The sequence below is a fragment of the Lysinibacillus sp. NPDC096418 genome, assembly GCF_044762775.1.
In the GTDB taxonomy this organism is placed as follows: Bacteria; Bacillota; Bacilli; order Bacillales_A; family Planococcaceae; genus Lysinibacillus.
Genome location: NZ_JBIWEY010000015.1, coordinates 1 through 57,671 on the forward strand (window position 1 = coordinate 1; position 57,671 = coordinate 57,671).

Consider the following 57,671-nt stretch of genomic DNA (forward strand, 5'->3'; position numbering starts at 1 on the left):
GGCGACTCCTGCGGGAACAGCACGAGCGGAAGCACCCGGACTGAGCGAAGCGAGGGAGAAGGCTGGAGCCGTGCCCGCGGAAAGCGTCCGCCGTATCGGAGAACAACGGCTACGAAGCAGACTAAAAAACAAAGCCTCGAAGATTTTACTAAACGTAAAATTTTCGAGGCTTTTCATTTTTGAGGTTAGTGTTTTGTCCCAGCCTCTTTTCTTCTTTTGTTATAGTTTAATAGTCCATCCAAATGCATCTTCAATCGTACCATTTTGGATACCTGTTAATGTATCATATAGCATTTGCGAGATTTCACCAATCTCACCGTTATTAATGATGATTTTTTCATCTCGCCATTTTAATTCCCCAACAGGTGAAATCACGGCTGCCGTACCCGTACCAAATGCCTCTTCTAACGTTCCATTATGACAAGCTTCTACCACTTCATCGATAGAAATGCGACGCTCTTCAATTGGAATATTTTTCGATTTTAATACTTGAATCATTGAATCGCGCGTAATACCAGGTAAGATACTACCATTCAACGCTGGCGTTATAACTGTCCCGTTAATTTTGAAGAAGATGTTCATGCTTCCCACTTCTTCTATGTAACGATGTTCTTTTCCGTCTAACCATAAAGTTTGAGAATAGCCTTCCTGATGCGCAATTTCTTGACCTTTTAAACTACTTGCATAGTTACCACCCGTTTTAGCTTCTCCTGTACCACCCGAAACTGCTCTTACATATTGTTGTTCCACCATAATTTTCACTGGATTAATTCCTTCTTTATAGTAAGAACCAGAAGGAGACATAATGATGATAAACTTATAAGTTTTCGAAGGATGCACACCTAAGCTTTGGTCCGTTGCAATAATAAATGGACGGATATAAAGAGATGTCCCCGGTGTATTCGGAATCCACTCACGATCCACTGTCACTAATTGCTTTAACGCTTCTAATGCAAGCTCTTCATCAATCGCCGGAATGACGATACGCTCATTTGAGTTATTTAAACGTTTGAAATTGCGGTCTGGACGGAATAATAATACCTCGTTATCCACTGTTACATATGCTTTTAAACCCTCAAATACCGTTTGACTATAGTGGAAAACCATTGCCGAAGGATCTAAAGATAACGGCTGGTATGGAATGATACGCGGATCATGCCAGCCCATTCCTTCTGTATAGTCGACCATAAACATATGATCTGTAAAAAACTTCCCAAAACCTAGTTCTTCAACTGCAGGCTTTTCTTTTGGATTTGTTGTTAACTCTTTTTTTATCTCTAACATAATAGCATCCTCCAGTATAGTCGAAATTGACAAATAATTCATTCTATTAAAATATCATATTATTAAATAAAATAAAAAGCTACTAAAACCCTAGATTTTTAGTAGCTTTTCACATAATTTCTGAAAGAAAAAGTCATTAACTTTAAATAGCAGCAGACTATTCGTAAAAGCCCTATCCGCTATATTTATTAAATTCTCCCTAATCCATTAAGATAGTAGCTTTAAACAAACAGCCGAACCTAGCACAAGGACGATGCAAACTACTCGACGCCAGTCCTTCGATTCATTGAAAAATAGCATACCAAGTAATGCACCGCCAGCCGCTCCGATACCTGTCCAAATAGCATATGCTGTGCCCATAGGTAAAGTTAGCATTGCGTAGGCTAACCCAGCAAAGCTAGAGGCAAATGCTAAAATCAATAATACTAAATTTTGTGCATTTTTCTTATCATTGTATTTACTGATCATAAAAACACCCATCATTTCACAAAAACCTGCAACAACCAAAGCAATCCATGCCATTATTCTTTCACCTCTTGTTCTACTGGTTCACCAGTGAGAAGTTTCAACCCGATAACACCTGCTAATAAAACTGCGATACTAGCAATTTTCGCTAGCTTCCACGGCTCTCCAAACAATAGACTATCTGCCAAAACCGTTCCCGCTGTCCCTAAACCGACGAACACTGCATACACCGTCCCAACAGGTAAACTTTCACCGGCTTTAATTAATAAATAGAAGCTAATAATAATTGCAATGACTGTGCCAAGCCATTCAAGCATACTATCAGCATGTTTCAAGCCAATTACCCAACCAACCTCAAAGAAAGCAGCAACAAAAATACTTACCCATTGTTTATTCATCTAAATCTCCTCCTAATATTACGGTTTTACAATTTCGGATTTCCATCTTGCTTGCGTGGATTATTTCTTTGCATTTCGGATCACTTCTCCTCACATCCAAACAAAAAAAAAGCCCGAAGAAACGCTGTAAAAACAGCATCTCCCAGGCTTTTATCCTTCCGTGTCACAAAACAAGTTCGTGGTTTTCTCTCGGTCCAGACTAGCAGTAGCTACGGAACCCTAGAAAACTTTCATATCTAATTGTCATTTTAGTATAGCAAATTACTCAGCTATTTTCCAGCGGTACATACCCTACTTTTTCAACTAAAGCTTGCCCTTCCGGAGAAATGATCCAGTCAATAAATACTGGTACGTTCGGATTTTCTGTTCCAGCAGTAACTGCATAAAATTCCGATGTTAACGGGTATGTACCATTACGAATATTTTCTTTTGTCGGAGCCACACCGTCAATGGACAACAATTTGATTTCCTCATTGCCCACCATTTCAGTTGAATAATATCGGAATGTATAACCAATCGCATTTTTATAATTACGATATTGTGAAACTTCACGAATAATATCTCCCATTCCACTTGCTATATCTTCTGTAGGTGCCTCCATAATCGGAGTATCCCCCATGATTTTCTCTAATGTCGACTGACTACCACTATCAGCTGGGCGTTGGAATGCACGAATCTTTTCATTATTGCCGCCAATTTGATTCCAATTTGTTACTTCTCCCGCATATATTTGCTTCACTTGGTCAAATGTGAGATTTTCGACGCTATTTTTATGGTGAACGAAAAATACAAATGCCTCTCGTCCAATTGGTGTCATATCAAATGTTAGCCCCTCCTTCTCAGCTATATTTTTCTGTGAATCCGAGGGAGCTGCCGCAAAAATCAAGTCAACATTTCCATTAATTAAATTCTCATAAGCTTCCGGTGTTGTATTCACCATGACCTCGCTATCAAAGGGTACATATGATTTTTTAGGATACGTAGCTTGCACAAATGCCGAATACAATGGATACATAGCAGTTGCTCCATCCAAACGTGGCAACGGCTCAGTCATTTTCAAGGATACTTCTGTATCAGGTGTAATTACTTTATTATCAACAGTAAACGGCTCATATTCATAAATTGCTACCTCCGCATCGACAGTTGGTATGCTCATTTTATAATGGTACTGAATTGGTGGAATCGAAGCAAAAATAAGTGCTACCCCTACTACTCCCGCAAACCATCCTTTCCGCTTCTTAGTCGTTAACCAACCAAATGATTGACAAACATATAGTAAAAACAAGCAAATTGGAATGACCACAAGGAGACTAGTATAGTGCAAACCACCCATTAGCAAAACGAAAAAACCTATAAAGCCGGTTAAAAATAAAAGACCTATAAACACAAACACCGATTCAACGATTTTCATAACTTCCCCCTCAAACAAAGATGTAAATTTACACTATTTATTTCATAATAAACTAACGAGAGGCAATTAGCAACAACATTTTCTGAAAATTATGTTAAGATAAAGGCATTTCAAATAGGAGGATTTTACATATGGCAATTGAAAAAGTACGCGAGCATTTCGCAAAATGGGATCTACAACACAAAATTCAAGAACTAAATGAAAGTTCAGCAACTGTTGAGATGGCCGCACAAGCACTTGGTTGCGAGCCAGAACGCATCGCTAAAACCTTATCTTTTTTAGTAAACGATGGAGCAATTTTAATCGTAGCCGCCGGTGATGCCAAAATTGACAATGCAAAATACAAAGCAACTTTTGGTACAAAAGCAAAAATGATTGCAAAAGAAGATGTGAATGAGCTTATCGGCCATGATGTCGGTGGAGTTTGCCCATTTGGCGTCAATGAAGGCGTGGCAATCTACTTAGATGAATCGCTAAAACGATTCGTCACTGTTTTCCCTGCATGTGGCAGTAGTAATTCAGCGATCGAGCTTACAATAGACGAGCTTGAAACCTATACACCTTACAAGGAATGGATAGATGTATGTAAGGGTTGGAATGACTAAAATTTTTATTACAAAAGGAGGCTATTTTAGAAACCTCTTTACCAAGCTAAATCCTTATACCCCACCACTAATTGATTACGAAGACTATTGCTAAACAACGAAGAAAGCCCAATTTCTTAAGAGTAATGCTAAGAAATTAGGCTTTTTTATATTGAAGTTTCCTTAATTTTGTAAATATGTGGTTTCTGATGCTACCACTACATGCTTGTATGTATATCGTTCTTTAGTTATTTGTTTTATAAAATAGGGTTCTTCTCCCTTTAAAATTACAATTCATCTTTGCAAAGATCATGAAAATACATTGATAAAAATGCAATACTATGCTAAATTTATATAGATACACAAAATGCATTTTATGTATAATGCACCTATCTTAATTTAATTATACATCACAGTATTCTTTTTTGTCAACTCATATTATTATTTTTTTAAGGAGTGTTATGGACATGGAACTTCGCCAGGAGCAAGAACGTGTGAACAGCGTAAAAGAGACAATTTCAGAGCAAATCAATCGATTAGAGGCCGAAACTTCAAAACGCCGGTCGGAAGTTGTGAATATCCGCAAACACTTTTGGGATGAAGTAAAAGTAAATCTTGATACCTTTGATGATTATCTCGAGACAATCATTGGCTTAAGACAAGAGGCTCAAGCTCTGTCCGTAAGTCAAAGCACTCATAGACACACATCTAAGAGATTAGCTACTTTGCGGCGTATGCAAGAAGCGCCCTATTTTGGTCGGATTGATTTTGTTGAAGATGGGACTTCTATTGCGAAACGAATTTATATCGGTATCTCAACGCTAACGGATGCAAGCGGAGAAGATTTCCTTATTTATGACTGGAGGTCTCCGGTTTCGAGTATTTACTACGACTACCAACCAGGCCCAGTCAAATATGCTACACCTGGAGGTATCACTCATGGCACACTGGAGAAAAAGTGGCAATATCTCATCCGCGGCGGCATTATCCAATCGATGTTCGATACCAGTATCACTATTGGCGACGAGATTTTACAGCAGGTGCTTGGTAAAGGTACAGACAAACATATGCACAGTATAGTAGCCACTATTCAACAGGAGCAAAACCAAATCATCAGGCACGACCGTGGGCGTATGCTCATTGTACACGGCGCTGCCGGCAGTGGTAAGACATCGGCTGCCCTTCAACGGATTGCCTATATACTCTATAAATATCGAGATGTGCTGAAAGCCGATCAAGTCATTCTTTTTTCACCTAATACGATGTTTAATAGTTATGTTTCTAATGTGTTACCCGAACTCGGCGAAGAGAATATGCAACAGGTCACATTCCAGGAATACTTGGATCATCGACTAAAAAATGAGTTTGAAGTTGAGAACCCTTACGATCAATTGGAATATATTTTGACTGCAGTAGATAACCCATCATATAAAACAAGACTTGCAAGCATCCAGTTCAAGGCTAGCGTCCGATTTTTTGAGGCAATCAAATCATACATCAAGTCGCTGGAATCGTCCGGAATGGTATTCAGAGGGATTAGCTTCAGAGGAAATAAAATTGTTACTGCAAAACAAATCACAGATAAGTTTTATAGCAGTGACACCTCGCTCCGCTTTCATAATAGACTTGAAAATTTAAAGGATTGGCTACTTAAGCAATTAGATGAAGCCGAGAAACTCGAACGGACGAAGCCATGGGTACAGGAGGAAATTGACTTCCTTAGCAATGAGGCTTACCATAAGCTATTTACCTTCTTAGCGGAAAAACGCGGCTATACAGGAGAGTCTATTCATGATTATGAAATCGAACCTGAAGCATTAGCTCGTTTGATTGTGCACCTTAAGTTGAAGCCGTTGCGAAAACAGATAAAGGAGTTTCGTTTCGTCAACATTAAAGGAATATACAAGCAATTTTTTAACGATTCCAACCAGATCAGCCAGTGGATGGACTACGAAGTACCGGATGAGTGGCCGGATATTTGCGGCACGACGGTAAAAATGCTGAACGAAGGTAAACTATATTACGAAGATGCTACTCCCTTTTTATTTATGAAAGAGCTGATTCAAGGCTTTCAAATAAATAGCTCGATCAAACATATCGTTGTAGACGAGGCGCAAGACTATTCTCCGTTTCAATTCGAATTTTTGAAACGATTGTTTCCTTCAGCAAGAATGACCGTACTCGGTGACTTTAACCAAGCAATTTTCGCCCATGCTAGCGAAATGGTGGATTTCCAGACACTCACTGACTTATACGGTCCGGACGAAACAACTGTGATTAACTTGACACGAAGCTACAGATCCACAAAACCGATCGTAGAATTTACACGTGGACTCGTACCTAACGGCGAACGGATAATCGCTTTTGACCGTGATGGTGAGAAGCCTAAATTGACACAACTGTCCGATCGTGCTGAATTGCATCGTTCCATAACTTCCAAAATTGCAGATTTAAGGAATCGGCAATATAGCACAATAGCGGTTATATGCAAATCCGCTGCCGAAAGCATCAGTGCATACAAGTCCTTGCGTGATATTGAAGACATTAAGCTCGTTAAGAGTGGAACAATTGAATATGAACAAGGCATTGTCGTCATACCTGCGTATTTAGCCAAAGGTATCGAGTTTGACGCGGTTATTATTTATGACGCATCAGCGGAAGTATACGGAGATGAGAGCGTACGTAGATTATTTTACACCGCCTGTACCCGAGCGATGCATTACTTGCAACTATACAGCATAGGTGAACCGAGCCCCTTTTTACGCGACGTTACGCCGGAAATATGATCGTGTCATTATCCAATTTATAATGGCCTCAAAAAAAGATAACATGATTCCAAATAAAAATATCTACCGTTAAACAGACCTTAGTAGACGTAAACAACATTCAGCAATCAGGCGCTTTTATAGCGTAAAAAGCAAATTATTAGTTCTCCTATCTTTTATGAGACAGTAAAAACACCTCACATTGATTATTTCAAGTTTTAATACCCGTTTTTCAATGAAAGGTGTTTTTTAATTGTCTTATGTTAGTAGGTCAGCGTGGTATATGCCATACACATTTTTTTCTTTTGATAAATGATTAATCCTTATACCCCACTGCTAACCAGTGGGAATCCCATTCTGTTATTTGATTGCCTACTCGACAAGACAGACCACATGCCTGATTATCAGCCATGAATGAGCCAATAAGCCATTTCTTTGTATGGACCCCGTCCTTCAGTGTAATATCAATAGCAGGCATTTCCTCATACTGCTGATAGATAAACAAATTATCATCATAATGCGTATATGCTGAAGCATTTGTTTTGGTGCCATCCCCTGCGTAGATTTCTACAGTATTCCCTTCTCGCGAATAAACAGGTTTTTTCACATATGGGCTGTTACTTTTCGTAAAAGTTTCTGCGGAAAGGTAAGTCGGTAGCATATACTTTTGAATTGCTGTACGTTCTTCAGCATTAAACAATAATTTATTATCTCTTCTCTCCCAGATTAACCACAAAAGAATTTTTGATTGTAATACATAACCTGCTGGCGGGTTAATGATTGCAAGCTTGCGATCTTTTACGAGTTCAAGTAATTGCAAGCCAATTCGATCTCCGTCTGGCGCCACATCATCGATTAAAAACTCAATCGGATGAGCAGGACGATATAAAATATCTATTTTTTCCATTGAAGGTGTGTAAAGTCCCATTGCTATTTCAGATGTATCGCTTGAAAAAATAACAAGATCAGCAATAGGAACATACTCTACTTCGAAAGGTAAACATCCTCTTACAAATTGAACTTGGCAATACTCTTCAAAATCCTCATCAGCTGTTTTACCCGTAATTACGATTTTAGGCTTTGTTGATATATCTAAATATTGCATAGCAGCGAAAAGCCCACCTGATAAACTTTTATGTAATGCGTTAATATCATTCGGGTTAATGTAACCAAAATGCTGACATAGCTGTTCATTCATACCAAAAGTCTCTTGAATCAGGAAGGGCGTTTCTCCGTTTAATTCAAGACACTTGATTGCTCCATCTTCTGTACAGATAAAGTCGAAACGGGCTAAGATTGATTGTTGCTGCAAATAATCTAATTGAATATAAGGGTACATCTCTTCTCGAATACCTAGTGCTAGTAATTGTTCCTCTGTTAAATGTTTATACTGCTTTCCCACTTTCAAAAAAATCTGCCATAGGATAGTTGAAGCATATTTAATTTCATCTATTTTTTCCTTCGTCAGATCCATTACATCAAATAATGCATACTCAAGGTTCGCAAAATCCGAAAAGAAATTTTTATATTTCGAGTAAAAAACTTCACGTTGATGATTATGAAAATTATTATCCATAGTGACTTCCCCTTTGCTTGCCATTAAGATGAAGATGAACCACCTCTTGATCCGCCACCAGAACCGAAGCCAGATTTACCCGAGTTAGATGAAGAGCTGTTTGAATATGAATTTGAACTATTTGAATTGGTCCCACTTGAATAGGAGTTTGAATTGTTCGAGTTTGTGCCATTTGAAGTTGCGTTTGAACTGTTTGTTGTAGTACCGTTTGAAGTATTTGACTTGGAACCATTTGTGTTTCCATTCGTCGCTGTACCATTTGTATTTGTTTTAGAGCGACCTGTGTAAGAACTACCTCCACCTCCGCCAGAATTAGCATTGTTTTGATCGTTCGCCTTATCCCGTATATTAGTTGGTGACACAATAGCGCTTCTTCTAATTCGCTCTTTTTCCGCGCCATTCTTTAAATTATGGCTTTTATAAATACTACTACCAATCATCGCGCCAGCTGTGGCAAACATAAGGCCGTTAAAGAAATGTTGACTGTAATATGGTGAGTCTTCATCCAAACATTCAAACGAACCATCCTCATCTTCCTGCCACTCTTCACAAGCATTTGCCATGTCGCTTTCAGAAACATCCTCTAATTGTTCCCTAATGACAGCATTGGCATATTCCTCTGGTGTCATATTATCAGGAACTTCATATATCCCTTCAGCTTCCCCTTCTTCATTTGCGTATGTCGTTTCAGCACCAGTATTCTCCATATCACTCGGTATTGTATGTATATTTTCTGTATTTTCCTCTGTGGCACTACCGCACGCTGCTAGTTGCATTACCATAAATGAGGCCGTTGTCACCGCCATATATTTTTTCAATTGTTTGGACATGTAATTTCCACCCTTTTTTGTTATATACTTATTTTACGAATGAAGTCGCAATCGGTTTCATTTGACTCAAAATTTCGACATTCATCCTCCTCTTAAAAACTAAAAAAAGACTGTAAACAAACTCAAAATTCTTCGAGTCTGACTACAGTCTGATGTGGGGCTGTCCTAAAAATGATAGTATGCTATCTTTTTAGCATATAGAAAGATCGTTTTTCTACTTAATGAGATTTATTGGACATCCCCGTTTTTATAAATAGAATACTTCACTCACAAAAAATTAATGGAATTTACCAGTAATTCTAAAACCAATTTCAGCTACTAAAGCTGATAATACAAATGTGCCTGTATAAACAACTAGTGAGATGACAACAATTCGCCAACCTAACTTTTTAAACTCTTGCAAATCTTTCCCGAAAGATAGACCTGCATATGCAAGAATAGGTGTTGCCAGAGCCATAAAATTCACTTTTTCTGTAAATTTAATGACGATTTCGTTTCCAGGGAATATTGGAGTTGTAATCACTAATGCTAATATCGATATCCAAATAACAACTGGTAGTTTAATAGGGACGATTTTAGCGAAAATAAACCCTAATACCGTAACAGTAACAATGATCATCATACCTGGTAAGGCATCAATCGGTGAAACATCGTATCCAATCCAGTTTCCCATAAGGGCTATTATTCCAATAATTGAAAACGTTAATATTTTATCTTTCATTTAAAATCTCCTCTTTAGATCCTATGCCCCAATATTTTTCGCTTGGTCTTTTTTTGATTTTCTTCCCAAAATAGGTTCGAATTTGTTGTATAAGTAGTTTGTAACCGGTAAAGAAAAGAATACACAAATATACGTACCTAAAATGGTTGTAATCAAGTTAGCAGCACCAGCAAACACTGCGATGTCCGTTGCAGAATCTGGGAATATAACTGATAATGCACCAACCATCGCCGCCATCATACTACCCGAACCTACACCAGCACCCATGGCTAGTGAAATCGGATGAAACCAACCTGTTTGAGCCATAAAACTTGCTAACACCGATAGATATAAAGCTCCAAACAACGTACCACAAACATATACGCCTAGCGCTCCTCGACCTTCAGGAGAATCAGAGCCATATTTTTCAGCAATAATAGCTAAGTTCGGTTCTCTATCAATAGAAAAAGTCGCACCAATTGCTTCTCGTTTCATCCCAAGTAGCAAAGCGACTGGTAAACCCAATACAATTGTTCCTGCGAAATGCCCTACTTCTTGTAAGCCTAAAGAAAGTCCAGCCTCAAAGATTTGCGGTAAGGATGGGCCCATTAACATCGCTAATTTGGCTACAAATAGCATAAATGAAATACCCAATATATTGGCTGCTACATTCATCTCTTTCATTTTTAAAATTTTCAAAGATGGTAAACTAATAATTGCACCAATTATTAATGCATATAACATTGGGAATAAGGCAATTGCGCCAATTCCTATATTAAATGTTTTCACGCCGATAAATTCTGTTACACAGACTAATACCAACACGAATAAATGAATTTTCCAATTACGCAAAGATTTTTCTTGCACTTTTTGTACTCCTATCCTATAAATCGTGCTGTTTCTATAATGGGAAATGGCACGATTATTACTTATATTTTTTGGCCCTACACTAAAATCAGCACTTGGCAGCACATTCCACTATAGGCGGAAGCTTTCGAAGGGGCGAGCCTTGAGCCGCTTCGTCGCTGTGCTCCTGCAGGGTCTCAAGCTACCTCTAGTGGTCGCCGCCTTTCGTTCCATGTGCTTACTTATAGCAATTGTTTACTCTAAATCAAGCACATGTTATGGCCATGATCCTATCTTTTAACTTATTAAATTTTTTCAGTAGTATTTATTACTAGTCCAACAATCAAGGAAATCCCTTGAATCATTGCTTTTTCATCTGGTAAAAATACATCACTATGTAACTTCATTGGATCTTCTGGATTTTCTCCAACGCCTAAGAAGACAAATGTGCCAGAAACTTGCTCTAAATAGAAGGCAAAATCTTCACTTGCCATACTTGGTTTACTTAACCACTGTACTGAATCTTCTCCAAATAAATCCGTTGCAACAGTAGCTGCATGTTCATTAAATTTCGGATCATTCATTGTTACAGGATAACCAACTGTTTCGTTATAGTTTATTTCTACTTCTAATTTTAGAGCAGAGGCTACACCTTCAATAATTCGCTGAATACTTGTAGCTACTTCCTTACGAGTATTAGCATTTAATGTTCGTACAGTTCCTCTAAATCTAGCTTTTTCTGGAATAATATTAAAGCCATCTCCCGCTTCAATTGTGCCGATTGTAAGTACCACAGAATCTATCGGATCTGTTTCTCTACTAACAATCGTTTGGAGCGCTGTGACAACATGAGCAGCACCCACAATTGCATCTACACCTTGATGTGGTGCAGCACCATGACCTTGTTTACCTTTTAAAACAACATCAAACGTATCCATACTTGCCATAATGGCACCATTTCTAAAACCGTATTTGCCTGTTGCTATCTCAGGCCAAACATGAAAAGCAAAAATGTGGTCGACTGTAGGGTTATTTAAAACGCCTTCTTCAACCATCTTGATTCCTCCGCCCTTCATCTCTTCAGCAGGTTGAAAAATAAATTTGACCGTACCCGAGATATGCTGTTTATTTTGAGATAAAACTTTAGCAGCAGAAAGTAACATTGCGGTATGCATATCATGTCCACAAGCATGCATAACCCCAGGATTTTTAGATTTGTAGCTTACATCGGTATTTTCCTGAATAGGTAAAGCATCTATATCAGCACGTAAAGCTAGCACTGGTCCCTCTTTTTCTCCTTGAAGAATACCAACAACACCCGTCTTCGCGACACCTGTAGTTACTTCAATACCAAGTTCTTGTAAATAATTCGCGATTATTTCAGCAGTTTTATATTCTTCAAATCCAAGTTCAGGATTTTCATGAATCATTCTTCTTAATCGCACAGCTTCTTCATATATCCCAACTGTTTGCTCTACAATGTCAGTGGACTTTAACGAATTTGATGTTTTTTGGATATTCATAATCATTCATCTCCTAAAGAAAAATACCTAAAAGATTCTAATTACAATAGAATTTGAATCTTTAAACTATTATTATCTTAAAACTAATTATTCAGATAAATCATTAAAATTTAATAATTCTTATTTGAATATTGCTATACTAACATATTCAAATATTACCTGTAAACCTAGAAAATACAGGTGTAATTTCTAAATGGAAATGATTGTTCTATATAGAAAAGTGTTATATTTTAATTATCCAAGCGACCAATACCTTACTTTTTCATTCCTAAATCCAAGAGCGTTGTATTTTATTAATACATTAGTTACTTTGATTAAAAACTTTACCCATCATTAATAATAAAGTTTGATTACAATTACTATAGGACTTTAATTTTTAGTAGAAAAAGTGTACTCTGGAATATAAAATTCTTATAAGAAAGGAGTGAGAAATGTGCAGTTCCCAACAAGAATAGATGTAGATAGTAACGGATATATCTTAAACAAAACCTCGCTAAATAAAATTGATGGTGCATACCAAGGACTTCTTAGTCAAGTTGTAGAGATTTTAAAAAGATGTGCAGGTACAAAATTACATAGTGTTTATATCTACGGAAGTGTTGGTCGTGGAGAGGCTGTATTAGGTACTTCAGATATTGATTTATCAGTAATTTTGACATCTCCATTCTCTCCTCAAGAAATGGCACATTTAGAAGAAGAAACAAAAATGTTTATTCATGACAATCTAATCGTGCCAAAAGTTGATTACGATATTGGGGTTACAGCAGATGTATTTAAAGAAAATAGCCAATATTATTGGGGATTTTGGTTGAGACACGTCTGTACTTGTATTTATGGAGAGGACCTGTCCGTACACTTTCCTAAAATGAAGCCAAATGTTCATATCTGTAAGGCATTAAATGGAAATCTTATTGATACACTCACAAGTTATCGGGATGCAATTCTGGAAAATGAAGCTGACCACGCTACTTTACTATCGATTTTAAAACGAATTGTAAGAGGTGCATACTGCTATGTAGCTGAAAGAGATAAAAGTTGGTCTACAAATATTCAAGAAAATCTTATAATTCTTCAGTATTATTTCCCTAGAGAAGAATATTTTAAAGAAATCGAGTATGTATTTGTTCAACAAAAAGTTCCAACCTTGGATGAGGTATTAAATTACATTGATTATTTTATTATTTGGTTTAACGAGAATGCCATTGTAGGAAAATAGAGAATTTAACCTAGTACAGCCAAAAAGTAGGATTCTTAAATATGAAGCATTGCTTTTAATAGTAAAAAAACCTACTCATATGAATAGGTTTTTTGTTTACTCCATTTATAAAATAATTATTTTTCATATTTATTATTTTCTTTAATGCCTAAAACAACGAACGACATTCCGATCAATAAAAAAGCAAAATTTTTATCTAATCCAATTATTAAAAATACTATTCCAATCAAAAGATAACTTGCTACTGCAGAGTTTTTATAATCAATTTTTTTCGCCACTACATCACACCTCTTCTTCTTGGAAATAACGAGCTGTAAGCAAATATATACTTACAGAAAAAGCAACCATCCAATAAAACACAGTATCTATTAGCGAGTGTAAGTAAAATAAATATAAAATGCCGACAAGGGGTACGATTAAAAATTTAAATAAAGGTTTTTTCCAGTTCTGCTTTATTTTTACCCATGAAAATCGAAAAGGTAAAAATAAAACGCCGAATAAGAGTACATAAATAAAGTTGGTGATTATTCTCATTTTTTTACTTGCTCCTTTCTGTACATTTTTATTGAGTACTTCTGTTAAATTCAGGACTTGATCTAGCAGCTCTAAAGAAATTGGATCAGGCACACTTTTTTCTAATTCCCACTTGGAAATGGTCTGTCTTGTTACAAAAACTTTGTCTGCTAATTGTTGTTGAGTGAGTCCTAATTTCATTCGCATTGAGCGAATTGCTTCTCCAGTAGTCATTCATCTTTCACCTCAAAATATATGTATTTTAAACAAAAGAATAAAGCAACAATAGCCGTTGCGCACGCAACACCAAAGCTTTCCTCCGTTATTTTCTAAATAAAGAGAAATAAATTTGCCAAATAGAGGTTTCCCCATTAAGTTTTTGCTTCCTTAAATTGTTATGTCAAATGCGATAACATAAAAATTGTTTTTTAGGATAATTTATATAGGGTAGAAGTAAGTTCGTACAATGAGAATTAGATTCAAATTTTTATGGAGAGGGTGAAAATTTTAGGGGATGATAGTATAACGTTGGTATTTTCAAAAATCTAGGGACAATCGCTCTCATCAAATTCACATATGGCTATCATTAAGACAAATTGTTTATGGTTCTAAACCAACTAATAGTTAGTTTGTGAAGATTCTTAAATAATCGCTTCGCGCTAATGAATCAGGTTAGTTCGACTTCAGAAGAAGCAAGCGAGATGATAACAAACCTATTGGGAGGGCCGAAAAAAGCAAAACCCAAGAATGACGTAAAATCACCATTCTTGAGCTTATTATTTCGGTGCATTTACTCTAAAAAGAGCTTACTAGATAGATTCTTTGCCTTTAAACACCGATGTAAGGACTATCGGAATTAGCTCTATCTGCTAAAATTTTTACCAGATGGAAACTCGATCCTCTGGAGCTACATACATACCATCTCCTGGCTTAATGCCATAAGTTTCATAGAATTGCGGGAAATTCACAATCGTGCGGTTTACCCGAATTTTTCGAGCTGAATGTACATCATTTTTGCTCAGAAGCGCTGCAAATTCTTTTGTCGTTGTAAATTTCCATATATCCGCATTGCGTTCAAAATATGCTTTATAATCCGGATTACTCATTTTGGATACAACTTGCAGTGAAGCTGCCATGCCACCTAAATCAGCGACATTCTCGCTTAGTGTAAGCTGACCGTCGCTTAACACACCCGGAATAATTTCAATATTATGATAGAACTCAATCAGTTCCTGGTTTTTCTCTTTGAATTTCTTAAAGTCCTCTTCTGTCCACCAGTTATTTGCATTTCCATTTTCGTCGTAGGCAGATCCGTTATTATCAAATGCATGGCTGATTTCATGGCCAATGACCATACCAATGGCACCATAGTTTTCTTCCGGTTTAGCGTTAATATCATAGAAAGGCGCTTGGAGAATACCAGCAGGGAACGTAATTTCGTTATTTAAAGGAAAGTAGAAAGCATTTACAGTATATACTTTAGTTATCCAATCCGTTCTATCAACCGGTTTTCCTAGCTTGGCTTTCACGTCATCAATTTCCGCTTTATATACTGCGAAGGTATTAGAGAACAGTGAACCGCCTTCTTTATATGTCTTAATAGCTACTTGATCTAATGTCGTATCCCACTTGTCTGGGTAACCGATCTTAACAATCATCGTATTTAGCTTTTTAATAGCTTTCGCTTTTGTTGTTTCTGACATCCAATCAAGAGAGTTGATTCTTTCCTCATACGCAGCAATTAATTGCTCTACCATCTGCTCAACATCTTTTTTAGCTTCTGGTGAAAAATGTTTCTCGGCAAACATTTGCTCAATATATCCGCCCATTGCGTCAGTTGTCATGGCTACTGCGATTTCCTGATTTGTTTTTTCTCCTGTAACACCGTATACAGTTTTGGCAAATTCCTTACCAGCATCTCCGAATTCATCTGACAATAAATCGCCTGTTGCCATAAGCAGGCGATTTTTGGCGTATGCTTTAAGCACGTTAAGATTAGTTTCAGTTAAGAGTTCCGCGCCTTTTTGCGCCAACTTCACGTCGAATACGATTACTTTATTAGTACTGTCGACTTTCATCGATGTTAAGACTTGTTTCATATCTACTGCTTTGAACATTCTATCGAATTGTTCGGTTGTATACGGATTATAGTATTTATTGACGTCACCTTGTTCATGTGGTTCAAGCGATACGGAAGCTAAGCTTTTCTCCATGTCGTAAATTTTTTCAGCATTTACTTTCGCAGCAGACTCTTCCTCGCCCGATACCACGAGAATTTTGGTCATATATTGTATATAGGCTTTTTTCGCTGTCGGGTCTTCCGTTACAAAGCTGTTCTTATCCAGACTAGTAGCTAATCCAGTGTAATACAAAACATTTTCACTGCTGTTCTTTGCATCGTTCATGATTGTAAAGCTGAATAAAGAGCTTAGCCCTATTTCTTTCTCTTGGGTAAGATCTGCTTGAACGAGTTCATCAAGCGTTTTAGCCCCGTCAATTGCCTTTAAATATTTTTGAACGGGCTCAATCCCTTGTTTATTTCTATTTTTTGTATCCAATGCTGCTGAATAGAAGTCGGCAATTTTCTGTTCTTTTGTTCCTTCTGCGAAGTGCTTGCCAGCAAGTTCTTTTATTATTTTTCCTATTTTATCTTCATTCTGCTGTTGCTGCTCGAAAGCTAAGCCGCCCGAGGATTCTCCTGGCGGAATTGTCGATTTATTTAACCATTCCTTATTGATTGTTTCATAAAAATCGTCATTTAAATGGGAGCCTTTAAGCGTCCATATTCTAGAAATAATAGTTCGGAACTCATCGATTGTGATCGTGTCATTCGCACCTAATGTGCCGTCAGATTTGCCAGTAAGTACGCCTGCTTTTGCCAGTTTATCGATATCTTTTTTTGCCCAAGCTGGTACATCGGTGAACTCGACGCCAAATGTTCCACTTCGCAGATCATTTCCGACAGGCTTTGGCAATTCGCCGAATGCTCTGCTCAACATGACTAAAGCTTCAACCTTCTTTGCTGGCTCATTCTCTCTTAAATCTCCGTTTTCAGAGCCTTTAATAACAGCTTCTTTATTAATTCCTGGCTGATAAGCGTCTGCTGCCATCAACAAGGCTTTAACGATTTCTCCTCTTGTCGCTGGTGGCGACGTTTCATCGGCATACACCGATACACTAACTGATAAGACCATTACTATGGCCATGAGTAAGGATAAAAATTTCTTTTTCATTTTCGAGCTCCTCTATAGAAATTTGTATAAACAAAGATAAATAAGTAGATTTTAGAATTTCTACCATTTAAATACCATTATAGTTGATTTATTTCAGTTTGAAAATATGTAAAGAGCTTTTTCACTTTTAATAGAACATGATCAGACAATACTTCACTAAAAAAACTAAGGCCGATTTTCTATACTAATAGAAAATTGGCCTTTATCAATTATATAACGATTTGTTCAAGCTCTTTTTACCGTGCAGTTAATCCGCCATCAATCACGAATTCTGAACCTGTTGCATAGCTATCCTCATCAGAAGCCAAGAACAATATAATATTTTAAACTCCTTCTGGTTGTGCTACGCGTTTTAATGGAATTTATCGAGAGAATACTTCTACAATACCAGCGATCTTTACTAATACATTTACTGAACCGAAAATTTCCTCTGCTTTCGCAATAACTGTTGCCCAATCTTCTTCAGATACAATGTTTTGTTAAACAAAAAGTGCATTTTCACCTAATTCAGCTGCGAATACATTGCCTTTTTCTTCATATAAATCTGTTAAAATAACATTTGCACTGTTCTCAAATTTAATTAATGGAGCAGATTCGTGTAAGAAGGGAATATCAACAGAGGCTTAACTTGAAGATAATCAAACAACGTAGGCTGCTCTTTTTCTTCTTGTGCTAACGTTGCAAGAGAATTTAAGGATTAGATTTAGGAGGTAGTTAAATGAGTTTTTGTTCATTTATAGCAACAAATTATGAAATGCCAGAAGTAGAAACAAAATCAAAGTATATTACTGTTAAGGAAGCTATTGAATTAAAAATAAAACCACATGAGTTTGTACCTTGGGAGAAGATGGATCCTAATGCCCAAATATTATTTGTTGAAAATGAAGATGACCTAAATGAATTGGTCATTAAAAAGGACGCTTACTATGATGTAAGTGAATATACAAGTTATCCATTCATTTATGAAGTGAATTTTATCTATTCGGAAATGAGAGCAAAGCAATTACTGGAGTACCTAAAAGAAAATATTAGAGCAGGACAGATATTAGAACTATGGAAAGTATGGATTGGTCATGACGATAATGAAATAAATATACCGTATGTTAGATGTAACTATGAAGAACTATCTCTAAATCATCTGGTACAAATGTTCGATTGGAACCATGAAAAATATAAAGAACAATATTGTATAGTATTAGAAAGATAAAAATATATAATTCTTATTGAACGAATGGAGACTTTAACTGAAAATGATGCTAATTTCATGAGGGGGAGGCTTCTTAGTTTTGGTACCTTTTCTCCAAAAATTAGTCTTTGTATAAAGCAAAAGAATAAACTTAACAGCTTATTCTTTTGTCATACTAATGTCGAAAAAAGCTTTCACCGACAAGTGATTTGATGAATCCTTTTACTATTTATCTCATATACAAGGGAAGTTCACGCCTCCAAAGCAATCAGATTATCTCTTTTCCACCGTATTGATTACCACATCATTTTTTAATGTGTTGCCGATTGTGCAAGCACGTTCGATAACAGCAATTAGTTTTTCTTTATATGAATTATCTAATTGTGATGGGAATTGGACAGTGACATCAAAGCGAACGAAACGATTTGTGATACCTTCATCTTTAGATGTCGTTACTTGAATTTCTATCTCATCGACATTCACTTCCACCTCATCGCGTGCTAATACTTTTTGCAAGGATATAGAAATGCATAGCCCTAGTGCCGCTTCTAGCAATTCTTTAGGTGATAGCCCCTCTTGATTTGGTGCTATGCTTCCGATTACTTGGAAGCCTGCTTCGTTTCTTACTTCATTTTGTCCATTTACTACTTGAATAGTTGTCATTACTCTTTCTCCTCTACTAGGTGACAAGCAACATAATGTGCTGGCTTGATTTCTTTTAATATAGGTGTTTGTTGTTTACAGATGGCCGTTGCAAATGGGCAACGTGTATGGAATGCACAACCTGATGGTGGCGATAACGGAGAAGGTATTTCACCCTTCAATACAACCCGATCTTTTAATCTCTTACTTGTAAAGTCAGGTACTGCTGAAAAGAGAGCCTTTGTATAAGGGTGCAGTGGCTCTGCAAATAAAGCTTCAGTAGGAGCTTCTTCCACAATGGAACCTAAATACATGATGCCAATACGGTCTGAAATAAAACGTACAACGCTAATATCATGTGTAATAAATAGGAGCGTTAACCCTAAACTTTTTTGTAACTCTTTTAAAATATTTAAAATTTGTGATTGAATCGATACATCGAGCGCTGAAACAGGTTCATCGCAAATGATAACTTTTGGATTCATAATCAATGCACGTGCAATCCCTAGGCGTTGACGTTGCCCACCCGAAAATTCATGCGGATATCGAAAATAATGCTCTGCCTGAAGTCCGACCAATTTCAACACTTCAAATACTTTCGTTTCTCGTTCCTCACGATTGCCGAGTTTATGAATTACTAATGGTTCTTCTAAGATAGAACCGATCTTCTTACGCGGATTTAATGAAGAAAAAGGATCTTGGAAGACCATTTGTAAATCTTTACGGAAGTATCTTAATTCTGTTTCCGACATCTTCGTTAAATCTTGATTTTGATAAAGCACTTGCCCATTTGTCGCAGGCGTTAAACCAAGAATTGTACGACCAGTTGTACTTTTCCCTGAGCCAGATTCTCCTACAAGTCCGTAAGTCTCCCCCTCGTATAATTGAAAGGACACATCTCTAACTGCATGAACATGTGCTGTTGTACCAAATAGCTTTCCGAATGCGCTGTAGACTGGAAATTTCTTTTCTAATGATTTGACCGTTAAAATCGGTTCGGTATTCGTGTTTTTTTCCACTCTACAACGCCTCTCTTTCTCTTAAAATTTCTTTAAAATGCCAGCACTTTACTTTATGCCCTTCTTCAAATGTTTCAAGTGGGGGCTGTTGCTGGCGGCATTGATCGTCTGCATATGGGCAACGCGTAGAAAAACCACAACCTTGCGGGACATTTGAAAGCGGTGGCACTACCCCATCAATGACATGTAATTTTTCTTCACGGTCACTGTCCATACGAGGAATCGATTCAATTAAACCTTGCGTATATGGATGAAGTGGTCCAGTAAATAGCTGGTCTGTTGTCGCTTCCTCCACGATTTGCCCTAGATACATCACTTTAACACCCGTACAAATTTCTGAAACAACGCCTAAGTCATGAGTAATGAAAAGTACGGCCATATTTAATTTTTCATTTAACTCTGTAATTAATTCGATAATTTGCGCTTGGATCGTAACGTCTAATGCAGTGGTTGGTTCATCAGCAATTAATAGCTTTGGTTCACACGCAAGTGCCATCGCGATACTTGCACGCTGTTGCATGCCCCCTGATAGCTCGTGCGGGAAATCATTCACGCGTTGTTCTGGTGCAGAGATTCCTGTTAAACGCAAGAGTTCAATTGCCTTCTGCTTCGCTTCTTTTTTCGATAGTTTTTGGTGTAAACGAAGCACTTCTGTGATTTGATTGCCAATCGTATACACAGGATTCAATGACGTTAAGGGATCTTGGAAAATAATCGAGATGTCATTACCTCGTACTGTTCTCAATTCTTTTAAAGATAGATCGAGTAAATTTCTAGCTTCAAATAGTACCTCGCCATCATAAGAGACTGCGTCTGTATGCTCTAGTAATCTCAAAATCGATTGTGACATAACACTTTTCCCACAACCCGACTCCCCGACAATCCCGATAATTTCACCTTGCTGTATAGAAAAACTAACACCATTCACAGCCGTAACTTTGCCTCGCTCAGTTTGGAAATGTGTTTTTAAATTCTTCACTTCTAATAGAGGAGTGTTCTTCATGATGATACCTCCATTTACTTTTTACTCTTCTGCTTTGTACGTGGATCTAAGAAATCACGTAGCCCATCACCTAGCAAGTTTAAGCTCAGTACAGTTAATACCACCATAGTTGCCGGACAAACTACCATCCACCAAGCTTTGTATATGACTAGCTTCCCAGCTTGCAATATATTCCCCCAACTCGGCTCCGGTGCTGGAATTCCTGCCCCTAAGAAACTTAATGCCGCTTCAGAGATAATTGCCTCTGCAAAGATAAATGTTGCTTGTACGAGGAGTGGCGATAAAGTGTTCGGAGCAATATGTAACCAAATAATACGTGTCTTGCTGGCACCTTGCGCCTGCATCGCTTCTATGTATGTTTGCTCGCGAATAACAAGTGCAGATGATCGTACAATACGTGCAATATTCGGCGTAAATACAATTGTTAATGAAATTATTACATTTGTTGCAGATGCACCTAATGCTGCCATCAATGCAATGGCTAGTAATATACCAGGAATCGCTACTAAACCATCACAAGTCCGCATTAGCACATGGTCTAATGCTTTATAAAAACTCGCATATAAACCAATGATTAATCCGAGGACCGACGATAGCACCGCTACCGCTAAGCCAACACCAATCGAAACACGGGCCCCATACAAAATACGCGTCATTAAATCTCGCCCAAATTCATCTGTCCCTAGCAAATGCGTAGAAGAAGGTGCTAGTAATCTATCAACAACAACCATTTTATAGGGGTCATACGGTGTAAGATACGGGCCAACAAGGGCCAACAACACGAGTAGTATAAATATAGTACCGCCAATAAGTAGGCCGTAATTGGCTTTTAACCGCTGTCGCTGTAATGCATGTTGTTCTTTTTTTAGTTTTTTACTTATGTTACGAATTTCTTCTTTTTCCTGTAACGAAACCATACGAGCCCTCCTTATTTACGATCTAAACGTACTCGTGGATCAATAACACCATACAATAAATCAATGATTAAATTGATGCTGACATACATAAGTGTTGCTACAAACACAACGCCTTGAATAACGGCAAAATCACGACGTTCAATAGAATTCATAATTAACTGTCCAAGCCCTGGAATATTAAAGATTGACTCTACTACAACAGCCCCAGTAATGAGCGTACCAAATGTTTGGCCAATGACAGTTAAAATCGGCAAAAAAGCATTGCGGAAAGCATGCTTTAATAGAACGGAAAACTCTTTCAGCCCTTTCGATCTTGCTGTTTTCACATAATTTAAATTCAACACTTCTAGCATAGAAGCACGTGTCATGCGTGTAATTAATGCCGCCTGAATTGCACCGAGTGATATACCCGGTAATATTAAATATTGAAAGTGCGCCCAAATCCCATTTTCAAGTGGTTCATAACCCGCTACCGGGAGCCATTGAAGCTGAACACCTACAACTAGCATTAGTAACAGCCCTAATAAAAAACTAGGTATCGCCATTCCAAACAATGACATGCCCATTAACGAAACATCGACAATACTTCCTCGCTTATACGCTGCGAAAATTCCAAATGGAATGGCTAAAATCAGCGCAATTATTTGAGCTAAAATTGCCAATGATAGTGTAGGCCCCATATGCTCTGCTATAGCCTGTGTTACTGGCTGATGCATAAAAATAGAATCTCCTAAGTCCCCTTTTAACAAACCAGCTACCCAGCTTAAGTACTGCTCAGTAATTGGACGATTTAGCCCTAACTCTTCGTTTAATGTTTCAATTTGCTCCTCTGTTGCTTCTAAGCCTAATATTGTTGCCGCTGGGTCCCCCGGTGTAATATGTATAATTAAAAATATAGTAATTGTCACAACAAGTAGGACCGGTATGAGCGATAGCAACCTTTTGATAATATATGCAAACACTAATATCCCTCATTTTTTAGCCAGAATGGTCAATTGCACTTCGGCATAATTACGTCCAGATTTTTTTCGAGCTCGCTCGAAAGGCTCCTCTAAAGAATCTGTAACATCCGCCGGAGATTTTATCTTCGTTCAGCAGGTGTTTTACTGCCGACGCTTCACTTTCGCGCACAAAACTTCTGGACACCTACTGAACAGTAAAACAACACCGAATTCACATCACCACCTATAGAGGTGGAAGTCTTCTAACTGAATGAAGATAAAAAGCGAGGGCAGCGCCGCCATAAAAACCACAGCATACACCCTCGGCTCACTTAATTTATTCGCTTGCTTTTACATTCCAAACAACGGAAGTTTCAAATTGCTCGTAACCTTCAATTTTTTTCGTTGTCGCTACAACCTCATTATAGTGACCAATAACTGTAGATGAGCCAAATTCATACAAGAAGCCTTGTAGGTTTGCCCATTCTTTTTTTGCATCTTCTGGTGTAGCTGCACTACGAATCGCTGTTAAAGCATTTTTCACTTGGTCATTGTTTAAGCCGGCCCAATCAGGCGTTACAGCTAAAAGTTGAGGTGGTGTTGATTGGTACCCTGTACTTGCGACGAACAAATCCCACTTACTTGTATCATTTTTCGTTTCAAGGAATGTTGGGAAATCATAATTATCGACTTTCACATTCATACCTATTTGGCGAAGTTGCTCTTGAATAACTAATGTTGCTGCATACATTTCTGCATAGTCTTTTGTTGTTAATAATGTTATTTCTTCGCCTTTATAGCCTGCTTCTTCTAAAAGTTTTTTTGCTTTTTCAGGGTTAGCTTGGTTGTAATATTCTTTACCAGTATCTGTAGACCATTGCACTTGATTTTCATTTAAATAGCTTGGCGCTAATGAATATAATTCTGGTTTTGCAAAGCTCGCTAGCATAATTTCTTCGTTGTTTAGTGCAGCTAAAATGGCTTCACGGTATTTCTGATTAGCGAGTAACCCTTCATTTGTATTTAAGAACGCTGTTAATGCACCACCTGGGAACGTACTAAGCTGTATGTTTTTATCAGCATCTAATTGATCATAGTTTTCTACTGGGATACTATCAGCAATATCATATTTGCCCGTTTGAATACCCGCAATACGTGTTGAATGATCTGTTACAAAATGATAGTAAAGGTTTGCTGTCGGTGCTTCTTTGCGACCTGCATACCCACTTGGTTCACCATCTACACCTTGATATTCTTCATTTTTCACTAAATGGATATATTGATCTTGCTTCCACTCTTTGAATTCGTAAGGACCCGTTCCGACAAACTCTTTAATGCCATCTGCTGGTGCTGCTTCTACTATTTCTTTTGGCATAATTGATGCATACTGTGCTCTTGATGACATTAAAATCATGACATCTGAAGTCGGTTTTACAACAGTTAATTTGACATTATATGTATCAACCGTCTCAAACTTCGCACCTTCTAATAACAGTTTCGCGCGAGATGACGTTGCTAACCAACGATTCATAGATGCCTCAACGTCCTCGGCAGTCATTTCTTTGCCATTATGGAATTTGACACCTTCACGTAATTTAAACGTATAAGTTAGGCCATCCTCACTTTGCTCCACCGATTCAGCTAACATCGGCGTTGGTTCATAATTTGCATTCAGTGTATATAATTGCTCGAAAATATTTAACGAAATTCCTAGCGCCACATTCGATACTGTCAACGAAGTATCTAAGCCTGGTGGCTGTGCAGTAACTGCTATATTCAACGTATCTTTATATTGCTTTTCAGTTGACCCTTCTTCTTTTTCACTATCCTTATTGCCACATGCTGCAAGTACAAATGTTAGCAAAAGGGCAGAAACGACAATTCCCCATTTTTTAAAATGCATATTTTTACCTCTCCCTCATTTATCTACACGTTTAAAACGTAGTAAACCACTATGTTTTAATAGCTCTGTCTAGCATTCTAAAACATAGTAACTAGGTTGTCAATAAATTGTTTTAATTGTCTGATACTTACTATACGTAATTCTCTCTAAAATCGTTACATAATACAAAGGCTCTCCTATAAAACTCAACTTTCCGATTCCCCTCAAAAAAATAAAAAAAACACCGACAAAACAAGTTATTTCTTGTCCGTCAGTGCCCCCTAGTATTAACATTTTTTACTTTTTCACCTTTGAAATCGTCATACCATCCCCGATTGGCATAAGGACAGATTCTAACCTAGGATGATTAGCTACAACTTCATTATATTTCTTCATCAGCTCCGTATATCGCTTAGGTGTAACACTATGATCTGCAACACTACCGTTAGCAAGTACATTATCTGTAACGATTAACGCACCCTCGTCCGCTAGTTTAATGCAATAATTTAAATAGTTTTCATAATTATCTTTATCAGCATCGATAAAGAAAAAGTCAAACCGCTTATTGTCCAAAGCGAGTTTTTCTAAACTTTGCAACGCTGAACCAGTAATATATGATACTTGATCGCCAAAGCCTGCTTTAACAAGATTGCTATAAGCTAATTCTGCATAGTTCTTATCTAATTCTAGAGAAGTTAATTTCCCCTCTTTGCCAAACCCTCTAGCAAGACAAATGCCGCTATAGCCACCAAGAGCCCCTATTTCTAAGACATTTTTTGCTCCAGAAATCGAGATAAGCATCGATAATAGTTTTCCAGAAGAAGGAGATACTGAAATAGAAGGCATGCCGTTTTCATTAATAGATGTAATGACCTCTTCTAATAGGGCATCCTCATGATGAAACACTGCATCAATATAACTGTTAATTTGTTTCATTTTATTCATTTCCTTTCTGGCCAACATTTATAGTATCGGCATTTGCTATCTCCGAAGTTGCTACTTCTTCATTTTGCTTGTCGGATATATCACTTGTTTCATCTTCATGTATTTCGAATAATTGTGTAAATTCGTTAATGACCATATCAATAGCTTTCAATTCACCCACTAAAAGTTGATGGATTGATTGAAACTCTGGTTGATCTAGCTGTTGCTTAATCGTTGCACGCTTAAGATTCATCATCTCTAAAAAAGCAATTGCTCTTCCTCTGCGAAAGGTTTTTGCTCCGCGGTGTTGTGAACCACCTCTTCCTCTATGACGTTCTCCTCGATGATGTCCCTCTTTTTTTAAGTCTTTCATTCTTTCTTCTCTCATCACTCATACCACCCTTCGTATACAAATGTATATCTCTAAATATAAGTGTATACAAACGTATACCATGTGTCAATTTTCTCTTTCAAAATATTTCTTTTAGCCATACTCGATATTTTTACTAATATGTTCTGTAATCAATCATATTTGTTACGATAAAATCTAGAAAAAGCAATAAAGTGTTGGAGCCCTATAGCCCCAACACTTCTCTTTTAATACATTTTCATATAATCAACGAATTTCAAATACTGGACATATGTTTTGATTTCTGACCCTATATATCTACTTGCAGCATTTAGCAGTACCAAACTTTGATAGTTACTTATTTTCACTACAACAATATTTCCTGGTAAATATGTTTAAGTTCTTCTGAAGCACTATCAATCACTATTGAGGCTGGTTTATCAAAACAAACACCCCAAATGGTATAACACACATTTTGCCAGACAAATTCAATCATTTCATCAAGCTCATTTTTCCAGTCTTCTTTTTGGCTCTCACTTAGATAGTCTTCAAAATTTCTTTTACATGTTAATAGCAGTTCTAAAGTAGCTTTATCATTAATTTCTTCTAAAAAAACTGCATGGGGTTCATGTTCCTGAACAGCAAGCACACAACTAATGAAAATAGGCAGCGTCTCAGGAGTGAAGCCAAATTTTTTGATAAATACGGGTGTGAAAGCTGTTTGGATGGACGAGTGTTCTTCGTCACAAGTTTCCATATATTTTTTTACTAAGGGCCAGTATTCTGAGGAAACTAACCCTAAACCTAGGACTGCAAAAGTGGAAGGCATAGCACAATCTTCATCCTCTAGGTCCGTATACCATTCATACGTTCGCATGGATTTTTCAGCGTATAATTTAATTTTCGAATGCAACTCTGGATACTTAAGAGCATTGGCAAAAAAATTGTGAACAGGCACATATGGTAAATTTTCAATTGGTAAGTATTCATTTTCAGAACTAGAAAACTTAATTTGATAACTTTTCGGGAAGTTCAAATCTAGTAGTCGAACAATAAAATCCAAAGACTTTTCATATGCTGCTTGTTTTTCGTTCTTAATTTTAATATCTATAATGGCAAATACATCATTCGCAGTACAGTCAACATTAGTGTCACTATATGAACTTTCACTTATAGTAAGTTCCCCCGAACCATTTTCCCTAAGTTTAGCTACCTCATCAGATCCTGTTGCCTCTACCAGTTTAAAAAGTCGATCGGCTGAAATAGATTCATAACTTGCACCAAATTTCATGTAACAAATGGCTACATAGCACACAAAATTCAGCAACTCTTGATTTATCTCTGCTAACTCAATTCCTTCTTTTAATGTATATGTAGATTCCCATCCTTTTGTTTCTGTAGAGAAATATTGGCCCTGAACATTTTTTTCAATCCAAGTTCGCAATGTATAACTAATGTTATTGAACCCTACCATTTGACGTAATTGTTCGCAAAAAGCTTTGGCTTCATCATAGCTAAACGGTGCAGTTAGTTGATTATTCAAATAGTACTCTAAAGCAGCAGTAACCAAAAGACTTTCGCCCGTTGTTAACTCGATAAGGAGTGGATATTCTTCAATTAATTTACAACTACTAGTTTTAATTTCTATGATCGCTTGTTGAAAGGCTTCTTGGTGCGTTGTAAAGTTGGCAGAAGTTAAGTAATTCATTTTTCATCCCATCCTTAATTATGTTAGTATTTTTCACTCTTCACTTTCTTTTCCCATACACTTATCTAAATCATTTTGCGCTATCCAATATAAGAATGCTGTGTCTGCTCCACCAATTGCTACTACGCGATCTTTATAAATCATTGCACCAAAAGCATGCTCTTCATCCCATTTGCAAGAAAAAATAAATCCGATATAAGGAAATCCATCCTTTGATACATCCAAAACAGACATCGTCCCTGGTGAAAGTAAAGGTGAAAAATCTTGAATATGTGAAACATCAGGCATATATTCTACTTTTTCCTCTTCGTCATATCCGTATTGCGCTTGCATCTTAGGATATTGTTTCAATAGTTCATTCAAAATTGCATCTAGAATTTTTATTTGGTTTTGAACGACATATTCATAACCAATTATATGCTCTGGCAATAATTCTATCAAAACAGCATCTTCTTCAAGTTGAATAGTTAAATAAACGGCACCTTCGTTGTTAAAAAAGCATTCCATTCCTCTAATAGAATCTCTCCCTCAATTAAATCACCATCAACGTCAAAATCTATAGTTACTAATTCCTTCTCAAACACATCTACAACTCCCATACATTTAACTTATGCACAATCTGCATATAGGCAATACTTCCCGCATTCTAAACATCGGAAGAGATAACCTTGTAATTCGCCATCATTTGTTAAGTAGCGTTTTAAATCCTCTATATTCATTTCTGTAAAATTTTCTATTTCATCCTCAATTCCTTTTTCAACTATTTCCGCCCATCCTACATACCCAATAAAAGCACAGTAATCCGTACAATGAGCAAACCAGTCATTACCTTGCCAACTCACATAACCTGGTGTTCGATGTAGGATTTCATCTACAAACGACTCATTCACTACTTGTTCATCATTATATAAATCCGATTGAAATGTTCCATTATACTTCTTGGCAGCCTTACCACTACTTATACAATTCGGACAAAGGTACTCTACCGATTCAATTGCATAGAGACCACTTTCAACATAAATTTCCACCTCTTGTTCACAACAATCACAGATCACTTTTTTTTCTATTTTGAAAATACCTGATTTAATGGGATGCGCTATATACTTAAATTTAGGTAATATTAATTCCAATTCTTCTACTGTTTTTTTACACATACTGCATTCTCCTTATCCTCGTTAAATATCTTATCTCTAACTCCATTTCTAACTACCTTAATATACTTAATACATCAACTATATTTTTCGCTAATGTAATATAGACCTGTAGCAAATGTGATGCTGTTTTATCTGTTAAGAGCCTAATCCATAATTTATCCGACAAATATTCAACTAAATACGCCAGATGGGTTCTTAAAGTTTTAAACCAATACCCTTGTTAAAAACTGTTGAAACTAAAAAATAGCATCTGTTATGAACTTGCTTGCAACTGATTCAATTTCACGATCATTTCCCTCTAATCCTTTTGCAAGCTCATTAATTTTATCGGTCATCTTATCTAGATTTTGTTGTACAATCTCGATTCATTTTCAAGATAGTCTATAACGGAGGTTACTCCACAATCGTTCATAGAAAAGAGGGTAACTCCTATCAGTTATCGATCAATCACGCTATTGTTATATCTAACTTTTTATAATACAAGACGCAATCATACTAAAATGGAAGCTTTAACCCTTCCTTTCTTTTTATTGGATGTTATTTTAAAATGAAAATACAATCTTATTTAAGGGGTGCTGACAATGTCTCTACAGATTTTAGAAGATTTACCTGCTCAGATAAGAGAGCAACTAATAAAATCCTCCAAGCCATTTATTGCTTTAACTGTTGAAAATAAAGGAGAACTATCTTTAACTGCATCTAAAGCAGGAGGGTATGGCTATTTCCCAAAAAACAAACCATTTCCTACAAGTTCAAAGGGCCAACCGTTATATTTACTAGCGCAGCTGAATTTTTCGGAATTCCCTCAGTTACCCAATTATCCTACATCTGGTACCTTGGAATTTTATGTAAATTTACACGATGATTTGATCGGAATGGATTTAGAAAACGTTAAAAATCGATCTGGTTATGCAGTTCATTTTTTTGATGATCTTTCAGAAACTTCTTATTCAAAAGAGGAGCAGGCTGATTTTTATACTCAAAAACCTGAATATGTAGTTGTCGAAGGTGAGTACCAATTGACAGGTGAAATCCGAGAGACATTATTGCTACATGATTGTTTAGAATTCAATCAGCAATATGGTATTGATTTTTATGAGCTTTTCGAAGAGCATTATGGAGATAAAGTAGATGATGTTCTAAATGAAATTTATGATTTTGTTACAGAAAATGACGGTGATGGTAAAATAGGTGGGTTTCCAAATTTCACACAACAAGACCCACGTTTTCATATTGAAGATTTACAAGAAGATATTCTGTTGTTCCAACTGGACTCTAGCTACGGTGAAGGTATAGAAATTATGTGGGGTGATTGCGGTATCGGCAATTTCTTCATCCACCCTCATGATTTAAAACAAAAGAACTTTGAAAACGTTTGGTATAACTGGGATTGCTCTTAACATCAATAAAATAATACCACTCAGGCAAAAAAGGAAGAAGAGTTGGAGCCCTACAACCCCAACACTTCTTTTCTAATACATTTTCATATACTCATCACGTTCCCAGTCGTGGACACGTGTACGGTATTTATTCCATTCAATCTCTTTCGCTTCAGCAAATTTCTCAAAAATATGCTCACCCAGTGCATCTCGAATGATACTATCCATTTCTAACTCAATTAGCGCAGATTCTAGAGATGCTGGTAGGCTATCAATACCGCCAACTTCACGTTCAGCACGCGTCATTTTATAAATATTACGGTCCACAGCATCAGGTGGTGTTAAATCTTTTCTAACACCATCAAGTCCAGCTGCTAAAATAACAGCCATCGCTAGATAAGGGTTTGCTGCTGGGTCTACTGATCGTAACTCAATACGTGTTGAAAGACCACGAGCTGCAGGGATTCGAATCAATGGCGATCGATTTTGTGCAGACCATGCGACATAGCACGGTGCCTCATACCCTGGTACTAATCGTTTATATGAGTTTACAAGCGGATTCGTCACTGCTGTAAACCCATGCACATGTTTCATAATCCCAGCCATAAAACTACGCGCTGTATGACTTAACTGTAAATCAGCATGTTCATCGAAGAAGGCATTTTTATCGCCTTCAAATAGCGATAAGTTAAAGTGCATGCCTGAGCCATTAACACCAAATAATGGCTTTGGCATAAAGGTTGCGTGCAGGCCATGTTGTGCTGCCACTGTTTTTACGACAAGCTTGAACGTTTGGATATTATCACAGGCTTCTATTGCATTCGCATATTTAAAATCGATTTCGTGCTGACCAGGTGCCACCTCATGGTGCGAAGCTTCAATTTCAAAGCCCATCTCCTCTAACTCTAGCACGATATCACGTCGACAGTTTTCTCCTAAGTCTGTTGGCGCTAAATCAAAATAGCCACCACTATCATTTAGCTCAAGAGTTGGTTTTCCCTTATCGTCAAGCTTGAAAAGGAAAAATTCCGGCTCTGGTCCTAGGTTAAACGATGTAAAACCGAGCTCCTCCATTTCCTTTAACACGCGCTTTAAGTTTGACCGTGGATCACCTTCAAATAGTGTACCGTCTGGACGTGCAATATCACAAATAAAACGAGCAACTTTCCCCTTCTCCGCTGTCCAAGGGAAAATAACAAACGTATCGATATCTGGACGCAAATACATATCGGATTCTTCAATTCTTACAAACCCCTCAATAGACGAGCCATCAAACATCACCTTGTTTTCCAAAGCTTTTTGTAATTGGCTAACTGGCACTTCTACATTTTTAATCGTTCCCAATATATCTGTAAATTGAAGGCGAATAAATTTCACATTCTGTTCTCCCGCCATGCGGATAATATCTTCTTTTGTATAATGTTTCATTCTCCACCACTCCGATATGTTAATTTTATTTACATAATATGATGTAATAATTATAAAATACACTAATTAATAATAAAAAAACAACATATATGTCAGGTTTTATAACATACTTTTTTTCGATTGATATTATCCTTTTTCTAGATGTTTTTTAAAATCACACAAATGAACAAGCCAATTTATCGCATACTGGTAATGGATAATGACTTAGAATTCTAAAATCATACAATAGTCTTGTCTTAAAAAATATTTAGTGGCAAAATTATGTCAATTTACAATATAATAGTATTAGAAGGTTTAGTAAGCTAGTTTAATTTATAAAGCGTACATATAATATAGCTAAAAATGGTAGAGAACAGATGATTAGAAAAGGCTAATTAGTCATCCAACAGCAGCTTTTGATATGTTGCAAAAATAAGGCGGTGGTATAGAAAGCATGTCAGTGTTGATAATTGGTAACGTGAGTAATGATGTCTTACGAACACAAAAGTATTTCAATCGAATAGGCATTACGGATGTTCATAGCTTTTCGGCAGTTGGGACAGTAATGGATTTCATTTCAGATGACCTTAAAGAAAGCATCGATTTAATTATATTTGATGTGAAATTAACACTAAGAAACTGCGAGGAAATCTGTCAGCAAATTGATTTATTAAATAACTGGATTCAAGTTCCTATCCTTCTTTCTTCTACTTACGAAAAAACAATCATTATTGACAGAGTTTTCGATGCAGGCATTTTTGATTTTATTTTAAAACCATTTGATTTTACCCAATTCAAGGCAAGGGTTCATGTAGCATTAAAATATCGAAAAGAAGCAAAATTAAGGATGCAACAGGAAAGTAATTGGCTAAAGGATCTAGCTATTGCTAAAAAAGTGCAAAAGAGTGCATTTACACCTTCATTAAGACTAGAGCATATCGAATTTGACGGCGTGTATGTCACGTCTAATACATTAGGCGGCGATATGTATTGCTGGTTTAAAATTAATGACGATTTAACAGCAGTATTATTGTACGACGTGATGGGACACGGGATAGCTGCATCACTCGTCACGATGTCGATTCGCTCTTTATTACGAGGTTTAATCACGAGATTAATCGACCCTGTATGCGTTATAAGTGAACTTAATCGTCGAATTTATGAGTTATTTACGGATGAGGATATTGATCGTTTTTTAGTAACAGCTATCTATATTCTAATCGATACAAAAAACGGATCATTACATTATGTTAATGCTTCGCATCCAGCTGGTTTATTATTTGGAAAATACGGAGAAACATTATCACTCCCACCAAATACACCTATATTGGGATTATTTCCGACTATTCAAATCAACAAAAAAACGGTACAACTATCTGGGTGGCACCGTATTATCCTTTATACAGACGGAATGCTGTCGTTGATGGGTAACCAAACCATCGATATTGGTTATTTCCATTCTTACGCATCTCAAGATAATGCTTACGCCTTGCAGAAATTTTCTCAAAAATATGATTTATTCGAAAACAATTACACCGATGATATAACAGTAGTTTCTATTACAATTACATTATAAGGTAGGTGTTTCATTATGGATTTTACGCTCAATTTAGTTCCTAATCAGCAAGCCATCTATTTTGTTGATGCAACAATGGCAAGTTATACAAATTTATTTAATATCCCTAACAAAAAAGAATTGTGCTTTGTCGTGCACGAGTTAGTCATTAATGCCATAGAAGCCATGAAAAATACACCCTTAAACGAAGGAGCAAAAATCCAAGTACACGTTTCACAGAATGATGATGTAGTCAAAGTGACTGTGATCGATCAAGCAGAAGGTATTCCAATCGAGGAATGGGATAAAGTTCTTCAATTTAATTTAGATAGTCTCACTTTTTCAGATCGCGGACGAGGTCTATTTTTTGTAAAAAGTATGGTCGATGAAATTTGGTTTGAAAACATCTCAGACACTAAGTTTTTAGTAGGTATTTCTAAGAAAATCAATATCTAACGTATATTTGAATTGGAGGAATTACGATGAAGTGGACAATCCGCAGAAAAATGAACATACTCATTTTAAGTTGTATTTTACTTTTAACTACCCTTCTTGCTGGCATTAATTTTTATGTAGCCAAAAAGAATCTATTAGAAAGTGCGGATACTAAACTATTATCCGACATACAATTAAGTTACCAGTATTTAGATGCAAAAATACCTGGTGAATGGAAAATCGTTGATGATCAATTGTATAAAGGCGATATCAAAATGGTTGAGAATTTCGAAGTTGCCGACAAGGTAGGTGAGTTAACAAACGGGAATGCCGTATCTATATTTCAATACGACACAAGGATTAGTACGAATATTATAGACAACGGCGAACGTGCAATGAATACAAAAGTGTCAGACGAAGTAGCCACTGTTGTCTTGGAGCAAAAAAAGAGATTTATTGGTTCTGCAAACGTTTTAGGAAAACAACATCAAGGAGCATATGATCCTATTATCAATAGCCAAGGCGAAGTAATTGGGGTATGGGCTACAGCTGTCCCAACAGCGCCTTATATCAATATTGCAACAAAATCAGCAATTGAGAATATTGCAATTTCATTAGGTATTGCCATTCTAATCATCGTTTGCATAAGCATTTTCTTGCAACGACAAATTATTACACCTATCAATATACTCAAAACAAATGCAGCAGAATTAGCCAATTTAAATCTAAATACAAAGATTTTAAACGCAAAAGGCCACGACGAAATTGCTGATTTAGCCCATGCATTTAGAAATATGAAAGACCGCTTGACGGAGACGATGACAATGGTAGCTGGTAGCTCCAATCAAATCGCAAATTCTTCTAAATTGTTAGCTGAGTCCTCTCACCAAACAAGTGAAGCAGCAAACCAAATTGCCCTGACAATGAATGATGTGGCAGTTGGTACTACGACTCAATCCGATCAGTCCGAGCGAATTGTAACGATGATGCAGCATACGATTAAAGAAGTAACTCTTAGCTTAAAAAAAGCAGAAGAAACCTTAAAAAGCGCTGTAGACTCCACTCATATCGCACGTAAAGGGGAAGAAGCCATTACCGAAGCCATTAAACATTTAAGTACTGTCACACATACGGTTTCTTATGCTACAGACTCCATTCAAAAGTTAGGAAAACGTTCTGAGGAAATCGGTGGTATCATTACAGTCATTACTGGAATTGCCGACCAAACTAATTTACTTGCCTTAAATGCCGCAATTGAAGCAGCCCGAGCTGGTGATCAAGGGAAAGGATTTGCAGTTGTAGCATCAGAGGTTCGCCAACTTGCGGAACAATCTAGCCTAGCTTCTGGACAAATTACAAATCTAATCAACGACATCCAGGCAGAAACATCTGTAACGGTTCGAACAATGGAAAGCAACCTACTCGCTGTAGAAGAACAGGTTACGATTATTAATAAAGGTGGCTCTGCTTTAAAAGAAATCGTGGAAAAAGTAGTAGCAACAGAAGAAGGTGTTGAGCAAATGAAATCCGCATTCAGTAATGTAAATACAAATTCATTGAATGTTCAGCAGGCGATTCAAGACATTTCACGCATTATTGAAGACTCAGCAGCTGCTACAGAAGAAATAGCCGCAACCTCTGAAGAACAATATGCTACAGTTGCAGAAATTACACAGAGCTCTGATGAATTAGCGACAATAGCCGATAACTTACGCACCGAAGTGAACAAATTCCAATTCTAAGCAGTTAGCGAAAGGTTCTATTATATGACGAATGAAAAGTGAGGGACAATATAAGATGGATCAAAAAAAGATTGCGGTAAAAATCGATACAAGAGCAGACTATATTTCAATAGCGTTTACCGGTGAATTAGAGTACGGAATTATTGAAGATGTAAAAAAAGAACTACAAGCTCAAAGTTTCGAAACAGAGCATGGATTTATTATCGACATGCAAAAAGTAACAAATATCGATAGTACTGGTTTCGGTATGATTGTCAATTTCGCAAAAAAGGTATCGGTTAACAAGAAAAAGATTGTCATTATTGTTGTTGATGATTTCATTCGAAATTTATTTGCCATTTCGCAATGCGATAAAGTATTCCCGATTATGACAAATGAGGAAGATGCAAAACAAGTCATAAAAGGCGATTGGTCTGGAGAATTATCATTAAGTGAGTATTAATACTACTGACTTTAGCTTTAGGAATATACTATTAATCATTTAAAAAAAGCAGTGCATATTAGAATTCTAATATGCACTGCTTCTTTTTAATATTGTAATAGCATATTGAACAACACGACAATAATAACTAGCGGCACGAAAGACGCCATGAGTACACGGTAAGTAGAATAAAAGCCTTGTCCCATATTACTACCTACCAATAATTCTGTTTTTACAAACTCTTTATTCACCACGTATGTAATAAAAATCGAAATAAATAGGTTACCAAGCGGCAGCATTAAATTCGACACTAAAAAGTCTGTCGCATCAAATATGCTTCTTCCGAAAATCAATACATTTGCTAATACACTCGATGATAACGCTGCCGGAATTGCAGCGATGAATACCACAACGCCAAGTAGCATCGTTAACTTCGCTCGTGACATGTTCCACTTTTTAATAAACGCAGCTACAATAATTTCATACAAACTAAACGATGATGTTAGTGTCGCAAATAAGAAAAGTAATAAAAATAACGCCAAGAACAATTCTCCAAAAGGCATTTGACTAAATGCAGCTGGTAACACCATAAATAGTAGCCCTGGTCCAGCAGCTGGTTCTAAATCAAAAGCAAACACAACCGGGAAGATTGCTAGGCCTGCTAAAAACGACACCAGTACCGTTAGCGAAACTACTGAAACCGCCGAATTCACCAAACTCACATCCTTTTTCAAGTATGAGCTATAGGTTACTAAACATGAGAATCCCACTGCTAAACCGAAGAAAGATTGCCCTAACGCTTCTAGTATTGCTCGACCTGTAATATGCGTAAAATCAGGCCATAAAAAGAATTTAACACCCTCCATCGCTCCATCTAACGTAAGCGCACGTACTACTAGTACGATAAAAATAATAAATAATAATGGCATCATCCATTTACTCATCTTTTCAATGCCATTCTGCACACCTAACGAAATTACTATGACATTCGCAAGCGTGAATATAGCAAGGCCGGCTAATGTAATCAACGGCGTGCCAATTATTTTAGCGAACAATGCATTCGGGTCAACAGCAGGATCGATAATACTTCCTGCCACACCAAGACCACTGTATATAAAAATCCAACCGCCTACCACACTATAAAAAGTTAGTAGTAGGAAACAACCAAGGACACCCATACGACCAACCCAAGCCCAAGCCGGTTTATCAGGAGCAACTTTTTTATATGCTGTCACTGCTTCTGATTGTGTGCCACGTCCTAAAATATATTCAGATAACAACATCGGTAAACCAATTAATAGTGTAAACAAGACGAAGATCAGAAAAAATGCTCCGCCCCCACTTTGCCCCGTGACGTAAGGTAGCTTCCAAATCGCACCAAGTCCGATTGCTGCCCCCGCCGAGGCTAAAATAAATCCTAACTTACTAGACCATTGCCCATTTTTCTCACTCATCTAATCAAACTCCTCAACTCTCTATACTCACTCTCATTCTACATGAAAAAACACAACTAAAAAACCCCTGAGTGCGAATGCTCCCAGGGATTAACATATTATTTTGATAAATACATCTTACGTTGTTGCTCTACCCACTTACGCATTGTTGTATATAAAAACGCCATAATGAACGTAATCAATACACCTTTTACAAGGTTGAATGGTAGAATACCCGCGACGATCATAGTATATAACGAATCTCCAACAACCGGTTCCATCCCTAAGAAGTACGTATACATTGGTAAGATTAAAACATAGTTTAATATACTCATCCCAATAGCCATCGTAATAGTTCCTAAGATTAAACCACTTACAAGACCAATCATTGATTTAAATCGATTAAAAATAAATGTTACTGGTAAAATAAATAAAATCCCTGTCGCAAAGTTTGCGATATGACCAACTGGTACTCCTGTTGGTGTGCCTGAGAAAACCCAGTCTAGGACATTTTTAAATAATTCTACTAAAATACCTGCCATAGGTCCCATTGTGATTGCCGCCATAAGTGCAGGCATATCACTGAAATCCACTTCTAAAAAAGCTGGAAATGGTGGAATTGGGAAATTAAAAAGCATTAGTAAAAACGAAATACTACTGAGCATGCCAATCGTAATAAACGATTGTAGTTTGACATTTTTCTTCATTGAAAAGCTCTCTCCTCTTTGCTGATTCAATCTTGCAAGAAGAAAGGCAACGACACTATCGATTCCTGTTAACGAAAAAAACCCTATGCAAAAAGCATAAGGGAGAATAGGCATGATTAAAAAACGCCATTTATAGCCATTTTTTTGCGCAAACTGTGTAAAAATATACACTTAAAAAAACGTCCACACACAGCTATAATTCGTAACAACGAATGACGATCGTACCTCCATCTTCTCCCATCCAGACTGTAACTGTCGGCCTTGGAATTACACCAAGTCAGCCATGCAAAAAAATTTGCACAGGTCGCGGGCTAAAGAGTAGTATTGTAAATTTTCGAGTTTGTGTAGTTTTAGACTATACAAGCAATTTACGACTCTATTACCGCCGGTCGGGATTTTCACCCTGCCCCGAAGATGAATCAATATTATTTTTTATCTTACAACTTTACTATAATGAATTATGAGTAAAAAGTAAATACTTCCGCTCTAAAATTATTCCAATTTATTTACTATGCATTAAATACCATTCTATACTTACAAAAAAACAGCTACCCTAAATGGATAGCTGCTCCTATACTACTGCATATATTGTTTATTAGCTCCCATTGGCATCGGCAAATACTCGTTAAAATTAAATCCTTCCCAGCTGTCTTGTACTAGATTTTCAAGACGTAATTGTTGATCAAAGCTTGCTGCTGTCAACATCATTGCTTCCACTAACTGTGTTGCCTGGACCGCACCTAGTACGGTTAAATCTAACGGAGTATCAAACGTCACAATAACACCATCTTTTGCCTCTGTCACAGCAAAAGTCACCTTTTCTGGTACAACTGGCACATAAATATCATCCTTTTTTAGATGCATTCCCTGAAGTGCTTCTGTCACTGTTTCAAATGTTTCCCTGAAATTCGGTGATAAATATTCTACACCGTTCTTTTCTTTGAGCAAGTAATAATTGTAGTGATTAACTATCCCTGTCATTTGTATCGGTTCACTCGGTTCACCAACCTGTGAAAACTCGTATGCTTTCCCCTCAGCTGTTTTCACCGCGACCTCTTTATAATCTGAGAATGTATCTTTTAATGAACCTGTGTACATGTTCACTGTTGCCGAGGCTCCATCATACTCATTTTCCTCTGGTAATACGTGTACAAGCGTCTCTCCCTGCTCTTTTAGCTCTCCCTTATACGGATGATACTCTGCAAATCCCATTGCCTCTTCATCAATTTGCGGTGCATACTTTTCATATAATTGGAGGGTAGTTGGCTTTACATCACCAAAATCAGCTACGACACGCTCATTAGGTATAACAAAAGTAACCGGTACACTTTCTGCAGCGCTACTGGCTAAACCAATGCGCAATGCTGTAGCTTCCGTTAAATCCTCTTCATAAACAGATGTACGTAGTGACATCATGCGTGTATCATTAACAAAAGCATCCTTGTCCATCAAAGCATTTGCTTTTTCAACACTCTCTGCTTCGTCAGTTTGCACAGTTGAATAGCTTTCGGCTTTTATACTTTCCTTATCTCCTGTTGAATTATTATTCATTATCATACCGACAAGTAATGTGAGTACAAAAACTGAAGCGATACTTATAAAAACAGGTATTTTACTATTCTTACGGCTTCTTTTCGCCACGACAGCCCTTTCCTCTTGGATGGAAGCGGTCTGTTGACGTTGCTCTTGTGGTATTTCTATTGGTTCTATCGGTTCGTCTATCGCTGCCTGCAAATGCGTATTATCTTGTAGACGAGCATCTGCCAGCAGGCGGTTTAATACATCTTCTTTTGATCTGGAATCAGGAAGCTTCGGGGCGTTTTTCATTAAATTTTCTAGTTGGTCACCATCGAAATCTTTATGAGTCATTGCCACTTCGCCTCCTTCTCTCTCTCATGTTGTAACTGTTCTCGTAAAACTTTAATTGCACGAAATTGAGTCGTTTTCACTTTCGCCTCAGTCCAATCAAGTATTTGCGCAGTTTCTGATATCGATAACTCTTGGAAAAAGCGCATTACAATGACCATTTTTTGATCCCCAGTACAATTTTCAAGTGCCGCCTCTAATTGTTGGAATTCATCACTTAGTAATAGAGTATCTTCTGGTGATGGAGTGGATGAACGTAACTGTTCTGTTTCCCAGTCAAAATAATCTAATGAATGTTTTTGGCGTACCGCTTGCTTTCTGAAATGGTCAATTGCTACGTTTTTTGCTATTGCAAAAAGCCATGTTTTTTCACTACTTTTCCCCGTAAATTGATCGTATGATCGAAGTACACGAACATATACTTCATGCGATAAATCCTCTGCAAGCAAGCGATTTTTCACTAGATAAATAAGGAACTGGAATACATCTTGGTGGTAAGCATCGTATAATCGATGGAACACGGAGTCATTCACAGCACTCCACCTCCGTTCTCATAGTATTTGTCGTCTAACATCCATATAAGTTACATACCTTATTCAAAAGGTAAATAAAACGTAAATGTCGTGCCTTCTCCCACCACACTATCGACCATAATATTACCCGAGTGTGCCTTGACGATATTTCGAGCAATAGCAAGCCCAAGACCTGTACCACCTTTTGAGCGAGTACGTGCCTTATCTGCCTTATAGAAACGTTCAAAGACATACGGTAAATCTTCTTGAGGAATACCATGTCCAGTATCTTGCACCGAAATTTTTGCAAATGTAGGCTCTTGCTCAACTTTTACCGTTACAGAACCCGTATCGGTATGACGAAGTGCATTATCTACTAAATTCGTTAATACTTGCTCAATGCGATCCTCATCAATACTAATAACGGCATCTGCATCAAACTCACTGTCAAACACTAGCTGTACATGCTTTTCCTTCGCTACTTGCGCGAATTTTTGTGTAATACGTTCGAATGTTGAGTTAATCGGTAATTCGTCTTTATAAAGCGTCATATGCCCCGATTCCATACGCGCTAGATCGAGCAAGTCTGTCACTAGACGGCCCATTCGCTTGGACTCATCATAAATAATTTTCGTAATTTCGTTCCGTTCCTCTTGATCTTGAATAAAATCATCCATAAGTGCCTCAGAGTAGCCCTGTAGCATCGAGATAGGCGTACGTAGCTCATGAGATACATTAGCAATAAAGTCTGAACGAAGCTTCTCTAAGCGATGTTGCTCCGTCATATCACGGATAACCGCAACCGCCCCACGAATCAATTCTCCGCTATATAGAGGACTAATCGTAAATGTATAATAATTGCCGTCCATTTCAATTTCCTCTTCTAGCTTATCTTCAAACATTAAGACGTGGTCGAGCATATGGTACAACTCTGGTGGAATTGGCTGTTTACTTTGTGAGCCCTTATTGACAAACCACTTTTGCATTAAACGCTCTGCTGGTGGATTGCTCAGTAAAATTGTGCGATCACGATTAAATGTAATAACCGCATCCGTCATGGACGTTAATATATTCGATAGTTGTTCATTTTCCTGATTGATGACTTCTAAATTATGCTTCAATTGACGCCCCATTTGGTTAAACGCGACGGCCAGTTGACCGATTTCATCACTTTGTGTCGTTGGCATTTTCGCCTCAAAGTTCCCTTTAGCAATTTCAAAAGCCAGTTCTCGCATTTTACGTAATGGCGATGTAATTCGCGAAGATAGGAAAAATGCAAAGAACGTCGTTAACACAAAAGCAATGAACGCAGATAGAAAGACAATTTTCGTCGTTTCCTTAGATGTTTTATGTAGTGCATCTGGACTTTGATAAATAAACACCGCACCATGTACTTCATTTTCCACATTCAATGGGAACCCTAGTACTACATATGATTCCATTTTCCCCTCATCTGTTGAAGACGGCATCATCATTTCTTTAATGACCGGCTCGGCAGATTTAAAAATCTCATGAAATGCTTTGTTTGCTAGTATCATGTCTTGTATTTCTCGTTTATTGACGCCCTCTTGCATACCAAACGACACTTCTTGATTACTTAAAGCAATTAATGCATTCGTGCTTTCAGGTAAAATATCTGATAATAATTCCGAAGTTGTTTCGGCTGTTTCATTATCATCAAGTATACTTGCGACCGTTGCAGCTGTTTGACGTAGGGAGCTTTCTGCCTGTTGCATGTGATAGTTTTGGAGAAACTCAAGCATTAAAACCGTGAAAACAAACAATACAAATGAAACGAGAAGCAATATGGTTACCCATAGCTTCCCGACAACACTGTTCCATATTCTATTCATTGACAACCTCAAATTTGTATCCGACGCCCCAAACAGTGACAATCATTTTGGCAGCATTTTCAGATACACGATTTAGCTTTTCACGTAAACGTTTTACATGTGTATCCACTGTACGTAAATCTCCAAAGAAATCATAGTGCCAAACTTCTTTTAGTAGTTGTTCACGGTCAAATACTTTGTCTGGTGATTTCGCTAGGAAGTAGAGTAACTCATACTCTTTTGGCGTTAGGTTCACTTCGATACCTTCTGCTGTTACACGGTGTGCATCATGGTCGATCATTAGATGTTGGAACACAACTAAATCTTTTGAAGTAGATGCATTAGTTGTTGGTGAAAATGCTTGTGAACGACGTAAGATCGCCTTAACTCGTAGCACTACTTCACGTGGACTAAATGGTTTAACAATATAATCATCTGCACCTAGCTCGAAACCTTGTACACGGTTTGCTTCCTCGCCTTTAGCAGTTAATAAAATAATTGGCGTTGCTGTTCGTTCACGAATTTCTCCGCACACTTCAAGCCCATCTTTTTCAGGCATCATAATATCGAGTAAAATACAGTGATAATCTTTTTCCAAAGATTTCTCAATCGCTTCGTTACCGTTCTCAGCTTCATCAACTTGGTACCCTTCACGTTCAAGATACATTTTTAAAAGGCGGCGAATACGATCCTCATCATCTACAACTAATACTGAAATATTTTCTGACACTTATACGATCCCTCTTTTCCAATCTTTCTCTAGCTTCTATTGTACATTGTACAAGTCATAATGAAAAGTAAAGAAAAGCCTTCTGGCTACAGCAAGAAGGCTTTTCTTCCTCTATTTTTACCATCAAAAACCAACGAAGGTACTCATTGTTAAAATTGGGTAAAATTACTACACCAAACTACTTACGATGATGCGTACGAGTGTAAACCAGCAAGGATTAAATTAACAGCAATAAGGTTAAATAAGATAATACCAAAACCAATTAATGCTAACCAAGCTGAGCGTTCACCTTCCCACCCTTTCGATAGTCGAAGGTGAAGGAATGCAGCATAGAATAACCACGTAATAAGTGCCCACACTTCTTTTGGATCCCATCCCCAGAAGCGACTCCATGCGATTTGTGCCCAAATCATCGCAAAGATTAATGCTCCTAATGTAAATACTGGGAATCCAATAAGTACTGAACGATACCCGATTTCATCAAGTAATTGTAAGTTTACACGTTTTACAAGCGGCTGGAAAATCGCACTAATGCGACGTCTTGCAAGTAAACGAATTACCCAATATAAAATTGTACCCATTAATAATGACCATACTACTGTAGTTAATTTTTTTGCATTGATTAATGCAGGCATTTCTACTAATGGTGACATGCCATGTTCTTCTACTGCTTCATATTGATGCATACCGAATATTGGTGGCATATTGTAAATGATTTGACGCACATTTTCTTCTTTATCAACATACGTGTATTTCGATTCGTAATCCATCGCACTGAATGCAGATGAACCGACTACGAAACCTATTACAACTACTAAGCAGTACATAACTGCTTCTAACCAAAAACGTTGCTTCGATTTTTTTGATAGATCCACAACTTTTAATAAATAAATTAACCCCGCTACAGCACTAATCGCCAAAATCGATTGACCAAGCGCTGCAGTAATAACGTGAATTGTTAACCAGTGACTTTGTAGTGATGGCACTAACGGACTTACTTCAGTCGGGAACATTGCTGCATATGCAATAATTAGTAGTGCAACAGGCAATGCGACTAAACCAAGAGCCGTCATACGATAAATAAAGAATATTAATATAAATGATGCCACAATGAACATCCCAAAAGCGGTCGTAAATTCGAACATATTACTAACAGGCGCATGTCCTGTATGAATCCAACGTGTAATGAAATAACCTAATTGAGCAAGGAAACCGATAATCGTTACAACGATAGCAACCTTGCCCCATTTATCTGTGTTTTTGCCAGTTGCATTTGATTGTTTAATGGCACCACCAAAAAATAGTGTTGCCACTAAATAAGCGATAAATGCAACATATAGCAAATTTCCACTTAAATCAATTAAACTCATAAGGTGTTGTCACCTTCCCCTTTTTTATTGCCACTACTTGTGGACGCTTCGTCTTCCGCAATCTTATCAAGTTGATCTGTATATTGTGGTAGATTGGCAAATTCAGCTACTGCATCTAAGTCTTTCTTCATGCTAAACATATTTTTATTAACATGAGCAGCCATAATAACTCGACCATCTGGTTCGACTTGCAACCAAAGACGTCTATGATTCCAATAAGAACCGATTGCCACACCAATCATAAAGATAATACCACCAACGAATAAAATCGGAATCGTGCGGTCTTTACGAACAGTAAAATTAGACACATTCAATGTCTCTACACCTGCAAATTTCATTTGATACTTGGTTTCGCCAAGTGGCTCCATTGTTTGTCGGATCGCAACAAAGCTTGTTTCACCATTTGGTGTTTCAGGCGTCGTCATCTTAAAAATAAATGCTGGATTTACTGGCGAAGACGATTTCGTTTGTGGCGCACCATTTTCAAAACCATCGAAATCTGGCGTATAAACCAATAGCTGAACTGATGCACCATTTCCTAAATCATATTCTTTTTTAGGATTTGTTAAATCAATTTCAATTGTACCTAGCGATTCTTCAGTTGCTTTGTTCACTAAATTAAAATTCATTTGTTTCAAATCATCCTGTCGATAATTCATTTGATAGAGCGCAAAACCCGCTTCTTTCAATGGATGATTGACACGAATGGAGTAATCTTTTACTTTTTCGAGATTATCTATATCCCCAGGAATAGCATCTTTTGGTTGTTTGTATAATGTGATGTCTGTTTGGAAGTTTTTCGCAACAACATTGACACCTTGCTTCACCTGTTCACCCTGCGGCTTATTATCATGCGTTTCTAATATAAATTTACGGTTTTCAATAAAGTAGCCATCCATCCCTGAAACAGCACGTATTTCACCTTCGCGTATCCAAATCGATTCATCTACGTAAAAACCTGGTACTAAACGCAACATAACACCTGTTAAAAAGATTATAAGACCGACATGATTTATGTATGGGCCATATCGAGAAAAACGGCCACGTTCTGCTAGCAGCGCACTACCATCCCGACGCACGTTGTATTTCATTTCTTTCATTTTTTTCTCGACTTTATTCAGTGTTTCTTCAGCATTTTCTACCTGTCCCTCAGCTACGATACGTTGACGTTTCAAGAAACTTTCATGGCGTTTGACACGCTGATTCTTAAGTGATTTATACAGCGGTATACCACGGTCTAAACTAGCAACAATAATTGATACCGCGAGCATACCTACCAATATTTGGAACCACCATGTACTATATAAATCTGATAGTCCTAATTGATTATAAACTTTACCAAACCAACCATACACTTTCTCGTAATAGGCTGGTTTGCTAACATCAGGAGCATTCACATAAATTTCTTGCGGTAGAATTGTTCCGATTGACGCAGCAACTAACGTAATAATGATTAGTGATATCCCTACTTTTACACTGGAGAAGAAATTCCAAATTTTATCGATAATCGTTTTATTGTACGTTTTCGAACGAATTGCCGTACCGTCATAGCGCATATCAACAACTTTATTTTGTTTTTCTTCTTCTGTTAAAGGACGACCACATTTTTCACATAGCTTCGTGCCGTATGGATTAAGATGACCACATGCACAAGTGATATTTTCCATCGTCATTAACTCCTTATTCCGGCTTTATTAATTCCATATACGATGCGATATTCGCTTCTGTCATTTCACCTGTAATAATTTTCACTACTTTACCCTCTGGATTGACTAAGACTGTAGCAGGTAAGTATCCTACGTTATAAGCATCTCTCACACTTTTCGTTTTGTCGATTACAACAGGGAATGACAAATCATATTTATCAACAAAACTCTGCACCTCAAAATCTGTTTGTGCAATATTCACCGCTAAAGTTTGTACACCTTGATCTTTAAAGACTTTGTATTGCCTGTCCATTGCCGGCATTTCTTTTGCACAAGGCTTACACCATGTACCCCAGAAGTTTAAAAATACCCCCTGGCCTTTATAATCTGAAAGTTTATGTTTCTCTCCATTTAAATCTATTAACGTGAAATCCGGTGCGTCAGATCCAACTTTTACTAACTCAATTTTATCCTTTGTTGCTGAGCCATATACCGTGTAGCCAATCGCTAGAACTAAAATGGCTAAAATAATAGTACGTAAGATCAGGCGCTTTTTCTTTTTTTCCATGTTAATAAACCCTCCTTTTTACCAAGGTGCGCTATTCTCACCTATTATAGCAAAATGATACAATTTCGCTTAGTTATTAATTATGAATGATTTATGAACGTTTTCATCACAAAGAAAGTGAAAACAACACTTTGTATAAAGAAGGCTACCGAAAAGTGATTTTCACATAAAAACCTCAGAGCTAAATCGTTTGCTCCAAAGTGAGAATTATGCAAATAATCACAATAGAAAATCAGTTATGTTAATTAACAAATTTTCATCATTTCTAATAAAGTGGAAGGTTGATTTTCGCTACAGGATGCTCGCTTTCCGCAGTCAAGTACTGAACTGCGCACCGATTGCGATGCTCCGTGCATGGTCTCGGTTCACTTGTGTTACCCGTAACAAGCTTTGCTCTGCGACGAAAGCGAAGCGACATAAGTATACTCTGCTACAATCAACCTAAAATGTCGTAATCTACTTTTGTATTGAATAAAAAATCAACCCTGCAGTAAACAACAACCTACTACTCCACTATTCAGCACACCTAATAGAAAATTCTATAGTATAGCTTTTCTATACCTTCTTTGTACAGTGATATTTCCACTTTCTAAGCTTAATCCACTTAATTTCCGATTTGTCCTGTTTCTGCAAGCACTCGTAGTTGTTTAACTTCATGCTTCGATAATTGGCGATATTCACCTGGTGCTAAACCGTATAAATCTAAGAAAGCAAAGCGTTCACGTTTTAGTTTAACAACAGGTGTACCAATCGCTTCGAACATACGACGCACTTGACGGTTACGACCTTCGTGGATTGTAATTTCACAAATTGCCTTACCCGCTTGTTCGTCAAAAGACGTCATACTTACTTTTGCCGGTGCTGTTTTACCATCTTCTAACTTAATACCACGCTGTAGTTTTTTTAAGCCTTCGACAGTTGGCACACCTTTTACACGAGCGATATACGTTTTATCGATTTTAAATTTCGGATGTGTCAGCATATAGGAAAACTCGCCATCATTTGTCAGAAGTAATAACCCAGATGTATCATAATCAAGACGTCCCACTGGAAAAATACGTTCCGGAATATGCTTAAATAAATCTGTGACAGTTTTGCGTCCTTTATCATCTGTTACTGCAGAAATCGTGGCACGTGGTTTATATAATAGGAAGTACACTTTATTTTCTTTTTCAAGTTTTACACCCTCTACCTCTATTGTGTCAGAATTTGAAACCTTTGTACCAAGCTCCTTCACAACAACACCATTCACTTTTACTTTACCTTCTACTATCAATTGCTCTGCCTTACGTCTTGATGCTACTCCAGCGTATGCAATGACCTTTTGTAATCTTTCCATAACTTCACCTCTAAATCAAATTTGCCTGTGGCTTTTACTTTATTTGATAGGCATTTCATCGCCTTTTAAATAAAGTTATTTTTCCCGTTAATCTGTGAAAATTATGTCATACTTTCGCACAATATTAAAGGGAAACTAATTATACTTAAGTAATGGGATTATTCTAAATACTACAATATTCGACATTTACATGAAAAAAATCAGTGGATCGCTACTTCCGATCCACTGATTCAACGCTTACGCGCTTAGCGTAAATACGTTCTTCACCAAGAAAAATTGACAAAACTGCTTCTTTACGCTTTCTAGAAATATGCAGCACCTGTCGTACCTTGGATTTCTCTTCCTTGTTTAGTTGTAACTGTATTGGTTCCTCCAAACGAATAGAAAACTTGTCATTCACTTTGTATTTCCCTTTTTTTACAACTATTTCAAGGTTATAATCTTGCCAGACTCCATTTGCAAGACTACGATGCACTTGCCAATCATTTGATTCATTCAAAGTCACGACAATGCACGTTTGCCCGTCCTTTTGAAAAGCCGTCGCAAGTGTTCGACCTGCCACTTTTGTATAGCCAGTCTTACCAGCATACGCTGAACCAGTCGACGTTTTTAATGATGAGACTGGTCTTTCATCGTCTTCTTCTGTATCACTAACAGGGCCCGAACTTTCTCTTACTAAACGATGCTTATTTTCCCAGAGCATGCCATTCGTCGTATCCGCTCTGAATAAAACTGTCGAAGCAATTTTTTCGAATTTTTTGTTTTGCAGGGCGATTCGTAGCATTTCAGCTGTATCCCTCGCCGACGATAAATGCTCATCATGATGTAAACCTGATGGATTCATAAAGACTGTCTTTGTAAGTCCAGCAACAACAGCTCGATCATTCATAAGTCGCACAAAACCTTCTACTGAGCCACCGACATGCTCTGCTAAAGCTGTTGCCGCATCATTACCAGAACGCAACATTAATCCGTAAAGCAGCGTTTCTACCGTTACAGTTTCTCCTGCTTGCAAATAAATCGATGAACCTTCTGCTGTTGCTGCTTTCGCTGAGATGACAACTTCCTCGTCGAGTGCACTATTTTCAATTGCAACAAGTGCCGTCCAAATTTTCGTTAAGCTCGCAATCGGTAGTCTACTATCCTCGTTAACACCCGATAGTATCCGACCAGTTTCACCGTCAATTACAACATGTCCGCTTCCACCCCTTGCAAAACCTGTACTCGGGAACGCCAAACATATGAACAATACAATACATAACACCCACTTAAATTGCCGTTGCAACTAGCCACTCCTTATTCACATAAAATTTAACTAACATGAGCAAATTCGGAAACAATTATTTCCGTTTTATTGTGGTGTAAGAGTTTTCCGCAGGCACATCGTAAGTCGCAACCGCCGCTACAAGCTCCATCTAGCAGTATGGAAATATTAGTAATTATTTTTGCTCATTTAAAGATTTAGGTTACTTTGCCTCGCTAAAAGTTTCTTGGAATTTCGTTAAAAATAAATCTGTTTCTTGTTCTGTCTCACCTTGCTCACTCTCAGGTAATAATGGCATTTCTTCTATACTATTTAATCCGAAGTAGTTTAAGAACTCTTTTGTTGTGCCATATAAAATCGCACGACCTGTCCCTTCTGAACGCCCTACTTCTTTAATCAGTCCACGAGAGGCTAGCGTTTGTAATGGTCGTTCGCACTTCACACCACGTAAATCTTCTATCGCTACGCGCGTAATAGGCTGTTTGTATGCAACGATCGCTAGCACCTCAAGCGACGCCTGTGACAATGACTGTGCGGTAGGATTTTCGACTAATCTTTGAATTGTCTCGGCAAGTTCAGGCTTTGTTGTGAGCTGATAAACACCTGCAATTTCTTTCAGCATGATGCCTTTTGTTAAATCTTCTTCATACGCTGTTGATAGCTCCTCGATGGCCTCTGCTACAAGTTCATCGCGTTCGCTCAATAAATTTGCCATCTGCTGAATCGTTAAACCATCATCACCAACAACAAATAATAATGCTTCTATTCTACTATGCAAATTCAATTGCTTCGTCATCATTCCAATCCTCCTTCTGTAATGTGACGGTTAGTTCTTCAAAGTTTCCACCCTGCTCCACTACGACTACTTGGCGCTTCATCAGTTCAAGCAGTGATAGAAACGTTAGGATGAGCGTTGGCTTATCCTCGTAGGGAAACAGCTCGAAAAACGATGCACGTCCACCTGTCAGACGTAAAGAATCGATTACGGAGCGCATTTGATCTTTAACTGATCGCTCTTGCCTCGCGATTGTCGTCTTTAATGGTTTTTTCAATTTCTTGCGGCGCATTAGTTTTTGAAACGCCCCAAGCATGTCGTAAATATTAACATTTAAATCAAATAACGCCATCTGTTCGTCTGGTGCTAATGCTGATAAATCTGTCGGTGGGCGTGTAAATACTTGTGCACGTTCCGTTTCAAGCTCTTGTAAATTACTTGCCGCTTCTTTGTACTTTTTATACTCTACTAATCTTTGTACAAGCTCATCACGAGGGTCAGGACTATCGACTTCGAATTCCGTCTCCTCTAATTCACCCTCATGGATTGGCAATAGCATACGGCTTTTAATGGCAAGTAAAGTGGCTGCCATCACTAAGTACTCGCTCGCCTCATTTAACTCAAGTACTTGCATGGCATGTATATGGTCGATATATTGTTGTGTAATTTCAGCCATTGGAATATCATATATATCGATTTCCAATCTGTGAATTAAATGCAATAATAAATCGAGAGGCCCAGAAAAGGCTTCTAATTTTACTTCGTAAGACATGTTGTATCCACCCTGACATCAATCAATTATGCCTCGACATGATTACGTCCTGATTTTGAATGGGTAACTCCCCCTCAAAATCTATGAAATCCGCCAGAAGCTCTAACTTAATTCAGCTAACGTTGAAAGCCCGTTAAAAGGAGCCAAAAACTGTGTTTATCGCATCACCTTTAATAACTACTGAATAAAGTTAAGTCCATGTTTTAGTATAGAGGAAAGGAGCCAAAAATGCATCCACAGCACCATACTTTGTTTATCGATTACTGCGCATATTTTAATGGGAATGAAGATTTTTTTGAATGTCATGAAGTACTAGAGGAATATTGGAAAGATATAGCACCAGGTGATAAAAATCATCCTCTTGTCGGCTTAGTACAATTAGCAACTGGACTTTACCATTGGCGACGTGGGAACCAAATTGGTGCCACACGTATTTTACAAAAGGCACTCAAAAACTTTGAATTCAACAAGGAAAGTGTATTTTATGAGTTTCTTGACTTCGAGACATTACTCATTCAAACAAAACGAGCCATCGAATGTTCTAAAGATAATGGTGAATTTTATGCTTTCAAATTCCCCATTACACAAGAGCTACAGCCCTTGGTGACAGCACGCATAAATACTTTACCTACTACCGATAACGAATATCTTCTTCATAAACATATGCTACGTGACCGCTCACATATTCTAGCTGAACGCCTAGAAAACAAACAAAGAAAAAGCAGACGTTAAAGCTCGTCTGCTTTTTCTTTGTTTTCGTCTGTGCAATCAATACACTTTTGAACGAATTCTCTTGTTTCATCAGTAGCGCGTACGTTCTCATATTGGCCAAGTTCTGCCACTTCCTGCACCATCTCAGTTGCCACACCCTCACCTCTGTAAGATGGGACAACGGAAACATGCTGAATCGTGGCTGTCTCATTGTTCAGCACAAGGCCGATTATACCAACATATTCATCATTCTTTTTCCATAAATATAAAATCCAATTATCATCAGTTTCATAGGATTGGATTGTCTCTGTGAGCTTTTTTATGTCTTTTTCGTTAGGCATAAACGAGAGTAGCCCCATCGCTATTTTCTCGAAAGCTTTTTTATATCGAATTAACATAGTTGTATTCCCTCTTTTTCTAGCTGTACATAATCTTTGACTATCCTACACGATTTGTACTTTTACCGCAAGTAGAGCTTCTTCCTTACGAACCAGGACCAAGAATTCCTTTTGAAGCTAACAACCAGTAGACAACGCCCCACAACAAAACAAAAGTCGTCATGGATGCTAATAATACCCATTTATTTTTCCTCAAATTTACTCACCCTTTTTTAACGTTAGAGGGAGGTCGTTTTGTACAAGATCTTCATAACTTTCACGCTTAACCGCTAATTGATGTTCGCCATTTTCTACAAACACCACAGCTGGACGTGGTACACGGTTATAATTGCTCGCCATTGAATACCCATAAGCACCTGTACAGAAGATGGCTAATACATCACCAGAAGCAGCTTCTTGTAGTTTTGCATCAATAATCAATTTATCGCCCGATTCACAAAGTTTACCAGCTACCGTGTATGTTTCTTCTTTCGAATCATTTGCTTTACTTGCAATGACCGCTTCATATTTTGCATCGTATAGAGCTGGGCGAATATTATCACTCATCCCACCATCGACAGCAATATATTTTCGTACATCTGGAACTGTTTTTTGTGAACCAATTGTATAAAGTGATGTTCCTGCATCACCAACAAGGGAACGACCTGGTTCAATCCAAATTTCTGGCATTGTAAGACCTAGTACAGTTGCTTTATTCTTCACAACTGTAATCATATCTTCTACATATACTTGTGGCTCAAGCGGCGCATCTTCTTCCGTGTAACGAATACCGAAGCCCCCACCCAAGTTTAACACAGTACATGTAAAATCGTGAGCCTTATTCCATTCAGAAATTTTGTCGATTAATTTTCCCCCTGCTAAACCGAAGCCAGCTGTATCAAAAATTTGAGAGCCGATATGGCAGTGTAATCCTAGTAGCTCTAAATATTCATGATTGAATGTTTGTTTGAACGCTTCATCTGCTTGACCATTATGTAAATCGAAGCCAAATTTAGAATCAGCTTGTCCAGTTGTAATGAAATCATGCGTATGTGCTTCCACACCTGGTGTCACACGTAATAAAACACGCATTGGTTGTTGACGACGCTCTGAAATTTCTTTTAATAACTCAATTTCATAGAAATTATCAACAACGACACAGCCAATTTTAGCGTCAAAAGCTTGCTCTAATTCTGCAATACTTTTATTGTTACCATGGAAATGAATACGCTCTGATGGGAATCCAGCTTTCAATGCTGTAAATAATTCTCCACCAGAGACAACATCCAATGATAAATTTTCTTCCGCAGCTAATTGATACACTGCTACACATGCAAATGCTTTTGATGCATATGCCACTTCTGCTTTTACACCTAGTTTTTTAAATGTATCGATAAAGCCGCGAGCGCGCTTACGAATAAGTGCTGTATCGTAAACAAATAGTGGCGTACCGTATTGTTTTGCAAGCTCAAGCGTATCTACTTGTCCAATAGTTAAATGACCATTTTCAGAAATTGCTTGTGTCCCATATAAATGCATGTGCATCTCTCCCTTTTTCACATCATTCAATTTTGTGATAATTTTTTAAAAAATCACAAAATACTATAGAAGAACTTTATCACATGCAAAATATGAGTGCAATGCCAGCTATGACCTTTTTCGCTGCTTGGAACCGACAATATAAGGTCGAAGAGCATCGTCTGTCATCGGGAATCGAATTAAGACACGAAGCATCGCCTTGGGAAAAAATGGTACAAGCGGCCATAAATACGGCGCTTGCAAAGGACGCAATGAACATAAATACGTGAACAATAAGAACAAGCCCACGAATAGTCCATTTACACCCCATAATCCTGTTATCAGCAACAGTGCAAATCTAAACATCTTTATCGAAATACTCAACTCGTAAGATGGAATTACAAATAAGAAGATCGCAGCTACAGCTGTATATAAAACCACCTCGGAAGAAAATAGCCCAACATCAATAGCAATCTGCCCAATTATTACCCCTGCCACTAAGCCCATTGCGGTAGATAATGGCGTCGGGGTATGAATGGCGGCCATCCGCAAGAATTCAATACCGATATCCGCTATAATTAATTGAAGTAATAATGGCACATTGGATTTTTCTTCAGCACCTAAAAACGACAGTGCCTCAGGTAACAAGCCCTCCTGTGTCACACACACATACCAAACCGGCAATAATAATAAGCCCATCACTGTACCAAAATAACGGATAGATCGAATAAATGTACCGACCGCAGGGGCCTCCCTATATTCTTCAGCATGTTGCAACAAATGGAAAATTGTAACAGGCACTAAAATAACGGAAGGTGACGTGTCTACAACAATGGCAATATGTCCTTCGAGTAAATGAGCCGCTGTAATATCAGGGCGCTCAGTATAACGGACAAATGGCACAGGGTGAAACTTTTGTTTGAATAGCCATTCTTCTAAAGATTTGTCTGCCATTGTCAACCCATCATGATTGATTTGTGAAAGTCGCTGACGTAATTTATCCAGAATTTCCTCATTCACAACATCTTTCATATACGCGAAGGCCACATCTGTTTGGCCAATCTTGGACACTTTATGCAACTCAAATCGTAAATTACTATTACGAATACGTCGACGAATAAGTGCCGTATTTTGCATAATCCCTTCTGTAAATCCGTCCCTTGAACCACGAATTACTTTTTCATTATCTGGCTCCTCTGGCGATCGACCTGGATAATTACGAAGCTCCGCAACGTAACAGAAACCATTCTTCGTTATAAACGTTACTTGACCGCTTAAAATTGCAAGTAAATATGCCTTCCGCTCAGTTTCCTCTGAACGACCATAAAAATTGAAGTAAGCCTCAAAATATTCCTTTTCATCTTCAATATCTATCTCAATATCTTCATCTGGTAATAAGTTGGACGAAATTTCCGTTAGTATTTCCCCGTCTACAAGTCCACTAATATAGGCACACAGTACAGGTAAATTTTTGATAAACATATGCTTTATGCAAACGTCAAAAGATTCACCATCGCCGAATTGCTCTTTTAAAAATTCTTCCGCTTCTTCTAAGCTGTTAAATAACTTATTTGTCATGCTGTCACCATTTTCTTAGATGTCGTTTTTTACTTCCCGATCTGCCTTCGTGCTAGTCGCCATCCAGCTCTTTAGCTGTGCCAATATCTTTTTTTCTAAACGTGAAACTTGCACTTGTGAAATACCGAGCCTATTGGCAATTTCTGACTGCGTACAATCAGAAAAATAGCGCAAGTATATAATCGACTGCTCCCTTTGATCAAGACGTGCTAGCACTTCTTTCAACGGAATGTATTCAAATGGTTGTTCCGATTTTTCATCCTTCATTTGATCCATTAATGTAATGGAATCCCCTTCACTTTCAAATAATTGCTCATGCAAAGAAGCTGGATCTCTTAATGCATCAGATGCAGTCACAATCTCCTCCGCGGAGACACCAAGCACTTCTGCTAATTCTTGAATTGTAGGAGGATGCTCATTTTGTTTGATAAATTCATCAGTTGCATGACGAATTTTAAAATTCAGCTCTCGAATTGAACGACTGACTTTCACCATACCGTCATCCCTCAAGAAACGCTGAATTTCTCCGATAATCATCGGCACAGCATACGTCGAGAATTTCACTTCATATGATAAATCAAATTTATCGACTGATTTCATCAGCCCGATACAGCCAATCTGAAATAAATCTTCGAGCTCAACTCCACGTGTTGAAAAACGTTGGACGATGGACCACACAAGTCGCGTATTGCCTTCAATCATTCGCTTTCGTGCTTCCTGATCGCCCTGTTGTGAAAGTGCGATTAACTCTCGCATTTCCGCCTGAGACAATAGCTTTTCGGACGACTGTTCTAGTGGCTTCACGATAGCACCCTCACATGACCGCCGTGCGAACCGAATAAAACTTTTTGGAGAATGTGACAGTCGTCCCTTCCTGCCACTTGGACATTACAGTTAACTGATCAGAGAAACTATCCATGATTGTGAAGCCCATACCAGAGCGCTCCATCTCACTCTTTGTTGTAAATAATGGCTCCATGGCCTGACTAACATCTTCAATACCTACTCCCATATCTGTGACAGACACCGTTACAACATCGTCAACGCGTTGTGCACGAACAGTAATCACACCACGTCCATCTTCTTCATAGCCATGGATAATAGCATTCGATACAGCTTCTGATACAACCGTTTTAAACTCTGATAGTTCATCAATCGTTGGATCTAATTGTGCAATAAAGCCTGTCACAGCCACACGTGCCAAGCCCTCGTTTTCACTAATTGCTAAAAATGATAATGTCATTTCGTTATCCATTTACAATCCCCCTCACGCGTTCAATCGCTTCTTCTTCTGTCGCATCTACCATCCAAGGACCTAGCCCCGAAAACTGGAATACTTTGCGCATCGTTGGCGACGGATTTAATAGTATTGTCCGGCCAGCTACAGCCTCGAGTTCTCGCATACGACCAAGTACTAAACCAACTCCTGAGCTATCCATAAAAGAAAGCCCTCCTAAATTCCAAATAACTGTCGATACTGCACCTTGAAATATTGCTGCAGATATTTTCGATCGAATTTGCTCCACCGCATGGTGATCTAACTCTCCATATAAACGTACAACTACTGTATCTCTTGAAACCATTTCCATTTGAAATTGCATGAACATCGCCTCCTTCTGTGCAATTCCACATCAGCTGTGGTGATTCCTTGTGACTGACAAAACTAGTTCATATCTTTCCAAAACAGTGTCAATTCGACATACTTATGGCTTAAGTATAGGAAAAATAATGATGTTTTAAACGTGATGCATAATTTTTACATGAGTTTTTATAGCTCCTTGTACTTTACCTACGTTGATTGTTAATTTAACCGCGAACCGAACGTAAATGAATATACAAAAAAAGCGAGAATCCTCTTAAATTAAAGAGAATTCCCGCTAGTTGTAAATAATTATGCGATTGCATATGCTGACTGTACTTTATTTACCGTTTCTGGAGTTATTTCACTATTTGAATATAGGTAAGCAATCGTGTCGCCAGCTGCTACCTTGTCACCTTTTTTAGCAACAAGTTGAATACCTGCATCATAATCAAGTGCCGACTCTTTCGTTAAACGACCCGCACCAAGAGCTACACTAGCTTCACCAACTAACAGTGCATTAATCGTACCAACAGTTCCAGCTTGTTGTGCCTTCACTGCTACTTTGTGAGCCGTGTCATTTTGTACGATATCTGCTACGTCACCGCCTTGCGCTACGATGAATTCTTCAAACTTCGCAAGTGCTGAGCCGTCTTCTAGTACACGTTTAACAGCCGCCGTTGCCGTTTGTTCATCTGCACCAGCTGCAACTTGATACATTAATGATGCAATAATAATACATTCCTCTAGTAAATCGGCATGGGTTTCTTCCATACGCCCGCTTAGAAGAGCATGTGCCTCTACGACTTCAAGCTTGTTACCAATCATTCTGCCTAGTGGGTTGTCCATATCACTAATATGCGCAACTACTTTACGACCAAGTTTTTCACCGATAGCCGTCATAGCATCAGCAAGTTTTTTTGCTTCTTCTTCCGTTTTCATGAACGCACCAGAACCACATTTCACATCAAGTACGATACCATCTGCTCCACTGGCAATTTTTTTACTCATAATCGAAGCTGCAATTAATGGAATTGAATCAACTGTGCCTGTTACGTCACGCAATGCATATATTTTTTTATCGGC

54 protein-coding genes and 2 riboswitches (1 of these 56 running past the window's edge) are annotated in these 57,671 nt (G+C 37.7%); of the genes, 10 read left to right on the plus strand and 44 right to left on the minus strand.

Going from position 1 to position 57,671, the window contains the following annotated elements; all coding sequences use genetic code 11:
* Positions 1-219: 219 nt before the first annotated feature.
* The 4 genes from ACIQZG_RS12700 to ACIQZG_RS12715 all read right to left on the minus strand — a co-directional run bounded on the left by ACIQZG_RS12700 (position 220) and on the right by ACIQZG_RS12715 (position 3,558).
* Positions 220-1,284, minus strand: a complete 1,065-nt coding sequence (locus ACIQZG_RS12700; protein WP_402755557.1) for a branched-chain amino acid aminotransferase — start codon at positions 1,282-1,284, stop codon at positions 220-222.
* Between the two features lie 207 nt (positions 1,285-1,491).
* Positions 1,492-1,806: a DMT family transporter gene (locus ACIQZG_RS12705; RefSeq protein WP_402755558.1), complete on the minus strand. Its 315-nt coding sequence runs from the start codon at positions 1,804-1,806 to the stop codon at positions 1,492-1,494.
* Positions 1,806-2,147, minus strand: coding sequence for a DMT family transporter (locus ACIQZG_RS12710; protein ID WP_402755559.1), 342 nt, complete (start codon positions 2,145-2,147; stop codon positions 1,806-1,808). Before ACIQZG_RS12710 ends, ACIQZG_RS12705 begins: the two co-directional genes overlap by 1 nt.
* 137 nt (positions 2,148-2,284) lie before the next feature.
* A riboswitch (guanidine-I (ykkC/yxkD leader) is annotated at positions 2,285-2,381 on the minus strand.
* 31 nt (positions 2,382-2,412) lie between these two features.
* Positions 2,413-3,558 carry a PstS family phosphate ABC transporter substrate-binding protein gene (locus ACIQZG_RS12715; RefSeq protein WP_402755560.1) on the minus strand — a complete coding sequence of 382 codons (1,146 nt, stop codon included), beginning with the start codon at positions 3,556-3,558 and terminating at the stop codon, positions 2,413-2,415.
* 131 nt (positions 3,559-3,689) lie between these two features.
* On the opposite strand from ACIQZG_RS12715, the gene ACIQZG_RS12720 reads away from it, so the two are divergent.
* Entirely contained in the window at positions 3,690-4,163 is a 474-nt protein-coding gene (locus ACIQZG_RS12720) for a YbaK/EbsC family protein (protein WP_402755561.1), read from the plus strand.
* Between the two features lie 440 nt (positions 4,164-4,603).
* Positions 4,604-6,928, plus strand: a complete 2,325-nt coding sequence (gene helD / locus ACIQZG_RS12725) for an RNA polymerase recycling motor HelD (protein ID WP_402755562.1) — start codon at positions 4,604-4,606, stop codon at positions 6,926-6,928.
* A 295-nt stretch (positions 6,929-7,223) separates the two neighbouring features.
* Here the strand turns inward: helD and ACIQZG_RS12730 are convergent, their stop codons facing one another.
* From ACIQZG_RS12730 to ACIQZG_RS12750, 5 genes are all read right to left on the minus strand, one after another.
* Entirely contained in the window at positions 7,224-8,483 is a 1,260-nt protein-coding gene (locus ACIQZG_RS12730; protein ID WP_402755563.1) for a glutathionylspermidine synthase family protein, read from the minus strand.
* Between the two features lie 23 nt (positions 8,484-8,506).
* Positions 8,507-9,313 carry a hypothetical protein gene (locus ACIQZG_RS12735; RefSeq protein ID WP_402755564.1) on the minus strand — a complete coding sequence of 269 codons (807 nt, stop codon included), beginning with the start codon at positions 9,311-9,313 and terminating at the stop codon, positions 8,507-8,509.
* 277 nt (positions 9,314-9,590) lie between these two features.
* A complete protein-coding gene (locus ACIQZG_RS12740) occupies positions 9,591-10,034 on the minus strand; it encodes a hypothetical protein (protein WP_402755565.1) in 444 nt (147 codons plus the stop codon).
* A 21-nt stretch (positions 10,035-10,055) separates the two neighbouring features.
* A complete protein-coding gene (locus ACIQZG_RS12745) occupies positions 10,056-10,880 on the minus strand; it encodes a DUF3100 domain-containing protein (RefSeq protein WP_402755566.1) in 825 nt (274 codons plus the stop codon).
* Between the two features lie 284 nt (positions 10,881-11,164).
* Positions 11,165-12,382: a M20 metallopeptidase family protein gene (locus ACIQZG_RS12750; RefSeq protein WP_402755567.1), complete on the minus strand. Its 1,218-nt coding sequence runs from the start codon at positions 12,380-12,382 to the stop codon at positions 11,165-11,167.
* 433 nt (positions 12,383-12,815) lie between these two features.
* On the opposite strand from ACIQZG_RS12750, the gene ACIQZG_RS12755 reads away from it, so the two are divergent.
* A complete protein-coding gene (locus tag ACIQZG_RS12755) occupies positions 12,816-13,598 on the plus strand; it encodes a nucleotidyltransferase domain-containing protein (protein WP_402755568.1) in 783 nt (260 codons plus the stop codon).
* A gap of 116 nt (positions 13,599-13,714) precedes the next feature.
* Here ACIQZG_RS12755 and ACIQZG_RS12760 read toward each other — a convergent pair whose 3' ends face one another.
* The 3 genes from ACIQZG_RS12760 to ACIQZG_RS12770 form a co-directional block, all read right to left on the minus strand.
* Positions 13,715-13,876, minus strand: a complete 162-nt coding sequence (locus tag ACIQZG_RS12760) for a hypothetical protein (protein WP_402755569.1) — start codon at positions 13,874-13,876, stop codon at positions 13,715-13,717.
* Between the two features lie 4 nt (positions 13,877-13,880).
* The gene (locus ACIQZG_RS12765; RefSeq protein WP_402755570.1) at positions 13,881-14,345 is read right to left on the minus strand and encodes a helix-turn-helix domain-containing protein; all 465 of its coding nucleotides are present in this window, start codon (positions 14,343-14,345) and stop codon (positions 13,881-13,883) included.
* 644 nt (positions 14,346-14,989) lie between these two features.
* A complete protein-coding gene (locus ACIQZG_RS12770; RefSeq protein WP_402755571.1) occupies positions 14,990-17,344 on the minus strand; it encodes a M13-type metalloendopeptidase in 2,355 nt (784 codons plus the stop codon).
* A gap of 718 nt (positions 17,345-18,062) precedes the next feature.
* On the opposite strand from ACIQZG_RS12770, the gene ACIQZG_RS12775 reads away from it, so the two are divergent.
* A complete protein-coding gene (locus ACIQZG_RS12775; RefSeq protein ID WP_402755572.1) occupies positions 18,063-18,551 on the plus strand; it encodes a magnesium transporter in 489 nt (162 codons plus the stop codon).
* Between the two features lie 252 nt (positions 18,552-18,803).
* On the opposite strand, the gene ACIQZG_RS12780 is transcribed toward ACIQZG_RS12775, so the two are convergent.
* The 11 genes from ACIQZG_RS12780 to ACIQZG_RS12830 all read right to left on the minus strand — a co-directional run bounded on the left by ACIQZG_RS12780 (position 18,804) and on the right by ACIQZG_RS12830 (position 29,069).
* Positions 18,804-19,193, minus strand: coding sequence for an OsmC family protein (locus ACIQZG_RS12780; RefSeq protein WP_402755573.1), 390 nt, complete (start codon positions 19,191-19,193; stop codon positions 18,804-18,806).
* Entirely contained in the window at positions 19,193-20,191 is a 999-nt protein-coding gene (locus tag ACIQZG_RS12785; RefSeq protein ID WP_402755574.1) for an ABC transporter ATP-binding protein, read from the minus strand. Before ACIQZG_RS12785 ends, ACIQZG_RS12780 begins: the two co-directional genes overlap by 1 nt.
* 1 nt (position 20,192) lies before the next feature.
* Positions 20,193-21,194, minus strand: a complete 1,002-nt coding sequence (locus tag ACIQZG_RS12790; RefSeq protein ID WP_402755575.1) for an ABC transporter ATP-binding protein — start codon at positions 21,192-21,194, stop codon at positions 20,193-20,195.
* Positions 21,195-21,208: 14 nt separating this feature from the next.
* Entirely contained in the window at positions 21,209-22,111 is a 903-nt protein-coding gene (locus ACIQZG_RS12795) for an ABC transporter permease (protein ID WP_402755576.1), read from the minus strand.
* An 11-nt stretch (positions 22,112-22,122) separates the two neighbouring features.
* Positions 22,123-23,073, minus strand: a complete 951-nt coding sequence (locus tag ACIQZG_RS12800; protein WP_402755577.1) for an ABC transporter permease — start codon at positions 23,071-23,073, stop codon at positions 22,123-22,125.
* Between the two features lie 316 nt (positions 23,074-23,389).
* Positions 23,390-24,955: an ABC transporter substrate-binding protein gene (locus tag ACIQZG_RS12805; RefSeq protein ID WP_402755578.1), complete on the minus strand. Its 1,566-nt coding sequence runs from the start codon at positions 24,953-24,955 to the stop codon at positions 23,390-23,392.
* 276 nt (positions 24,956-25,231) lie between these two features.
* Entirely contained in the window at positions 25,232-25,870 is a 639-nt protein-coding gene (locus ACIQZG_RS12810; RefSeq protein ID WP_402755579.1) for an O-methyltransferase, read from the minus strand.
* 1 nt (position 25,871) lies between these two features.
* Entirely contained in the window at positions 25,872-26,246 is a 375-nt protein-coding gene (locus ACIQZG_RS12815) for a hypothetical protein (protein WP_402755580.1), read from the minus strand.
* A 328-nt stretch (positions 26,247-26,574) separates the two neighbouring features.
* A complete protein-coding gene (locus ACIQZG_RS12820) occupies positions 26,575-27,915 on the minus strand; it encodes a DUF6138 family protein (RefSeq protein WP_402755581.1) in 1,341 nt (446 codons plus the stop codon).
* A gap of 33 nt (positions 27,916-27,948) precedes the next feature.
* Positions 27,949-28,422, minus strand: a complete 474-nt coding sequence (locus tag ACIQZG_RS12825) for a DUF6985 domain-containing protein (RefSeq protein ID WP_402755582.1) — start codon at positions 28,420-28,422, stop codon at positions 27,949-27,951.
* A 101-nt stretch (positions 28,423-28,523) separates the two neighbouring features.
* Positions 28,524-29,069 carry a CbrC family protein gene (locus tag ACIQZG_RS12830; RefSeq protein WP_402755583.1) on the minus strand — a complete coding sequence of 182 codons (546 nt, stop codon included), beginning with the start codon at positions 29,067-29,069 and terminating at the stop codon, positions 28,524-28,526.
* Between the two features lie 581 nt (positions 29,070-29,650).
* Here ACIQZG_RS12830 and ACIQZG_RS12835 point away from each other — a divergent pair.
* Complete coding sequence (locus tag ACIQZG_RS12835; RefSeq protein ID WP_402755584.1) at positions 29,651-30,469, plus strand: YwqG family protein; 819 nt, start codon at positions 29,651-29,653, stop codon at positions 30,467-30,469.
* A gap of 72 nt (positions 30,470-30,541) precedes the next feature.
* Here ACIQZG_RS12835 and glnA read toward each other — a convergent pair whose 3' ends face one another.
* On the minus strand, positions 30,542-31,876 hold the full coding sequence (gene glnA, locus ACIQZG_RS12840; protein WP_402755585.1) for a type I glutamate--ammonia ligase: 1,335 nt from the start codon (positions 31,874-31,876) through the stop codon (positions 30,542-30,544).
* Positions 31,877-32,309: 433 nt separating this feature from the next.
* Between glnA and ACIQZG_RS12845 the strand changes: the two genes are divergently transcribed.
* From ACIQZG_RS12845 to ACIQZG_RS12860, 4 genes are read left to right on the plus strand one after another with little or no spacing between them, the layout of a single operon-like run.
* Positions 32,310-33,431: a PP2C family protein-serine/threonine phosphatase gene (locus tag ACIQZG_RS12845; protein ID WP_402755586.1), complete on the plus strand. Its 1,122-nt coding sequence runs from the start codon at positions 32,310-32,312 to the stop codon at positions 33,429-33,431.
* Positions 33,432-33,446: 15 nt separating this feature from the next.
* Positions 33,447-33,866 (plus strand): ATP-binding protein, encoded by a 420-nt coding sequence (locus ACIQZG_RS12850; RefSeq protein ID WP_402755587.1) that lies wholly within the window; start codon positions 33,447-33,449, stop codon positions 33,864-33,866.
* A 26-nt stretch (positions 33,867-33,892) separates the two neighbouring features.
* Positions 33,893-35,587 carry a methyl-accepting chemotaxis protein gene (locus tag ACIQZG_RS12855; RefSeq protein WP_402755588.1) on the plus strand — a complete coding sequence of 565 codons (1,695 nt, stop codon included), beginning with the start codon at positions 33,893-33,895 and terminating at the stop codon, positions 35,585-35,587.
* 55 nt (positions 35,588-35,642) lie between these two features.
* On the plus strand, positions 35,643-36,029 hold the full coding sequence (locus ACIQZG_RS12860) for an STAS domain-containing protein (protein ID WP_402755589.1): 387 nt from the start codon (positions 35,643-35,645) through the stop codon (positions 36,027-36,029).
* A gap of 86 nt (positions 36,030-36,115) precedes the next feature.
* On the opposite strand, the gene ACIQZG_RS12865 is transcribed toward ACIQZG_RS12860, so the two are convergent.
* The 13 genes from ACIQZG_RS12865 to ACIQZG_RS12925 all read right to left on the minus strand — a co-directional run bounded on the left by ACIQZG_RS12865 (position 36,116) and on the right by ACIQZG_RS12925 (position 50,822).
* Positions 36,116-37,462 carry a sodium-dependent transporter gene (locus ACIQZG_RS12865; RefSeq protein WP_402755590.1) on the minus strand — a complete coding sequence of 449 codons (1,347 nt, stop codon included), beginning with the start codon at positions 37,460-37,462 and terminating at the stop codon, positions 36,116-36,118.
* A gap of 98 nt (positions 37,463-37,560) precedes the next feature.
* Positions 37,561-38,148, minus strand: a complete 588-nt coding sequence (locus ACIQZG_RS12870) for an ECF transporter S component (protein ID WP_402755591.1) — start codon at positions 38,146-38,148, stop codon at positions 37,561-37,563.
* A 225-nt stretch (positions 38,149-38,373) separates the two neighbouring features.
* Positions 38,374-38,568: riboswitch (FMN riboswitch) on the minus strand.
* A gap of 156 nt (positions 38,569-38,724) precedes the next feature.
* Positions 38,725-40,017 (minus strand): RNA polymerase subunit sigma, encoded by a 1,293-nt coding sequence (locus ACIQZG_RS12875; protein ID WP_402755592.1) that lies wholly within the window; start codon positions 40,015-40,017, stop codon positions 38,725-38,727.
* Complete coding sequence (gene sigX, locus ACIQZG_RS12880) at positions 40,014-40,547, minus strand: RNA polymerase sigma factor SigX (RefSeq protein ID WP_402755593.1); 534 nt, start codon at positions 40,545-40,547, stop codon at positions 40,014-40,016. The genes ACIQZG_RS12875 and sigX overlap by 4 nt, the downstream gene beginning before the upstream one ends.
* Before the next feature lie 59 nt (positions 40,548-40,606).
* Positions 40,607-42,379 (minus strand): ATP-binding protein, encoded by a 1,773-nt coding sequence (locus ACIQZG_RS12885; protein ID WP_402755594.1) that lies wholly within the window; start codon positions 42,377-42,379, stop codon positions 40,607-40,609.
* Complete coding sequence (locus ACIQZG_RS12890) at positions 42,372-43,088, minus strand: response regulator transcription factor (RefSeq protein WP_402755595.1); 717 nt, start codon at positions 43,086-43,088, stop codon at positions 42,372-42,374. The genes ACIQZG_RS12885 and ACIQZG_RS12890 overlap by 8 nt, the downstream gene beginning before the upstream one ends.
* A gap of 182 nt (positions 43,089-43,270) precedes the next feature.
* Positions 43,271-44,458 (minus strand): c-type cytochrome biogenesis protein CcsB, encoded by a 1,188-nt coding sequence (ccsB, locus tag ACIQZG_RS12895; protein ID WP_402755596.1) that lies wholly within the window; start codon positions 44,456-44,458, stop codon positions 43,271-43,273.
* On the minus strand, positions 44,455-46,125 hold the full coding sequence (gene resB, locus ACIQZG_RS12900; RefSeq protein WP_402755597.1) for a cytochrome c biogenesis protein ResB: 1,671 nt from the start codon (positions 46,123-46,125) through the stop codon (positions 44,455-44,457). The genes ccsB and resB overlap by 4 nt, the downstream gene beginning before the upstream one ends.
* A gap of 13 nt (positions 46,126-46,138) precedes the next feature.
* Positions 46,139-46,672, minus strand: coding sequence for a thiol-disulfide oxidoreductase ResA (resA, locus tag ACIQZG_RS12905; protein WP_402755598.1), 534 nt, complete (start codon positions 46,670-46,672; stop codon positions 46,139-46,141).
* Between the two features lie 604 nt (positions 46,673-47,276).
* Positions 47,277-48,011: a pseudouridine synthase gene (locus ACIQZG_RS12910; RefSeq protein WP_402755599.1), complete on the minus strand. Its 735-nt coding sequence runs from the start codon at positions 48,009-48,011 to the stop codon at positions 47,277-47,279.
* A gap of 211 nt (positions 48,012-48,222) precedes the next feature.
* Positions 48,223-49,266, minus strand: coding sequence for a D-alanyl-D-alanine carboxypeptidase family protein (locus ACIQZG_RS12915; RefSeq protein ID WP_402755673.1), 1,044 nt, complete (start codon positions 49,264-49,266; stop codon positions 48,223-48,225).
* A gap of 211 nt (positions 49,267-49,477) precedes the next feature.
* The gene (gene scpB / locus ACIQZG_RS12920; RefSeq protein ID WP_402755600.1) at positions 49,478-50,071 is read right to left on the minus strand and encodes an SMC-Scp complex subunit ScpB; all 594 of its coding nucleotides are present in this window, start codon (positions 50,069-50,071) and stop codon (positions 49,478-49,480) included.
* Positions 50,046-50,822, minus strand: a complete 777-nt coding sequence (locus ACIQZG_RS12925; protein WP_402755602.1) for a segregation/condensation protein A — start codon at positions 50,820-50,822, stop codon at positions 50,046-50,048. Before ACIQZG_RS12925 ends, scpB begins: the two co-directional genes overlap by 26 nt.
* A gap of 228 nt (positions 50,823-51,050) precedes the next feature.
* Between ACIQZG_RS12925 and ACIQZG_RS12930 the strand changes: the two genes are divergently transcribed.
* Positions 51,051-51,554, plus strand: coding sequence for a DUF309 domain-containing protein (locus ACIQZG_RS12930; RefSeq protein ID WP_402755603.1), 504 nt, complete (start codon positions 51,051-51,053; stop codon positions 51,552-51,554).
* On the opposite strand, the gene ACIQZG_RS12935 is transcribed toward ACIQZG_RS12930, so the two are convergent.
* The 7 genes from ACIQZG_RS12935 to ACIQZG_RS12965 all read right to left on the minus strand — a co-directional run.
* On the minus strand, positions 51,551-51,931 hold the full coding sequence (locus ACIQZG_RS12935; protein WP_402755604.1) for a GNAT family N-acetyltransferase: 381 nt from the start codon (positions 51,929-51,931) through the stop codon (positions 51,551-51,553). The two genes, ACIQZG_RS12930 and ACIQZG_RS12935, sit on opposite strands and share 4 nt — an antisense overlap.
* Before the next feature lie 198 nt (positions 51,932-52,129).
* Positions 52,130-53,449, minus strand: coding sequence for a diaminopimelate decarboxylase (gene lysA / locus ACIQZG_RS12940; RefSeq protein ID WP_402755605.1), 1,320 nt, complete (start codon positions 53,447-53,449; stop codon positions 52,130-52,132).
* 108 nt (positions 53,450-53,557) lie between these two features.
* Positions 53,558-55,006 carry a spore germination protein gene (locus tag ACIQZG_RS12945; RefSeq protein ID WP_402755607.1) on the minus strand — a complete coding sequence of 483 codons (1,449 nt, stop codon included), beginning with the start codon at positions 55,004-55,006 and terminating at the stop codon, positions 53,558-53,560.
* 15 nt (positions 55,007-55,021) lie between these two features.
* Complete coding sequence (gene sigF / locus ACIQZG_RS12950; protein WP_402755674.1) at positions 55,022-55,762, minus strand: RNA polymerase sporulation sigma factor SigF; 741 nt, start codon at positions 55,760-55,762, stop codon at positions 55,022-55,024.
* Between the two features lie 58 nt (positions 55,763-55,820).
* Positions 55,821-56,261: an anti-sigma F factor gene (gene spoIIAB, locus ACIQZG_RS12955; RefSeq protein WP_402755609.1), complete on the minus strand. Its 441-nt coding sequence runs from the start codon at positions 56,259-56,261 to the stop codon at positions 55,821-55,823.
* Positions 56,254-56,607 carry an anti-sigma F factor antagonist gene (gene spoIIAA, locus ACIQZG_RS12960; protein ID WP_402755610.1) on the minus strand — a complete coding sequence of 118 codons (354 nt, stop codon included), beginning with the start codon at positions 56,605-56,607 and terminating at the stop codon, positions 56,254-56,256. Before spoIIAA ends, spoIIAB begins: the two co-directional genes overlap by 8 nt.
* 290 nt (positions 56,608-56,897) lie before the next feature.
* Positions 56,898-57,671 carry the 3' portion of a thymidine phosphorylase gene (locus ACIQZG_RS12965; protein ID WP_402755612.1) on the minus strand. 477 nt of this gene lie beyond the right edge of the window, so the window shows 774 of its 1,251 coding nt (coding positions 478-1,251); its start codon lies beyond the right edge, outside the window; the stop codon is at positions 56,898-56,900.

Bases quoted from the DNA above. Each gene is read 5' to 3' on its own strand.
- ACIQZG_RS12700 (WP_402755557.1), bottom strand. From the start codon at position 1,284: ATGTTAGAGATAAAAAAAGAGTTAACAACAAATCCAAAAGAAAAGCCT.
- ACIQZG_RS12705 (WP_402755558.1), bottom strand. From the start codon at position 1,806: ATGGCATGGATTGCTTTGGTTGTTGCAGGTTTTTGTGAAATGATGGGT.
- ACIQZG_RS12710 (WP_402755559.1), bottom strand. From the start codon at position 2,147: ATGAATAAACAATGGGTAAGTATTTTTGTTGCTGCTTTCTTTGAGGTT.
- ACIQZG_RS12715 (WP_402755560.1), bottom strand. From the start codon at position 3,558: ATGAAAATCGTTGAATCGGTGTTTGTGTTTATAGGTCTTTTATTTTTA.
- ACIQZG_RS12720 (WP_402755561.1), top strand. From the start codon at position 3,690: ATGGCAATTGAAAAAGTACGCGAGCATTTCGCAAAATGGGATCTACAA.
- helD (WP_402755562.1), top strand. From the start codon at position 4,604: ATGGACATGGAACTTCGCCAGGAGCAAGAACGTGTGAACAGCGTAAAA.
- ACIQZG_RS12730 (WP_402755563.1), bottom strand. From the start codon at position 8,483: ATGGATAATAATTTTCATAATCATCAACGTGAAGTTTTTTACTCGAAA.
- ACIQZG_RS12735 (WP_402755564.1), bottom strand. From the start codon at position 9,313: ATGTCCAAACAATTGAAAAAATATATGGCGGTGACAACGGCCTCATTT.
- ACIQZG_RS12740 (WP_402755565.1), bottom strand. From the start codon at position 10,034: ATGAAAGATAAAATATTAACGTTTTCAATTATTGGAATAATAGCCCTT.
- ACIQZG_RS12750 (WP_402755567.1), bottom strand. From the start codon at position 12,382: ATGAATATCCAAAAAACATCAAATTCGTTAAAGTCCACTGACATTGTA.
- ACIQZG_RS12765 (WP_402755570.1), bottom strand. From the start codon at position 14,345: ATGACTACTGGAGAAGCAATTCGCTCAATGCGAATGAAATTAGGACTC.
- ACIQZG_RS12770 (WP_402755571.1), bottom strand. From the start codon at position 17,344: ATGAAAAAGAAATTTTTATCCTTACTCATGGCCATAGTAATGGTCTTA.
- ACIQZG_RS12775 (WP_402755572.1), top strand. From the start codon at position 18,063: ATGAGTTTTTGTTCATTTATAGCAACAAATTATGAAATGCCAGAAGTA.
- ACIQZG_RS12780 (WP_402755573.1), bottom strand. From the start codon at position 19,193: ATGACAACTATTCAAGTAGTAAATGGACAAAATGAAGTAAGAAACGAA.
- ACIQZG_RS12790 (WP_402755575.1), bottom strand. From the start codon at position 21,194: ATGAAGAACACTCCTCTATTAGAAGTGAAGAATTTAAAAACACATTTC.
- ACIQZG_RS12795 (WP_402755576.1), bottom strand. From the start codon at position 22,111: ATGGTTTCGTTACAGGAAAAAGAAGAAATTCGTAACATAAGTAAAAAA.
- ACIQZG_RS12805 (WP_402755578.1), bottom strand. From the start codon at position 24,955: ATGCATTTTAAAAAATGGGGAATTGTCGTTTCTGCCCTTTTGCTAACA.
- ACIQZG_RS12810 (WP_402755579.1), bottom strand. From the start codon at position 25,870: ATGAAACAAATTAACAGTTATATTGATGCAGTGTTTCATCATGAGGAT.
- ACIQZG_RS12815 (WP_402755580.1), bottom strand. From the start codon at position 26,246: ATGAGAGAAGAAAGAATGAAAGACTTAAAAAAAGAGGGACATCATCGA.
- ACIQZG_RS12820 (WP_402755581.1), bottom strand. From the start codon at position 27,915: ATGAATTACTTAACTTCTGCCAACTTTACAACGCACCAAGAAGCCTTT.
- ACIQZG_RS12825 (WP_402755582.1), bottom strand. From the start codon at position 28,422: ATGGAATGCTTTTTTAACAACGAAGGTGCCGTTTATTTAACTATTCAA.
- ACIQZG_RS12830 (WP_402755583.1), bottom strand. From the start codon at position 29,069: ATGTGTAAAAAAACAGTAGAAGAATTGGAATTAATATTACCTAAATTT.
- ACIQZG_RS12835 (WP_402755584.1), top strand. From the start codon at position 29,651: ATGTCTCTACAGATTTTAGAAGATTTACCTGCTCAGATAAGAGAGCAA.
- glnA (WP_402755585.1), bottom strand. From the start codon at position 31,876: ATGAAACATTATACAAAAGAAGATATTATCCGCATGGCGGGAGAACAG.
- ACIQZG_RS12845 (WP_402755586.1), top strand. From the start codon at position 32,310: ATGTCAGTGTTGATAATTGGTAACGTGAGTAATGATGTCTTACGAACA.
- ACIQZG_RS12850 (WP_402755587.1), top strand. From the start codon at position 33,447: ATGGATTTTACGCTCAATTTAGTTCCTAATCAGCAAGCCATCTATTTT.
- ACIQZG_RS12855 (WP_402755588.1), top strand. From the start codon at position 33,893: ATGAAGTGGACAATCCGCAGAAAAATGAACATACTCATTTTAAGTTGT.
- ACIQZG_RS12860 (WP_402755589.1), top strand. From the start codon at position 35,643: ATGGATCAAAAAAAGATTGCGGTAAAAATCGATACAAGAGCAGACTAT.
- ACIQZG_RS12865 (WP_402755590.1), bottom strand. From the start codon at position 37,462: ATGAGTGAGAAAAATGGGCAATGGTCTAGTAAGTTAGGATTTATTTTA.
- ACIQZG_RS12870 (WP_402755591.1), bottom strand. From the start codon at position 38,148: ATGAAGAAAAATGTCAAACTACAATCGTTTATTACGATTGGCATGCTC.
- ACIQZG_RS12875 (WP_402755592.1), bottom strand. From the start codon at position 40,017: ATGACTCATAAAGATTTCGATGGTGACCAACTAGAAAATTTAATGAAA.
- ACIQZG_RS12885 (WP_402755594.1), bottom strand. From the start codon at position 42,379: ATGAATAGAATATGGAACAGTGTTGTCGGGAAGCTATGGGTAACCATA.
- ccsB (WP_402755596.1), bottom strand. From the start codon at position 44,458: ATGAGTTTAATTGATTTAAGTGGAAATTTGCTATATGTTGCATTTATC.
- resB (WP_402755597.1), bottom strand. From the start codon at position 46,125: ATGGAAAATATCACTTGTGCATGTGGTCATCTTAATCCATACGGCACG.
- resA (WP_402755598.1), bottom strand. From the start codon at position 46,672: ATGGAAAAAAAGAAAAAGCGCCTGATCTTACGTACTATTATTTTAGCC.
- ACIQZG_RS12910 (WP_402755599.1), bottom strand. From the start codon at position 48,011: ATGGAAAGATTACAAAAGGTCATTGCATACGCTGGAGTAGCATCAAGA.
- scpB (WP_402755600.1), bottom strand. From the start codon at position 50,071: ATGACGAAGCAATTGAATTTGCATAGTAGAATAGAAGCATTATTATTT.
- ACIQZG_RS12925 (WP_402755602.1), bottom strand. From the start codon at position 50,822: ATGTCTTACGAAGTAAAATTAGAAGCCTTTTCTGGGCCTCTCGATTTA.
- ACIQZG_RS12930 (WP_402755603.1), top strand. From the start codon at position 51,051: ATGCATCCACAGCACCATACTTTGTTTATCGATTACTGCGCATATTTT.
- ACIQZG_RS12935 (WP_402755604.1), bottom strand. From the start codon at position 51,931: ATGTTAATTCGATATAAAAAAGCTTTCGAGAAAATAGCGATGGGGCTA.
- lysA (WP_402755605.1), bottom strand. From the start codon at position 53,449: ATGCATTTATATGGGACACAAGCAATTTCTGAAAATGGTCATTTAACT.
- ACIQZG_RS12945 (WP_402755607.1), bottom strand. From the start codon at position 55,006: ATGACAAATAAGTTATTTAACAGCTTAGAAGAAGCGGAAGAATTTTTA.
- sigF (WP_402755674.1), bottom strand. From the start codon at position 55,762: ATGCGAGAGTTAATCGCACTTTCACAACAGGGCGATCAGGAAGCACGA.
- spoIIAB (WP_402755609.1), bottom strand. From the start codon at position 56,261: ATGGATAACGAAATGACATTATCATTTTTAGCAATTAGTGAAAACGAG.
- spoIIAA (WP_402755610.1), bottom strand. From the start codon at position 56,607: ATGCAATTTCAAATGGAAATGGTTTCAAGAGATACAGTAGTTGTACGT.